Raw genomic sequence first — 57,671 nt, forward strand, 5'->3', positions numbered from 1 at the left:
ACAGAATGGATCAAACTTAAAAAGTCAAAGGTCTTACAAATCTTATATATTAGTCCCATTCTATCCACTGTCGCCGCTTATTTTACTTTTACTGATTTTCCCGGTAATCAATGGATGAATTCATTTTTTGCCATGATTATGGTTCAAGCAATTTTGTTTTTACCATTAATTGCTGGTCTTTTTTCCGCTGCTGTCTGCAGGTACGAACACGCAGAAGGGGGATGGAAACAGTTATTAGCATTACCAGTTAATCGAACTCAGGTATATAGTGCTAAGTATATTATTGTTTGCTTATTTGTAGCCCTTACTCAGATACTATTATTAGTAGGCTTATTTCTCGCAGGATTCTTACATGGTTACAACGATACTTTTCCATGGAAGGATGTTCTTGTTCGATTGTTTATGGGCTGGTTAGGCTGTTTACCCATTATCGCTTTGCAATTGTGGGTATCTACAGCATGGTCCAGCTTTGCTGCACCTGTTGCTTTAAATGTCATTTTAACTCTACCTAACATATTAATAGCAAACTCAGAAAAATTTGGTCCATGGTACCCTTGGGCACAACCATTTTTAAGAATGGTGTTAGAGCAGCAATCAGGTTTTACCTTTTCGGTTGAAACCTTGGTGTTTGTTATTGTTGGAGGGTGTATGATTTTTACATTAGGAGGTTTGTTTTATTTTCAGAGGAAAGCGGTTTAGTGAAGAAGTGCCTGACTAATTTAACAGGCACTTCTTATTTTTATTGTTTAACTTGTCTAAACATCCAATTAATCATATCCTTGTTATCGTAGGCTGGTACCCAAGAAGCATGATTATAGCCTAATTCTGCAGGATACTCTGTATATATAGGATTTCCTCCAGCTTCTTTTATTGCCTTAATAGCATTTCTTGTATGTGAAACAGGAATTACTGCATCATCTTCCGCATGAAAAGCCCATATTGGTTTATCTTTTAAAACATGTACAGTCTCAGGATTTCCACCGCCTGCAATTGGGACCATAGCAGCAAAAAGATCAGGGTATGCAATATTCAAATTAAATGTTCCATATCCTCCTTGAGAAAGTCCTGTTGAATATAGTCGATTTTGGTCAATATTGTAATCCTCAATTACTTTTTGTAGGATTTTGTGGGCTTTTTCTAGGTCCTCTGAAAATTCAAATACTTTGGCCAAATCGACAATATTATCCGAATTTCGAGTAATTCCAAATCCACCGTCATGTTGATTTCTTGCTTGTGGTGCAAGAACAAAGGCTGGGTTTTTGGATTGATTTTCAGGTGCAGCCCATATAATAGCACCATCATTTGCAAGCAATTGCTTCTGATTATCACTTCCTCGTTCGCCACCTCCATGAAGAAAAAGAACAAGTGGGTAAGAAACAGAAGGATCATAGTTTTCTGGAATATAAAAACGATATGGCATGTTATTATATTCAAACTCTAGAAACTTATTAGCAATATCCTCTCTATTTACAAAATTGTAATTGAATGTGACCACCTCGCTTCTAGTATTTCCTTTATTTTTTGTAAGTGCTTTTTCGTTAACATGACCACGAATAGCAAAAGCCTTAATTGTTACATCTTCATCAATTGCAATAGGCTCTGAATACAAAGTACTGTTTTTAGTAGGTATACTACCATCTGTTGTGTAATAGATTTTAGTCCCCGGGGTACTAGTTGATAAGGTAACGAGCTGTTCCTTGTAATATTGACCAGAATTGTGCGAGGCAGATGGCGGCTGTACAGCATCATTAGTTGGATGGTTGCCTGCGAATGCTGAAAGAGAGAAAAAGCAGAACATAGAGAGTGTGGCTACAGTAGCGCTAATGAAAAATTTTAGTTTTCTTTTTAACACAAAATCCCCTCCCATTTTCTAAAATTAAGATTCAGAATCTTTTGTTAACGGTTACATCGTATTATGAAGAATTTTAAACTGTCAATAAAAATCTTTTTATCATGTTAGTGAAAAATGTGGATTTTTCTTGTTAGAATAAGGATTACACATACAAAAAAAAATTTATTGATAGAGATTGGATTTATTTTATTTGAGGAGGTTTGACATGTTATATGAAAACTTTAAGGAGTTTTCCTTAGAAGATCAATTAGACTGGTTTAAAGCTACGCTCCACTCCATTCATGATGGTGTTTTAGTAATAGATTGTAAAGAGATTGTTAAATTAATTAACCCTGAATATACGCGTATTACAGGAGTACAACCTAATGAAATTATTGGAAAACCTCTTCGGTTAGTTCGTCCAAAAGCACAATTAATTGAAACGTTAAAAGACGGAAAAGAACGAATTGGGGTTTATCGGAAAGAAGGAACTGTGGAATATGTTGTTGACATGGCCCCAATTATATTAAACAACGAAATAATTGGGGCTGTTTCGATTTGTAAAGGGTTAACAGAAGTTCATAAGCTTTCAAAAGAACTAGAGAAAAACAAACAAAAACTATCTCAATTAAAAGAAAGAATGGACACCTTATATCAAGCTAAATATACATTCGATCAAATAATCGGCTCTGAAAGTGGACTGAAAAGAGTTGTTCACTTAGGAAGAAAAGCAGCTGAATCTAATTTACCGGTTTTAATTATTGGTGAAAGTGGAACAGGAAAAGAACTATTCGCTCAAGCAATTCATAATGCAAGTTCTCGTGCAGAAAAGCCATTTATCCCAGTGAATTGTGCGTCTATTCCAGCATCGCTCATTGAAAGTGAGCTTTTTGGATATACGGAAGGTACTTTTACAAGTGCAAAAAAGGGAGGGAAGCTTGGTTTATTTGAAATAGCAAACTCAGGTACAATTTTTTTAGACGAAATAGGTGAATTATCTTATGATCTTCAAGCTAAACTTTTACGAGTTTTGCAGGAAAAAACACTTAGACGTGTAGGTGAAGCAGGAGAAAGACTAATAGATGTTCGTGTAATTGCTGCAACAAATCGTGATCTAAAACAGCTTATAGAAAAGAAACGATTTCGTGAAGATTTGTATTTTCGGCTGAATGTATTGCACCTTGATATTCCGCCACTTCGTAAAAGGAAGCAGGATATTCCCGACATTATTGATTTCATTTTACACAAGCACAACCTACATTCTGAAAGTGAACGGTATTATCGATTACACCAATCAACCCTTGCCATTCTAAAAGCTTACGATTGGATCGGAAATGTACGAGAATTGAAAAATACAATTGATTATGCTGTATGCATGGCAGACGAAAGAGATATTTTACCTGAACATTTACCTAGTAGCTTTCATGGAGAAATTATTAGTATCTCAAAAAGAAATTCTAACTATCTTTTAAAAGCAGCTGTTGAGGAGACAGAGAAAAATATCATTACAGATGTTTTGCAAAAACATGGTTCTGAACTGGAGGATAAGAAAAAAGCAGCTAAGGAACTTGGGGTGTCTTTAGCAACACTTTATAACAAAATGAAAAAGTATCAACTATATGATTTCTAAAAAATTAGAAAAGAACTTGTGTTTATTCTAAGGATTTAGAATAACAGTCTTCACAACTGATTGACGATCAAAAGAGGTTTATTGGTTATTTTAAATTCTAAAAATTTAGAAACCCACTTTTTTGAAACGCTTTCATTAAGCGTTTTTTATTTTGGCATGGAAGTTGCATAAGTAATGATGTAACTGAATTTACAGGAAGGATCTGGTCTAATATTTCAAGATTAATAAATTGCATCAAGAATAATTAATTAAAAGGACTAAAAAACAATTTTTTGAGTACTTTTAGTCTTTATTGGGGTGAAATAAATGTTAAAGATCGGAAGTGGAGCTGGATTTTCAGGTGATCGGCTTGAACCCGCTGTTGAACTGGCTCAAAAAGTAAAACTGGATTATTTAGTATTAGAGTGTTTAGCTGAAAGAACAATCGCCATTGCCCAGAAAGAAAAGAGGAAAGATAAAAATAAGGGTTACGATCCTCTACTTGTTGATCGAATATCTGCCTTATTACCAGTATTGGATAAAAAACGATTCCGAATCGTAACAAATATGGGAGCGGCCAATCCAATGGCTGGTGCTAAAAAGATTATTAAGATTGCAAATGAAATGAATATTTCTTGTAAGGTTGCAGTTGTATCAGGTGATGATGTGATACAAGAGCTAGATAGTGAAAATGAAGTCCTTGAAAACACAAATAAGGTTAGAGATTATCAAGTAATCTCAGCTAATGCTTATTTAGGAGCCAAGGCACTTTTACCAGCTTTACAAACTAAAGCAGATATTATTATTACAGGACGTGTTGCTGATCCATCATTATTTCTTGCGCCGATGATCGATTACTATGGTTGGTCACTAAATGATTATGAAACATTAGGGCAAGGTACTGTGATTGGACATTTACTTGAATGCGCTGGTCAAATTACAGGTGGCTATTTTGCGGATATAGGAGAAAAAGAAGTTGATAGGTTAGCAGACATAGGTTTTCCATTTGCAAGTATTGAGAGGGATGGAACAGCCATTATTTCAAAGACTCCTGACTCAGGTGGTGTAGTAAACTTACGAACAGTTAAAGAGCAACTACTATACGAGGTCCATGATCCAACTCAATACCTAACACCAGATGTAACAGCAGATTTTTCTAATGTTAAGCTGACTCAGCTAGCTGAAAATGAAGTAAGGGTAGAGGGGGGAAAAGGTACGAAAAAGCCTAGTGCTTATAAAGTATCTATTGGTTATGATGCAGGTTATCTTGGTGAAGGAGAAATTTCTTATGCAGGTTCAACCGCTGTTCAAAGAGCCAAGATGGCGGAGTGTATATTAAATAAAAGACTTTGTCAAAAGATACAAGACTTAAGGATTGATCTGATTGGTCTTTCCTCCGTTCATCGTACAAACTTAGGAAATGATCAACCTTATGAAGTAAGACTACGAGCAGCTGCTCTTTGTAAAGATATAAAAGAAGCTCACAGTATTGGAAATGAAGTAGAAGCACTATACACTAATGGACCGTATGGAGGCGGTGGTGCAAGAAAAAGAGCAATAGAATGTTTAGGTGTTGTTTCAACTTTTATAGAAAGAAATTTAGTTGATAAAAAGATACAAGTGGAGGTTATAACGCATGAAAGGAAAGCGAATCAAACTATATGAGGTAGCACATAGCAGAGCAGGTGATAAGGGGAATACCTCTAATCTTTCACTTATCCCATTTAAGGAAAGTGATTTTGATTGGATAGGTCAGGTCGTAACTGTAGAACGAGTAAAGGAGCATTTTAAGGACATTTTTGATGGTGAAGTAATTCGTTATGACATACCATCTATTAAATCCTATAATTTTGTTTGTAAAAATAGTTTACTAGGAGGGGTAACGACCTCTCTTGCACTAGATACACATGGGAAAAGTTTGAGTAGCGCTTTATTGGAAATGGAAATTCCTTTATTGAATGAGTAGAAAGTAATTAGCAGCTTGTAAGCGCTTAAATTACGTTAGGAGGAATCATATGTTAGCGACCTTAGGATTTTTAACGATCGGCGTTTTCTTATTATTGATTTTAACGAAAAGAGTATCCGTTATTGTCGCGTTAATTGTTGTTCCACTTGTATTTTCTTTAATAGGAGGATTTAGTTCCGATATTGGAACTCTTATGTTAGAAGGAATTCAAAGCGTAGCTCCAACAGGAATTATGTTAGGATTTGCCATTTTATTTTTTGGTGTAATGAATAATGCTGGATTATTTGACCCTATTATTTCAAGAGTATTAAAGTTGGTAAAAGGAGATCCATTAAAAATTGTTATTGGAACAGCGGTTATTTCTATGGTTACTCATCTTGATGGATCTGGGGCTTCCACATTTTTAATTACAATACCAGCTCTTTTGCCTTTATATGATAAATTAAAAATGAATCGACTTGTTCTAGCAGGTGTTGTTGCATTAGGTGCTGGAGTAATGAATATTATGCCATGGGGCGGGCCAACAGCAAGAGCTGGCAGTGCATTAGAATTAGATCCTGGGGCTATTTTTTCACCGCTTATACCAGCAATGATAGCAGGAATAATTTGGGTACTTTTTGTTGCTTATATTCTTGGTAAAAAAGAGAGAAAACGATTAGGTGTTACAGATATGGAATATGATTATGATCAAGAGCTTTCAGAAGAAGAAAGAAAAATGAGAAGGCCTAAATTATTTTGGATTAACCTAGTTATTACCATCCTAACAATTGTCGCACTTGTAAAAGTTTGGCTTCCTCTACCAATAGTGTTTATGGTTGCATTTGCTATTGTTTTACTTATAAATTATCCTAAACCAAATGACCAACAAGAACAAGTCAAGAGTCAAGCACTTGGAATGGTAACTGTTGTATCAATTATATTTTCAGCTGGAATTTTTACTGGCATTCTAAGTGGAACAGGCATGATCGAAGCAATGGCATTAGCTATGGTTAATATTATTCCTGAGGGGATTGGGGGATCAATGGCTATAGTTATTGCAGTTATTAGCATGCCAATCAGCCTTCTTTTTACACCTGATGCGTATTATTTTGGTGTTTTGCCAGTATTAAGTCAATCAGCTGAAATATATGGAGTTGCACCGATCGAAATGGCCAGAGCTTCCATCTTAGGTCAAATGACAACTGGTTTCCCACTAAGTCCTTTAACGGCTTCAACCTTTTTATTAATTGGTTTAGCAGGAGTTGAATTAGGGGATCATCAGCGCTTTATTTTTAAATGGGCATTTGGCACAACAATTGTGATGGCCATTGTCGCCCTTATTATTGGTGCGATCTAAGAACTAAAAAGCCAACTAATTCAGTTGGCTTTTTTAACTGGTTTCATATTAAGTACCTACCTCACAGCCACAATCGACTTCCGTTTATACAATAATGACCCAATCACAAACGTAACAACTCCCCAAAGAACCATAATAGCTATTCCTGCCCAAATAGAAGCAGTAAAGAGACTGGTTTCATAAACCATACTCTCTCTTAAGCCTTCAACAAAGTAGGTGAGAGGCAGAACATTTGAGATTGGGCGGATCCACTCCGGCATCGTTTCGATTGGGAAAAAAACGCCACTTAAAAACATCATGAGAAAGTTTGCAATATTGGCTACACCCATATAAGCTTCTGTAGTTTTGCTGAAGGAAGAGATAAAATAACCAACAGCTGTAAACGATAGGGTACCGAGTAAAAAGACAATTAACAGAGTTGGAAAATTGATAAACAAGTTTGCACCAAAAATATATACTCCAATGAGCGATAAGAGAATAATCTGAACAACACTGAATAATACCCTCATGACCATATCGCTTAAACCAAAAAGGTTCATATTAGCCGGAGTCATTTGTAGTCGTTTGATTAAGCCTTTGCTACGCATCTCCACTAATCCAACCATCCCAAACATTCCACCTTGTGCAATTGCCAATGCAATCATTCCAGTAAGTAGAAAATCTGTGTAACTTAATTCAGCATTACCTGATGAAATGGCTTCTGTTTGTAATTCAAAAGAAGGTGTTACACCTGAAGCTACTAGGTTTGTTTGTTGAACAAATTGATTTAGCATACCTGTAAGTGCTTGTGCTGTTGCTCCTTGTTCATCTTCTTTGTTAACAACAAGTCGTAGGGAAGAGGCATCAATTGATTCTGGTAGGACAATCGCTGCATCCACTTCTTGATTTTTTACCAATTTGTCAGCTTCTTCTCGTGTTACAGGGTCTTCTGTTTCAAGCTCAAGTACATCTAGCTTAAGTATTTGCTCAAGCATCATGTTTGACGTGGGATTAGGATTTTCATTCACAATTGCAACATTTGCTGAAAATTCGTTATCAGAGCTACCACTGAAAATAGACATAAAGATAACCATTAAAATAACAGGAAAAAAGATGCCCCAAAACCATGATTGTTTTTCTCGAAATGTTAATTTTAATTGTGCAATAAACATTTGTTTGAATTGATTCATCCTAATCCCTCCATTCCTTGCCAGTGAATTCAATAAATACATCTTCTAAACTCATTTCACGAATGGAGACCTGTTCAACTCGATAATTCTTTTCTTTTGTAAATGCGAATAAGTCATAAAGTGTATCTTCTGGATTTGCTGTCCATATCCTTAATGATGAATCTTCACGTTCAGTACGAGAAACTGACTGAAGATTTTGTGAAAATGTATTTGCTTCTATAGCAGCTTCTTCACCGTCAACAAACGATAATCTTACTTCTCTTTCTTTTGTTAACTTTTCGATAAGGGCAGATGGTGTGTCTAATGTAATAACTCGTCCTTGATCAACAATGCAAACTCTGTCACTTAATTTTTCAGCTTCTTCCATATAATGAGTTGTTAAAATGGTTGTTTTACCAAGTTGTTTAAGCTGTAAAATAATATCCCAAATATTTCTCCTTGCTTGTGGATCTAGGCCTGTTGTTGGTTCATCCAGAAAGATGATGTCAGGATCACTTATCATCGCAAGGCCAATCGCTAGACGTTGACGCTGTCCACCAGAAAGCTTTTTTACATGATTTTTGCGGTGCTCAGTAAGATTAACAAGATCTAAAATTTCTTTTGTAGGGCGGGCCTTGTCATAAAAAGTAGCAAAAAGACTAAGATTTTCCTCAGGTGTTAACAAATCAAACATTGCACTTGACTGCGGCTGTACACCAATTTTCTTTTTAATCTCTGTTCCGTTCTTTTCCCAGTTTAGTTCCCCATACATAATTTCACCTGAATCAGGAATTACCAAGCCTTCAATCATTTCTAATGTTGTTGTTTTGCCCGCACCGTTTGGACCAATAATGGTGAATACTTCACCAGCTTGAACCGAAAAGCTAATGTCTTGAACGGCATGAACAGAACCAAATGATTTTTTCAACTGCTTTACCTCTAACACCGTCATTTTTTCTCCTCACTTCCTTGGAAACTATACCCATTTACTAGTACGCGATTCTCTTTAAATAGTTTCATCTTTTTTTATATTTATTGATTACTGTTTTTTCTATAACAACTCAAAAACTCTTAGTTTATAATAATTTTAAGAAGAAATATAATGGACGACATAATGGAGGAGCAGAGGATGGAAAAGGTAAAATCAGTGATATTGGACGGAGAGGAAATCCGCGTTTTTAATAGTGCCATTTATCTTTTTGAAACTAATACAACGGTTACACTTGAAGTAAACATCATTGTTAGTGAAATAGTCGCCAGTAAATATAAACATGTTGACAATCTTATTGTTGAAATAGAATTAGAAGATGGAAGAATGATAAATTCGATTATGAGTGTGACCGTTATGCAAGGGAGGTTACCAATTACATATTTTTTGTGACATCGATGATTTTGATGAATATAAAGGTCTTTCAATTTTGAACGAAAGCAATTCCTCGTTTCCGGATATTGAAGAGGGAATCACGTTAGAAGAGATAAGAAAAGTGGAAATGCCTCTTGAAGATATCACTTTAAAATTGAAGCTTCCAATTGATAAAGTTGAATGGTTAAGGAAACTAAAGAAGAAGGAAGTAACTGATATGATGGAAGAGTTTTTAATCTATTATAGAAAAAAAGGGTAGAAGAGAGGTCCTAGAAATAAGTTATGTGAGTAGTAAAAACAAGAAAAAATTTTAAAATCATGATAAATATATGACACATTTTCTAACCTCCGTCATATATTAACTTCTGTGTGAGAAATTTAACATAGGAAGGAAAGTTTAACATGAACAATCAACAAACAACTATTTCTATTAAGAATGACTACAAAGACGGAGGAAATGGATACAAAGTTATTGAAGTAAATATTTCCAATACATCAGATAACTTATATGCTGTTGTAACACCTGTTAACAAAATGTAAAAAAATAGATAAGCAGTCTTTTTTGAAAGTATAGAGTATACATAGAAAAGACTGTTTTTGTTGTGCGTGAATGCTGTAAAATCGTTGTAATTGCATAAATAGAATAAATCTATTATTAGCGAAACATGATTTTAATCACAAACCTATAGATATAGAAAAGGATGGGAAAAGAGAACATGATGTTCTCATTTTTCCCATCCTTTTTTATTGAACGGATTTAGAAATTTCTACTTTCTTCAGCAGCCATTGCTTCGGCTTTCGTTCTATGCACTGTTCCAAACGGATGCTCTGGTGGTGCGTAAATCGAGTAAAGCTTAAGAGGTTTATTTCCCGTATTTGTGAGATTATGCCATTTTCCGGCTGGTACCATTATCGCAAAATCATCAGATACTTTTCTTACATAATCCAATCGATCTTTTCTGTCACCCATTTGGACAAGTCCTTGACCTTCTTCAATTCTCAAGAATTGATCTGTATTCGGATGATTTTCTAATCCAATGCTATCTCCAACATCAATACTCATTAATGTGACTTGAAGTTTGTTACCTGTCCATATTGACGTACGAAATGTTTTGTTTTGTTTTGTGACCTTCTCAATATCAACAACATAGGGGTTTCTGCCATAATCTTTTCTCTGATTCGCACGGTCTTCAAGTAAATTCCGGAATATTTGTGCATTTACTTGCTGAGCATTTGTCTTCAACCATAAGATATTCTGCATAATAGGATCTTGATTAAGTAAAGAATGATTTCGATCTTCGAAATAACCTTCAGCTTCAAAAGCCTTTTCCAATCCTTCTTCGTAACTTAGAAAAGGAATTTCAACAATTTGATAAAGAGGCTTTGTTCCAGTAAGGTTTATATACAAATTGGTGAGTTGATTGGTGGATGCTTTTTTTCCTTCTAACGCATAAAGAATGTCATTTCTGTGGTTTTCATCTGTAGCTGATTTTGCCAACCTCATATAAAGGTCAATTGTTGAAGCACCTTTTTTAATTTCATCTAGGAGAATCGACATTACCTGATAATTGTATTCTTGAACATTTCTTGTTAAAAATCCAGAGTGGTAATAAGGATAAGGTTCATACATTTTTCTCAACCCTTTCAATAAATTCACATCATTATCATATGCCTATGTGTAAAGAGTGTACTTCTTTTTATTGTCCTAATTGATTTGTCTGGATGGATATTTTTAGTTCGTTACATACTAAAAATAAAAAGAAAGGAGAATTATTATGAAAGAAACAAAACATACAAAAGAAGAGTATAGACCAACTAATGAACACGAATTTTCAGAAGAGCTTTCCGATGGAGGAGAGCGAAACGAAATCATCACAATACAACAAAATAATAAACCTTTAAAGGAGTCAAAATAGATGGATGAGTTAAAGCACTATGTTCAAATTATTAAACAAAATCTTGAAACATTGAGTGCTCCAGATTATGAAGGAAAAGATGAGGAATTGTTGAGACAGCAAGAGGAATTAGAAAAAGTTGAACGGCATTTTTTATTAGAAATCAATTCATCTGAAAACTTTGATCAAATTGTAAACGCTGCAGTTAAGTGTGCTTCAAATGAAATATCGTTAGATGAGTTAGAAGATGAATACAATCTATTAACAAAATAACATCCTGCGGGGTGTTTTTTTAATTTTTACTCAACTGAGTCTTGTAAATTTATTTGCAATAGGTCTTTTCTTTACTTTCTTCCATATTTATTACTGAGCAATATTACAAGCTGATATTCCAATGGGAGGAATACATTATGAAAGCAATTGTTCAGTACAAATACGGTTTACCAGAGGTTTTAAACCTAGAAGAAGTTGATAACCCCATCCCTAATGACCATCAAGTTCTGGTGAAAATACATGCAGCTTCGGTTAATTTTGGGAATCTTGTCCTTTTAAAAGGAAAACCGTACATCACTCGATTGTTTTATGGAGTATTAAAGCCCAAACATCCAATTCCAGGTGGTGACATCGCAGGTTGTGTTGAAGCTGTGGGTTCAAAAGTAGCTCAGTTTAAACCAGGAGATGAGGTATTTAGGGATTATTATAAAAATGAAGGTATTGATAAATACAGGGAGTATTTTGATCTGATCATCGGGGTAAACGGTCATCAACCTGTTTATAAGCGAGCATTAAAACATCATGGAATCTTTGTTCACATTGGTGGGGCTGAATCTCAAATGTATCAAACAGCTTTACAGGGAGGCTGGATATCTTTTACAGAAAAAAAGAAAATGAATGTCTTTTTGCAAAGAGCTAATCGAAAAGATCTGATATTTATAAAAGATTTAATAGAATCTGGTAAGGTAAAAGCAGTGATTGATAAACAATTTGAATTAAGTGAAATACGACAGGCTTTAACCTATTTTGCTGAAGGACACGCGCAGGGAAAAGTTGTTATAACCATGTAAGGTAGTACTATTTATTTTTAAAATATAAAAATAATATTTAATGAAAAGTAAGAGGTTAATTTACTACAAACTTCCATTCTTTATCTCTTTTTAAAATAAATTAGTATAATAATTATTCAAATAAGAAGAAATATATTGATTATTTAGTCAATTAGAAGTAACCTATTACTATCATTCTTTAATTACGTCAAGAGAAGGGAGATTGGAATGATGGATTTACGTAGTAATATGATTAAAAAAGGATTTGATCGTGCTCCGCATCGTAGCTTACTTCGTGCGGCAGGTGTAAAAGAAGAGGATTTTGATAAACCGTTTATCGCGGTTTGTAATTCATATATTGATATTGTACCTGGACACGTACATTTACAAGAATTCGGTAAAATTGTAAAAGAAGCTATTCGAGAAGCGGGTGGAGTACCATTTGAATTTAATACAATCGGTGTAGATGATGGAATTGCGATGGGACATATTGGGATGCGCTATTCCTTACCAAGCCGTGAAATTATTGCAGATTCTATTGAAACTGTTGTTTCAGCACATTGGTTCGATGGAATGGTTTGTATTCCAAACTGTGACAAAATCACACCAGGGATGATGATGGCAGCATTACGTCTTAATATCCCTACAGTATTTGTAAGTGGTGGCCCGATGAAGGCTGGTGTTACAAGTGATGGTAAAAAAATCTCACTTTCATCAGTATTTGAAGGAGTAGGTGCCTACCAATCTGGTAAACTAGATGAAAAAGGTTTAACAGAGCTTGAGCAATTTGGCTGCCCAACATGCGGTTCTTGTTCAGGTATGTTTACAGCGAACTCTATGAACTGTTTAGCTGAAGCACTTGGATTAGCTCTTCCTGGTAACGGAACGATTTTAGCCGTGGCGCCCGAGCGTAGAGAGTTTGTAAAACGTTCTGCAAAACAATTAATGAATCTTATTAAAGACGATATTAAGCCTAGAGATATCGTAACAGAAAAAGCAATTGATAATGCTTTTGCACTTGATATGGCATTAGGTGGATCAACAAACACGGTTCTTCACACGTTAGCTTTAGCACATGAAGCGGAAATTGAATACCCAATTCAACGTATTAATGAAGTGGCAGCCCGTGTTCCGCATTTATCTAAGCTTGCCCCTGCATCAGATCATCATATTGAGGATTTACATGAAGCTGGTGGTGTATCTGCTGCATTGTATGAGCTTTCTAAGAAAGAAGGAGCTCTTCATCTTGATACTTTAACTGTTACGGGCAAAACCCTTGGGGAGAACATCGCTGGCTGTGAAATAAAAGACCATGAGGTGATCCGTCCTATTGACAATCCGCATACTGAAAAAGGTGGACTTGCTGTTTTATTCGGAAACCTTGCTCCAGACGGTGCCATCATTAAAACAGGTGGTGTACAAAATGGAATTACTAGCCATGAAGGACCTGCAATTGTGTTTGAATCACAAGAAGAGGCAATCAATGGAATTGTAAATGGTAAAGTAAAAGAAGGACATGTTGTAATCATTCGTTACGAGGGACCAAAAGGTGGACCTGGTATGCCGGAAATGCTTTCTCCAACTTCAATGATTGTTGGTATGGGACTTGGACCAAAAGTTGCACTTGTAACAGATGGTCGTTTCTCAGGAGCTTCTCGTGGATTGTCGATCGGACATGCTTCACCTGAAGCGGCAGAAGGCGGTCCACTAGCATTCGTTGAAAATGGTGACCACATCGTAATTGATATTGAAAACCGTACAATGGATGTTCAAGTAGATGATGAAGAGTGGGAAAAACGTAAAGGTAACTGGAAAGGCTTTGAACCAAAAGTGAAAAAAGGCTATCTAGCTCGTTATTCCAAACTTGTCACATCTGCTAGTACCGGCGGTATTATGAAAATCTAATATGCATTAAAAAGGGGTCCAGAATGATTTCATTCTGAACCCCTTTTCATCTATGTAAATGTTAGTAATTACTAACAGTAAGATAATTGAATAATTAATATAAAATGAAGATTATTTTTTAAACACATGTTGTCCAATTTGTACTGTTGTTTCTCTTGAATCAAGCCATCTACTCTGGGCAATATCCGGATTATAAAAGAATAAGGCATCTTTTGCTATAGCTCTCATATCAGATAGGGCAGCAAAAACAGCTTTTCTAGACTCTTCATCTGCTGGTTTATTAATCTGTCCATTTGCAACTGGCTGAAATTGATTACGCTGATAGATCACTTCTCTAACTGTATCAGGGAATTTTGGGCTGTCAACTCGATTTAACACAACACTTGCAACTGCTACTTTACCTTCAAACGATTCTGTTTGAGCTTCAGCTCGTACAATTCTTGCTAATAAATCTATTTCAGCTTCTGAAAGGCTAATCTTTTTAGAGCGATCATTTTCTCTACTAACTTGAGTGGTATTATTTGTTTTATTTGATAGTGTCTTTACACTTGGCTTATCCGAAGTATGAATAGTTTTATTAATTGTTGTATTAATTTGTTGGCCAACATAAATTAAATCAATGTTTTTAACATGTGGGTTTGCTTTTGCTAGTTGATTTAATGATAGTCCATTCTTACGTGCGATTTCCGACATCGTGTCACCTTTTTCAACCGTATGTGCAAAGGTAGGTGCAGCTACAAACAGAGTGGTCAGGAATGCTAGTAAAAAAAGTAGTTTTTTCACAATTAGTCCTCCTAGTAAATATCATTTTTTGAACTCTTGTCTTACTCATACCTATGTCCAAAAAAAATTGAATAGTGTTACAATTTTATTACAGGAAGATTACAAGGAGCTGAAACACTGATATTTCATAGGTTATACAGTCTTAAAATAAATAAAAAAATAGAGGAAGAAATAAATGGAGAGAGAAAATCTAGAATTAGTTATAGAGTTACGTCATGAATTACATAAACATCCAGAGCTTTCCAACCATGAAGTATGGACAAAACAACATTTAATTTCGTTTCTAAAAAGTTATACAAACCTTGAAATCGTTGACAAAGGAAAGTGGTTTTACGCTATATACCGAGCAGGACAAGATCGAGAAAACATTGCATTTCGAGCAGACTTTGATGCACTTCCAATCGAAGAAACGATTGTAATTCCTCATGCCTCACAGACACCCGGTATATCTCACAAATGTGGTCATGACGGTCATTCAGCATCTTTAGCTGGATTAGCTCTTGAAATAGATCAAAAAGGAGCAGACAAAAATATCTTTTTCTTATTTCAACACGCTGAGGAAACTGGAGATGGAGCGTTAGAATGCATTTCTTTTATAAAGGAAAATAAGATCCAAGAGATCTTTGCTTATCACAATATGAGTGGAATGGCTCATAATACGGTGAATGTTATAAACGGAACGGCTCACTGTGCATCTAAAGGTATGACAATTTTTATGGAAGGAACTCCGGCACATGCTAGTCAGCCTGAAGATGGAATTAATCCTGCCTTTGCTATTGCAAAAATCATTGATACAATCGATGTCTTTACATCTGCCGAGAACAATAAAGGTGTGGTTCTCTGTACTGTGGTACATGTTAAGATCGGTGAAAAAGCCTTCGGGGTATCAGCAAGCAAAGGTGAGCTGCTTTTGACAATTCGTGCTCTATACGAAGAAGACTTGGATAAACTGCAATATAATCTTGAAGGACTAACATTATCACTTGCAAAGCAATATGGTCTAAAGGCTATTTTTTCTTATAACGATGTTTTTCCTGAGACGGTTAATCATAAGGAGAGCTCAGATAAAATACGAGTTGTTTGTAAAAACAAAGGAATTAACCTTACTGAAATGAAGCAGGCGTTTCGTGCTTCTGAGGATTTCGGTCATTATTTAAAGGAAACAAAAGGAGCTATTTTCTATATCGGAAATGGCGAAGAGTATCCACCTATCCATACTGTTGAATATGATTTCAGAGACGACGTGATAGAAACAGCGGTCGAGCTGTTTAAGGGAATAATTGAAATAAGTTAATTTAGGAGGATAAATCATGCCTATTATAACCGTAAAGTTAGCGGAAGGAAGATCGGTAAAACATAAATAACAATTTGTTGAATCAGTAACAAAGGAAGCAGCAACCATCTAAACGTAAAAGAAGAATGGGTAACTGTTTTAATCGATGAATATGAAAGAGAAAACTGGGCATCAAATGGACAATTACTTTCAATTAAATTTGGAGAAGGATTTGTAGAGAGAATGAAAAAGGAAGAGAAAGGAGAAGATTTTGTTAAGAGTTAATTTAAAAAATAAGTAAATTGTTTCAGTTAATGTTATAGTTAGAAAGACATTTTATAAGAGAGTGGGTGATGAACATGATTGAAATAAAAACATCTTCTCTCAGTGATGGAGAATTTAATAGAGGAGTATTTGCTAAAACTAATATCAAAAAAGGCGAGCTTTTACATGAAGCACCTGTCATTTCTTATCCAAATGATCAGCATCAACATATAGAAAAAACGTTACTTGCTGATTATGCTTTTGAATATGGTATAAATCACACAGCTATCCTTCTAGGTTATGGAATGCTATTTAACCATTCATATGAACCTAATGCGATTTATGAGATTAATTTCGATAATCATACCTTTGATTTTTATGCTTATACTGATATACAAGCTGGAGATGAGATTTTGATAAACTATAATGGTGATGTTGATGATAAAGAGCCATTGTGGTTTGATAAGGAGTAATTTGTACGAATAGTACTTTTTTGTTAATTGGTTATTTTAAAATTCGTACTTTTTTATTATGTGAACCTTTCCTTTAGAGGATTAGGTTCATTTTTTTTTAGAGTTGACTAGGAAAGAGTGCTGTCATTTCCCGTTTTTTCTTGTTTCACGGAACCAAATAGAGATCTTTCTATATGCAATGTTTTTCATTGTATTTATTTAGCATGAAAGTGGTATAATCTTCAAGTAGATTAGACTTAGGAGATGACACAAAAATGGCAAATATAAAATTTGACATTCAACAAAATTTAGGCATAATATCCGAAGGTGCGAAAGGGTGGAAGAAGGAATTTAATCTTATTAGCTGGAATGGCCGCGATCCCAAATATGATATACGTGATTGGGATGAACAACACGACAAAATGGGGAAAGGCGTTACACTTTCTAAAGAAGAAGTCATTCAGCTTAGAGAAATCTTAAATGGAATAGAATTATAGTAAATACACTTTAAGAACTAGTATGCATTAGATACAGGTTCTTAATTTTTGTTTTTACAGGAGAACATTTTGAATGTTGTCAAGGCAAAAAAAACGACAAATATCGGGTGGTGACAGTGCTCGACCCCCTTATAATGGACATATGAATTATAATTAAAGTACGACATATATACATTTTTATTGGGGGGATAAGAGATGGCAAAACAACATAATACTGTCGAAACTAAGTTAAAAGCTGTTCGTAGAGTATTGGAAGATCTTACACCAGTGGCAATTGTGGCTAAAGATTTAGACCTTCATCGTGATACGGTTAATCGATGGGTTAATGCATATAAGAAAAATGGAGAAAAAGGATTAATTAATCCTAAATCTGTTGCCCATTCTTCAACTCAAAAACAAGATGAAAAGATAAGAGAGTTAGAAAAGAAACTTAAAGAAAAAGAACTAGAGAATGAAATCCTAAAAAAGTTCCAGGCCTTTCTCAAGGAGAAAAAATAAACACAAAATATGAGGCAATTACCCACTTGAGAGAGGAATATTCTGTGGTGTTGTTATGTAAGGTTTTAGGGGTATCTAAAAGTGGATATTACGCTTATATTAAACGTCCTAGTAGAAAAATTGGTAAAGGGGATCGTGAAATTTTAAGCCTTATTAAACGTATCTATAATCGTCATCAGGGCACCTATGGTGCTAAACGAATTTCGAAAGTATTGAAGAATAAAGGAATAGTAGTGAATCACAAAAGAGTAGCTCGCTTAATGAAAGTAACAAACTTAAAAGCCAAAGTAAGACGGCCAAAAACAACCAAAGAGTCTAAAGTTCAAGCAGCTGGTTTTGTATATGAAAATATTTTAAAAAGAAATTTCAAAGCAGTTCACCCTAATCAAAAATGGGTAACAGATATGACTGAGGTATGGATTGGGTCACATAAAAGATGTATCTCAGCTATTCTAGACTTATTTAACAGTGAAATTATTGCTTTTGAGATTAGCACAAGTCCAAACACTGAATTAATTGAAGCTACTGTAAAAAAGGCGATGAAAAATAGAAATCTGAAAGATTTAAAAGGCGTAGTCATTCATAGTGATCAAGGAAGTGTCTATAGATCCCTTAGTTACAATGAATTAAGCAAGAATCTACACTTTACTCCGAGTATGTCACGTAAAGCAAATTGTTGGGACAATGCGGTAATAGAGAGCTTTTTTTCCCAACTAAAATCTGAGTTTCCATGTTTTTATCCCACAAATAACATAAAAACAAGTGATACAAACTTTAAAAAATATGTACATTATTACAACGAGGAACGAATTCATACAAGAACCGGTTTTGTTTCTCCAAGTGAATATTATAAGGATTATATCCAAACTAAGAAGCTGGGGCTTTGCGTATCAAACTTCAAAGCAGCAACTTGATATGGAGTGGTGGGCATGATTGCCTTGTTTGGTATGCCAACCATTAACTAAATGGCTGGCTTTTTGGTGGCAGAATAATGCCCACAGAGGCTCCATGTCAAGTATTAAATAAATCTCAGTTTAAAATTCAAAGGACAATTACATTTCATTTATTTTCCAATTTTGTCGTTTTGTTTTTTGTCTATTTATTGGGGGTTTGACCACAGGCACCCGAAAGGAGAGACATCATGAATAATTTAACCGGTTCAAAACGTTTACAACTGGGGTTGCTTTTAGGGTCATTGGGGCTATTGGGTCCATTTACGATTGATATGTATTTGCCGTCATTTCCTACAATTGTAGAGGATTATCATACAAATGCATCTCTTGTACAAATTAGCTTAACAACATGTTTATTAGGTTTAGGTCTAGGACAATTGGTTATTGGTCCTATGAGTGATGTACAAGGTCGACGAAAACCCTTACTTATTTTCATTATTCTTTATTTACTTGCATCACTAACTTGTGCAATATCTCCAAACATTTATATGTTTATTGCATCAAGATTTGTCCAAGGTTTTGCAGCAGCAGGTGGTCTTGTTATTTCACGAGCTGTTGTTCGGGACCTTTATAGCGGAAAAGAATTGACTAAGTTTTTTGCTCTACTAATGTTAGTTGGTAATCTAGGTCCAATCGTTGCGCCAATTGTAGGTGGTGGGATTTTGGCTTTTACAAACTGGACGGGTGTATTTTTTGTTTTAGCATGTGTAGGATTAATTTTATTCTTAACTGTATCATGGAAACTTGAAGAAACATTACCGGTGGAAAAACGTGTTCCAAGTAATTTTAAACAGGTGGTCAAAAATTTTGGCTCTCTATTAAAGGATCGCCAATTCGCAGGTTATGCTCTCACACAAGGGTTTATCATCGCTGGTATTTTTGCCTACGTATCTGGTATTCCGTTTGTCTATCAAAATATTTATGGCGTCACTCCACAGCAGTTTAGCTTCTTATTTGGAGTGAACGGAATCGCTTTGATCATCGGAAGTCAGTCAGTTGGACGGTTAAATGATATAATTTCTGAAAAAACATTTTTAAAAATTGGATTAATTTTATCTAACACAGCAGGAGCACTATTACTAATAGCACTGCTTTTAAAAGCGCCAATCATAGCTGTTGCCATTCCTATTTTCTTTTTAGTTGCTTCAATCGGGATTATTTCAACAACATCATTCGCACTAGCGATGGATACACAAGGTCATATAGCAGGTAGTGCTTCTGCGCTTCTTGGACTTTTACCATTTGTACTAGGATCGTTAACAGCGCCGTTAGTTGGTATTGCTGGAGAATTCAATGCTATTCCTATGGGGATTGTGATTTTTTCTGCAAGTTTTTTAGCTTTCTTATCCTATTTTGGATTAGTTAGAAAAGCCCCTGTAAAGGTTCAACCGGCAAAGTAAGGTATATTCTTTTGATTCTTAGCGAAAATTTAGTATAGTTAGATTGACGGTTAAACTAACATATATAGGAGTGATGGTAGATGGATTTCGTTACATTAAATAATGGATTAAAAATGCCACAACTAGGATACGGTGTTTGGCAGGTTGCAGATGATCAAGCAACAACTGCTGTAGCAAATGCTCTTGAAGTTGGTTATAGATCGATTGACACAGCTATGATATACAAGAATGAAGCTGGTGTTGGAAAAGCAATTAAAGATTCAACCATCCCACGTGAAGAATTGTTCATCACAACAAAGGTTTGGAATAGCGATCAAGGCTACGACAATACTTTACGTGCTTTTGATGAAAGTTTAGAAAGATTGGGCCTTGATTATGTTGACCTTTATTTGATTCATTGGCCAACTCCTCAATTTGATCAATATGTTGATACATATAAAGCATTAGAAAAGCTTTACCATGATGGTCGAGTAAAAGCTATTGGGGTATGTAATTTTGAAATTGAACATTTACAGCGTCTATTAGATGAATGTGAAGTTGTGCCAGTTTTAAATCAAATCGAGTGTCATCCATATCTTGCACAAAATGAGCTAAAAGAGTTTTGTGCAAAACATAATATTTATGTAGAGGCTTGGAGTCCACTTGAACAGGGTGGAGATGTGTTAAGAGATGATGTAATTGTTAAAATTGCCGAGTCTCACAGCAAAACTCCAGCACAAGTTGTTTTACGCTGGCATTTACAAAATAATACGATTGTTATTCCAAAATCAGTTACACCATCAAGAATTGAAGAAAACTTCAACGTATTTGACTTTGAATTAACATCAGACGAAATGAATTCAATTCATGAACTGAACAAAAACCGTCGTAAAGGTAAGCATCCAAACGAAATGCATATTCGATAAACATACCTTAAAAAGCCCATTCCTTTATACTAGGAATGGGCCTTACTATTATAGAAAATCAACAACATCTATTTCTATTGGATGAAACTGATATTTAACCAAATCTATTTGCTTATCAAAACTAACACCTTCATTCTCAAGAAGTAGCTTTTGTGAGTAAAAAGCTTCCTCATCCTTAAAGCCAATTTCTCCTTTTGCGTTAACAACACGATGCCAAGGAAGTTGATGTTTTTCACTCATAGAATGAAAAATCCGAACAACTTGCCTAGCTGCTCTTGGGCTTCCAGCTAACCGTGCAATTTGTCCATATGTCATGACTTTTCCTTTAGGTATATTTTTTATTATATGGATCGTTCTTTTTGTAAAGGGACGCATGAAATTTCTCCTTAAAAGATAAAGACTAACTTCATACTTATGGTAACATTAATTTAATCCTAAGAAACATAAAGGACTTATTTTCACAATATTTATAATAGTTTTGCGAAATAAGTTGACACCAACTAAGCAATGTGTCAAATTAATAGATATTCTACATATTCAGGAGGAAGCAATGACTACAGAAAAACACACTCATATAATTGACTGTACAATCCGTGATGGTGGACTCGTAAATAATTGGGATTTTAGTGTGGAGTTCGTTCAAGACTTATATAACGGCTTAAGTGAAGCTGGTGTTGAATATATGGAAGTTGGCTACAAAAATTCCCCGAAGCTATTAAAAGCAAGCGAGCCGAATCCGTGGAGATTTCTTGATGACAAATTTTTAAAAGAAGTGATTCCTCAGAAAAAATTCACAAAGCTTTCAGCACTTGTTGATATCGGAAGAGTAGATCCTAATGATGTTTTACCACGAGAAGAAAGTGTATTAGACATGATTCGTATTGCTTGCTACATTCGTGAAGTGGACAAGGGGTTGGAACTTGTTCAAATGTTCCATGATCTAGGATATGAAACAGCTCTTAATATTATGGCTTTATCAAGTGTTCCCGAGAATCAATTAATTGAGGCATTCGATATGGTCAAAGATAGCCCGGTTGATGTTGTTTATATTGTAGATTCTTTTGGCAGCCTAGATCCTTTTGATATCGAACATCAAGTAAAGAAATTTAAGTCTATGCTTCCTAATAAACAGTTTGGTATTCATACACACAACAATATGCAGCTTGCATTTGCAAATACGTTAACAGCTATGAGAAATGGAGTAAGCTACCTAGATGCTTCTGTGTTTGGTATGGGCCGTGCGGCAGGTAATTGTCACACGGAATTACTTGTAACACATGTTAAAAAATCAAGCTATGAGCTAAAACCGGTTCTAGGTGTTATTGAAAAGCACATGGTAGAAATGCGACAAAAATGGGAGTGGGGCTATATCATCCCTTACATGATTTCCGGTGCTCTTAATGAACATCCACGTGTAGCTATGGCATATCGTGATAGTGAAGATCGTGACAAATACGTAGAGTTCTACGATAAAGTAACATCACCAGAAGCTTCAGTTGCTCCTGCCAAAAAGTAAAGACTATGGAAATTTGGGCTTCTTAAAATAAAAAAATGCTAAGCACGTAAAAAGTGCTTAGCATTTTTTATTAATAAGCTGAAGAGCGAAATGATTCAATCATATGTGTAACTGTATTGCCATACTTACTTTGTTCACTTGCTGGGTACGTCATTATAATCGTATTTGCTACTTCATTTCCAAAGAAAAACTTTTTGTACGTAATCATCCCATTTTGTTCATAAGAAAGAACATACCAGTTGGCTGTTAGTCTTTTATAAGCAATGTTAACTGGAATAGAGTTCAGATCTTCATTGTAGTAAGTTTCAATTGTTTCGTTTTCACTTATAATATTCGTATGGTTACCATAGGCAGTAACTTCAAAATCTTCGCTATAAAACCTTACGCCATCTCCATTAGTTGGGGGAGGAGCCATCTTTAAGTTGCTTGGTACTTTCAAGGAAAATCCATATCGTTCATTTGTATAATGCTGATAGGAAATAGATTTTTGCTTTGATTCTTTTTTCCTCTCCTTCTCCTTTTCTTTCTCATTTTTCTCATTAGTACTGTTACTAAGTTGTTCATTTTCATCTGTTTCACTTGTAGCAAGTTCAACTTGTTTTATCAATTCATTCACTTTAGATTCATAGACGTTGAGAATTTCGTTAGAGGAAATAGTAGCTTGTATAAGTTTTAACTCTTTTTCAGCTTCACTAATATTATTTTTCTTCAATAACTCGTTAATAAAGGTTATTTTCTCCTCAACTGAGGAGGTTTGATTATTTTCTTCCATTATTTGTTTTCTTAGTGTTTCAGCTTCATCCTGAACGGTTTTTAAACCATTTTGTTCATTTATTTATGACAACATCCAACGACTTAATAGCAGACTCATAATCTTTTTCCTTATAAGCCTTTTTAGCTCGTTCCATATTTGTTGCCTGATCAAAGTAGCTTGCTGCATCTCGATCACCTGCTTTTTCATTTAAGGCAAGTTCAAAGTAAATGGCAGCCTGATGGTAATTTTTTTGACCAAGCTCTTTCATCCCTTGGTCTATAGCATGCTGATAACTTTCGTTAGAACACGAAGTAAGAAAAGTAATAAGAGCAAATAGTAATATTAAACTTTGTAGTTTCATTGTTTTTTCCATTCCTTTAGTAATTTTATTCTCATATTATATCAAAGATTTGTACTTACTTGATTTGTTTAGTAGTGGTAGTATCTGGTTTTTGGTGCCTGTCACCACCCGATTTTTCTTGTTTCACACACTTTTGTTTCACAGAAAAACCCCCAGATTTTCGAGGCCACTGAAAAAGTCCAAGTAAAAGGTAGAAAGATTCACTTAGGTGAACTTTTCTACCTTTTTTACTTTATAATTAAAATTATAAATATAAGTGGGTGGTTTCCAATGATACAAAAACAACAAACAATGATGTTTAGTCCATATGTGGCTCTATATGATATCGTCGTTCCTCAGGATAATATGTTACGAAGAATTAAGGATCTAATTGACTTTTCTTTTATTTACGAAGAATTAAAGGATAAATATTGTCTAGATAATGGGCGGAATGCGATAGATCCTATTCGCATGTTTAAATATTTGTTTTTGAAAACCATTCATGATGTTTCAGATGTTGATATTATCGAGCGTTCAAAATATGATATGTCCTTCAAATATTTTTTGGATATGGCTCCGGAGGAAGCCGTTATTGATTCAAGTTCTTTGACAAAGTTTCGTAAGCTTAGGTTAAAAGACATGAACTTATTAGACATGCTTATCAATAAGACAGTGGAGATTGCCATTGAGAAAGAGATTATTAAAAGCAAGTCCATTATTGTAGATGCCACCCATACAAAGGCGAGATATAATCAAATGACTCCAAAAGAAATACTAATGGAGCGCTCCAAAAACCTCAGAAAAGCAATTTATAAAATTAACGAGAGTATGAAGAAGAAATTCCCCGTAAAGCCAAACAATGATCTACTTGAAGATGAGATTACTTATTCCCAAGAGCTCATTGAAGTGATTGAAAAGGAAGAAAGCCTTTTAGAGTATCCAAAAGTCAAGGAACATCTTAATCTCCTGAAAGAAGCCGTTGCAGATGATATCGAACAGCTACAGTCCATGAATGATCTAGATGCCAAAGTCGGACACAAAGCAGCTGACTCATCATTCTTTGGCTATAAAACTCATCTGGCGATGAGTGAAGAGCGAATTATTACAGCCGCAACGATTACAACCGGAGAAAAAAATGATGGAAAAGAGCTACAGACACTTGTTGAGAAAAGTATAGATGCAGGAATGGAAATTGAAACGGTTATTGGGGATACTGCGTATTCTGAGAAAGACAACATTCAATATAGTAAGGAAAATGGAATTAAACTGGTCTCAAAATTAAATCCTTCCATAACTCAGGGTACCCGAAAAAAAGAGGATGAATTTGAATTCAATAAGGATGCGGGCATGTATGTCTGCAAGGCAGGGCATATGGCTGTACGGAAAGCTAGGCAAGGTAAAAAAGGAGTAGGCAAAAACCAAGTTGATACCTACTATTTTAATGTTGAAAAATGCAAGAGATGTCCTTTCAGAGAAGGGTGCTACAAAGAGGGAGCCAAAAGTAAAACATATTCTGTTTCCCTTAAGTCTGATCAACATTCATCCCAAGCACAATTCCAGAAAAGTGTATATTTTAAGGAAAAGTCTAAAGAGCGTTATAAAATTGAAGCGAAAAATAGTGAATTAAAACACAGACACGGGTATAATGTGGCAAAATCCTCGGGTCTAATTAGCATGGAGTTGCAAGGCGCCATGGCTATATTTACGGTAAACATTAAAAGAATTCTAAAGCTACTAGGGGAAAATTAGAGAAAATATGTGGCTAATGCAAAGAAAGAGCCGACTTTAATTCCTAAAAAAGGAAAAAAAGTCGGCTCTTTTTAAACTCACATGAATAATCTTTAAAATCGTCAGATTTTCAGTGGCCTCAGATTTTCAGGAGGTTTTTCATTTTACGATGAAGTTTTACTTTCACTTTCTTTATCATTTTTGTCACTTTTAAATAAATTTTTAGAAACAACATTTAATTTGTTTAAAAACCGATTAAACCCAAATCCAACAAAAAATGCAATACTAATCTGAGCTAGTGGCGCATCTTTGTAGTCAATAAATTCAACTAAAAATAAACCACTTTGAATAAGTGTAACAGCGATAACAGCTGTGCCTGTCGCAAATATTGGATAAAAAATATACATAATCCATTCTCGATAGTCGGTTAATCCATCTTTCATATAGTGAGAGCAAAACATATAAAGATGCCTTAGTGAACCACCAATTGCTCCCGCAAAGAAATAATATAAAAAAATCTCGATATCAGAAATGATTGGGAACGCTTTTTCTAGAATACCAGTCCACAAAGCACCTACTGCAAGAAAGCTCCCAAAAAACAAGAAAGAAAGATAGGTTAGAATCAGCGTCTTTAACCACCACTTCACACCGGTCACCCCTCTGTTCTAATACGTTATCTTATGAGGGAATGGGCGGGTGGTGCCTGTACGTAGAGTGACAGGCACCACCAGATTTTTCTTGTTTCACATTATGTTCCAGTGGTTTGCTTTACTCTTGTGGTACCTTTACCATTTCTAAAAAGAAGTCAATATGCTGATCCAAGCGCCTTTCTACTTCAGTGGTGTCCTTACCATCAAACTTTAGGATGTTATATTCAGCTAGGAGAGAAAATGCTGGATATTGGTATTCAACGGCAAGTAATCTTGGGTCAACCGGCTTAATCCTATTCATTTTGATCAATTTTTTAAAGACAATTTCGAGGAAATCAATTGTTGATTGAAAGAAATCGTTTAGGATGATGTCCCGAGCCATTGGTTCACGGAATTGCTCAACTTGTAGAACTCTCCACATTTTCTGGGCATGAACATTTTCCATATATGTTTTAAAATTTCTGTGTCCTGCCTTAAAAAAAGCATCTGTAGTTGAATTGTTTAAAATCTCATCCAATGCTTCAAGAGGAGGCATTGTTTTTGAAAAATCTGTGCGAAAATGAGTAAGGATCGATTCAAGAATTTGCTCCTTATTTTTGTAATGATTATAAAGAGAGCTTTCCTTTATACCGACAGTTCTTGTTATTTCTCTTATAGAAACAGCACTATAACCTTTTTGTGAAAAAAGATCTAACGCCGTTTCAAATATTTTATCCTTTGTGTTTTTAGTCATTTTACACACCCTTAAAATTAGTTGGAAAAAAATGTTGCAACATTTCTAGTTAAACCATATAATGACATTGTATACTAACGTTCGTTAGTTTTCAATGGGGGGATAGATATGAATACATTTCAATCATATATGGAAAGGCGGCCCAAATTTTCTGGTGTTATTTCGATTTCAAAGGGAAATGAAATAATCTACCAAGATGCATTTGGACTATCCAACAAAGAGAAGGAGATTGAGAACAATATCCATACAAAATATCCAATGGGATCCATGCTAAGCAAACCATTAACAGCTGTTGCAACATTCCAACTTATCGAGAAAGGAAAATTGTCTATCCATCAGCCAATCGACGAATTCTTTCCTTTCTATAAAAATAAGGGTATTACCATACATCATTTATTAAACCATACATCTGGAATTCCTAATTATCTCATGCTAAGAAAGCAATTAAAATGGGATCAAGATTACACTCAGAAACAAATACTTGAGACACTCCAGCAACATAAATTAAATTTCACACCTGGACAAAAAATTTCATACAACAACACTGGTTTTTTTATGTTAGGACTAATTATTGAGAAAGTGTCTGGAGTAACCTACCATGACTATATAAAAGAACACATCTTCAAGCCAGCAAACATGAAGCAAACGGGCTTTTTACATGAAGAAATAAAAGGTAGAGCTAATAATTATATAAATCAAAAGTCAGGGCCGTATGTGAGTCCAACTCTTTTATTCGCGTGTGGTGATGCTATTTCAACCTTAGAAGATATTCATTTGTTCCACAAAGCTCTTGAGTCAAATATCTTAATAACTAAAAAATCCAGTGAACAAATGCAAACACCAACTTACAAAGGAAGGTTTATCACGATGGGTTATAGTTGGTTTATCAAACAGCTTTTTGGGAGGAAAAGTGTTTCTCATGGAGGTACGCACCCAGGTGGTTTTACAACTCATGTTGAAAGATATCTTGATGATGATATGACGATTGTTGTTATAAGTAATGATATGACATCCCATAAAATGCTTACGATGAAAGAGCTGGGAGCAACACTTATAAGTAGAGAATTAGCTTCCCTTTTATTTAATCAAAAACTGCATCATTGGCAGAAATTTTTTTAAATCCTTAACTAACAAACGTTAGTTTATAAAATAAAAAGCATAGGGGGCAAGTATTGTGTTTCAACAACTAAAAGGTGGATATGTTAAACCCTATAAAAATAAACAATCTGATAAGAACAGTGTTGCAAAATTAGAAAAACTAACGTTGGGTAATGTAACGCAATGGATCACAATCCGTGGAAAACATAAAGACCTACCAATTTTGCTTTTTTTACATGGAGGACCAGGAAGCCCACAAACAGGAGCACAAATGCACTATAATGCTGATCTGGAAGATGATTTTCTTGTTGTAAATTGGGATCAAAGAGGATCAGGGAAATCTTATTCTTCCGAAATAACACCTGAGAGTATGAACATAGAACAATTGCTTTCAGATTGCCATGAACTCGTCAAATATCTTACTTCACAATTTCGACAAAAGAAAGTATTCCTTATGGGACATTCTGTCGGGGCGGTGCTTGGATTATTATTTGTACAAAAGTTTACTGAGTTAGTAGAGGCCTATGTAGGAATAAACCAGCCAGTGAAACGTGATGAGGAAGAAATAAGATCATATCAATTTGCTTTAAGCATGGCTAAAGAAAAGAATCATAAAAAAGCCATTTTGCAATTAGAGCGAATTGGTTCTCCAAAGAACGGTTTCTATCATTCAGTAGATGATTTAGTCACGCAACGAACATGGCTGACAAAATTTAATGGTGTTACGTATAAATTAAAAGCTTCCTCTGTTAATATTCACTACATTTTAAGTTCTCATTTAACTTTGAAAGAAAAGCTCTCGTTTATGAAAAGATTTGGTTTTTCATCAACACATCTTTGGGATGAATTAACTAAAATCAACTTGTTTCATCTTGTTTCGGAGGTGAAGGTTCCTGTTTATTTTATTGCAGGAAAACATGACAGAATTGTGTTTAGTGATCGATTAAAGGAATATTATGACTTTCTAAAAGCACCAAAAAAGGAAATATACTTTCTTGAGGAATCAGGGCATTATGCATGTTTTGAGGAAGCAAATAAATTTAATCTCATTATGAAAGAAGTGAAAAATAATCACCTGATTAAACTAAATAAAATGGGGGTTATTTAATGAGGGCACACTATATATGTAAAGCATGCGGAGTACAGTATGAAGCTACACATCAACCACCAGGTATATGTAAAATTTGTAGTGACGAACGACAATACGTTCCGTTAACTGGACAAAAGTGGACAACATTAGAGGAGCTAAAGCAAGAAGGCTTTCATAACGAATTTGTGGAAATAGAGCCAGGTTTATGGAGTATTCGCACATATCCGCAAGTAGGTATTGGTCAAAAAGCTTATTTGATTAGGACTGATGAAGGAAATATACTTTGGGATTGTATTACTTATCTAGATGAGAAAACAATTAACAAAATAAACGAACTTGGTGGGTTACGAGGGATTGCCATTTCTCACCCGCATTATTATAGTACGATCATTGAATGGGGGAATGCATTTCAATGTCCAATCTATATCCATGAAAAAGATCTTGATTGGGTAACGAGAACTTGTTCGCTCATTCATTTCTGGAACGGGGATAGCCTTGAATTAACTAAACATATTTCTCTCATCCATGTAGGAGGACATTTTGAAGGTAGCTCCGTTTTGCTATGGACACTTGGTTCGTATAAAAAAGGTACATTACTCGTAGGTGATAGCATCTATATTGTACCTGATCAAGGTTGGCTAAGCTTTATTTATAGTGCTCCAAATCATATACCGTTGTCAGCTAGGGTGGTAAACAATATTAAAATGAGCTTAGAAAACTATGATTTTGAAGCTATTTATGGTGCTTTTGATCATAAGATCGTGAAGGACGGCAAGAATTCTTTTATAAAATCAGCAGATCGATATATTCATTTTTTGAATAGCTAAAAAACAGATCGTTTGAATTAAGGATTTTCAACTATTACAATAAACTTGAATAAAAAACAGGCCTTTATATGATAGATAATAAAAAGAGCAACCTCTATAATACACCTCGGTATGGAGGCTCTTTAAAGTACCTCTTTAAAAAGAAAAGAATAATTTACCAATAAAATACTTTACATAGGGTAGGGGGGTATGGTAGATTATATTTATAAGGAGGTTATGTTAATGTGTGAAGAACAAAATGAGATGTTAGAGGTTGAAGTTTGTTGCTCCGGACAACATTCTGAAAGGGAAAGCCATCATTCAGAAAAAGTAAAAAAAACGCTTATTACTAGGTTGAACAGAATTGAAGGACAAATTCGAGGTATTAAAGGATTAGTTGAAAAAGATACTTATTGTGATGATGTGATTACCCAAGTCTCAGCTGTTCAGTCCGCATTAAATAGCTTTTCCAAAGTATTATTAGAAACTCATTTAAAAAGTTGTGTAACAGAAAGAATTAGAGCAGGGGATTTAGAAATTGTTGATGAATTGCTTATAACCATTCAACGATTAATGAAAAAATAATAATAGAGGAGAGAAAAAATATGCAAAAAATCATCTTAACAGTTAATGGAATGTCTTGTGGACACTGCGTGAATGCTATAGAAGGAAATGTTGGAAAATTAAATGGTGTTTCACAGGTAAAAGTTCATTTAAATGAAGGAAAAGTTGAATTAGAATTTAATCCAGAAATTGTTTCATTAGACACAATAAAGGAAACAATTGATGATCAAGGATACGATGTAGTATAAGAATAACATAAAAAAGACTGTGAAACGTGCTTTTATCATTGCACGTTTCCTTTTGAAAGTAAATATACCACTGCGGGGTATATAGGAGGACGACGATATGACGCAGGAAATAAAAGAAGCTGTTCTGCCAATTACAGGTATGACCTGTGCTTCATGTGCAGTTCGAATTGAAAAAGGACTAAAAAAAGTAGAAGGTGTAGAAGAAGCCAACGTAAATTTTGCTCTTGAAAGAACATCGATCAAATACAACCCTAATGTTGTAAAAATAGAAGACTTTAAAAAGAAAATAAATGACCTGGGCTACGAGGTAGTTGAGGAAAAAGTGGATTTAGCTATTATCGGTATGACTTGTGCTGCTTGTGCAACCAGGATTGAAAAAGGATTAAACAAAATAGAAGGTGTAACAAATGCAACCGTCAACTTAGCGTTAGAAAGTGCATCAGTCGCCTATAATCCTTCACAAACTGGAACAAAAGAGATGATTGAAAAGATTGAAAAACTTGGATATCAAGCGAGTGAAAAAGGTGAGCAAAAAGAAGATGTTGCTGATCTAAAAGCGAAGGAAATTGAAACTCAACAAGGAAAGTTTTTCTTTTCCCTTATCTTATCCATTCCCCTTCTTTGGGCAATGGTCAGCCACTTTAGCTTTACCTCGTTTATTTATTTACCTGATATGTTTATGAATCCATGGGTACAGCTAGCCTTAGCAACACCTGTTCAATTTATCGTAGGAAAACAGTTTTACGTAGGAGCATTCAAAGCATTAAGAAATAAAAGTGCCAACATGGACGTTCTTGTTGCACTAGGAACATCAGCTGCTTATTTTTATAGTTTATATTTATCGATCGCTTCAATCGGAAGTGAAGCACATATGATTGAGCTTTATTATGAAACAAGTGCAGTGTTAATTACATTGATTATTTTAGGCAAGTTGTTTGAAGTTCGTGCAAAAGGGCGTTCATCTGAAGCGATCAAAAAGCTAATGGGTCTTCAAGCGAAAACAGCGACTGTTTTCCGTAATGGAGTGGAACAAGAGGTTGCACTAGATGACGTTGTAGTTGGTGACATTCTTTATGTTAAGCCTGGCGAAAAAGTTCCAGTTGACGGAGAAATTTTCGAAGGTCGTTCGGCATTAGACGAATCAATGCTAACTGGTGAGAGTGTTCCGGTAGATAAAACAATTGGTGATTCTGTCATCGGAGCAACTATTAACAAAAATGGATTTTTAAAAGTAAAAGCAACAAAGGTTGGTCGTGACACAGCACTCTCACAAATTATTAAAGTGGTGGAAGAGGCTCAAGGTTCGAAAGCACCAATTCAACGTTTAGCGGATCAAATCTCCGGTATTTTTGTCCCAATCGTTGTAGCAATTGCCTTTCTCACATTTCTTGTTTGGTTTATCTGGATTACACCAGGCGATTTTGCCGAAGCTCTTGAAAAGTTAATTGCCGTGCTAGTGATTGCTTGTCCTTGTGCACTTGGATTGGCAACACCAACATCAATCATGGCTGGATCAGGTAGAGCAGCAGAGATCGGTGTTTTATTTAAAGGTGGAGAGCATTTAGAAATGACGCACAGATTAACGACTATCCTTTTAGATAAAACAGGAACGGTTACAAATGGAGCACCAATTTTAACTGATGTTTTTGTTAAGAATAATGTCAATGAAGAGGAGTTTTTACAACTAGTTGGAACGGCTGAAAAGCAATCTGAACACCCACTTGCTGAGGCGATCGTAACTGGAATTAAGGGAAAGAAGATTGAACTGTCTGATGTTGAAGAATTTGAGGCTATACCAGGCTACGGTATAAAAGCAAAAGTAAACAATCAAACTATATTAGCTGGTACGAGAAAATTAATGCAAAAATATAATATAAACATTGAACAGGCTCTACCAACTATGGAGAATCTTGAAGAAAGCGGTAAAACGGCGATGCTGATTGCCATTAACAATCAATATGCCGGATTAGTAGCTGTTGCTGATACAATTAAACCTACCTCAAAAGAAGCAGTAAAACGTCTAAAAGGAATGGGCTTAGAAGTTGTCATGATAACTGGTGATAACGAGCGAACAGCGAAAGCAATCGCAACTGAAGCTGGAATTGATTCTGTTGTAGCAGAAGTGCTGCCAGAAGGAAAAGCGGAAGAAGTAAAAAAATTGCAGAAGGAAGGAAAAATCGTCGCGATGGTCGGCGATGGGATCAATGACGCACCAGCACTTGCGATCGCTGATATAGGAATGGCAATTGGAACAGGTACAGATGTTGCAATGGAAGCAGCGGATATTACACTTATTCGTGGAGATTTAAATAGCATTGCTGATGCAATCTTTATGAGTAAAAAAACAATCAAAAATATTAAACAAAATTTATTCTGGGCATTTGCTTATAATTCACTCGGTATACCAATAGCAGCATTAGGCTTCCTTGCCCCATGGTTAGCAGGAGCAGCAATGGCATTTAGCTCAGTGTCCGTTGTTCTAAATGCGTTACGCCTACAAAGAGTAAAACTATAGTGAATAGGAGAACCAAATAATGAAAAAATGGATCCTTTCAGCATTCATTTATCTAGGTATTGTTATTATTGGCTACTATATATATGATTCGGTGTTTTTAGAGGAAACAAAAGTTGATACACATGCTGAAGAACATAAAACAGAAAAAACAACTGAACATAATAACCATGCTTCAACGGAAAATGAACATTCGAAATCAGAGCATGAACATGGAGTTAACTCAGAAACAGAGAGTGAAGTTAACGTAACCATTAAAGAAGTTGATGAAAAATTGGTTTTAAACTTAAAAGATCTTACAGGTAAGCCTGTAACAAACTTAGAGGTAAATCATGAAAAGCTTCTACATTTAATTGTCGTTGATGAGCATTTAGAACAGTATTACCATCTCCACCCTGAGGAAACCACACCAGGTCATTTTGAAGTAAAAAGCGAACTAGAAGAAGGAATATACAAGGCTTTTGTCGATATAAAACCCAAAAATTTAGATTATCAAGTTCAACCAATTTCCTTTAAAGTAGGAAATCCTGTTGAAGAAGAACATCATCATGGTTCATTAACAGTTGATCCACTACTTGAAAAAACAGTTGAAGACAACAAAGTGTCACTGTCAACAACACCATTAGTGATAAATGAGCCAGTTACATTAACATTTGGTGTTCATGGTGCAGATTTAGAAACCTACCTCGGCGCACTGGGGCATGTTGTTATCTTGGATGAAGAAGCACAACAATACTTACATGTTCATCCACTTGAAGGAGATACACCAGTGTTTGAAACGCAGTTTACGAATCCTGGAATATATAAAATATGGGCTGAGTTTCAAATAAATGGTGAGGTGAAGATCTTTCCATTTGTTGTAGAGATAAAATAATATGAGAATTTTAAAGAACTGTTCAGTCGTATAAGATTGAGCAGTTTTTTTTGAAAATGTAGAGGTTTAAAGTGAGTAGTAATAGAATGATATAATCATCAAACTTTATTGCGGAGCTCAATAACAGCAGGTAAGTCATTTTAAATACAAAGAAATGGAGCCTTAACAAATGAAAACAGTAAAAGTTTATCATTATGAGCATTCAGTTCACAACCGAACAAAGGGAACCCGGCAGGCTTTGTGTTAAATGGGGAAGATTTTACAGAAGAAGAAATGGTGCAAATCGTTGCAAAAGTTGGTTTTAATGAAACAACCTTTCTATACCCATCTAGTGTGGCAGATCTTAGATTACGATATTTTACACCAGGGCACGAAATGAATTTATGCGGTCATGCCACAATGGCGTCAATCTATGCATTAAATAAAATGGATTTACTTCCGCCAAAAGATCATTTAATGATTGAAACAAAAGCAGGAGTTTTACCTATAAAAGTTCTTTCAAAGGATGAAGATGTAGAAATTTCAATGAAACAAGCTGCACCTCAATTTATCGAATTTAAAGGTTCTCACGATGATTTAGCTAAGTCAATCAATATAGATGCTAAGGATATTGATAATGATTTACCAGTGGTGTATGGTAGTACAGGAATTTGGACACTGCTAGTACCAATTAAAAATCTTGAAGCCTTTCATAAAATGAAACCAACTACCAAATTGTTCCCAACTATTTTAAAAGAAATGCCAAAAGCATCCATCCATCCTTTTTCTCTTGAAACCTATGAACCTACTGCTGATATGCATGCTCGTCATTTTTCATCTCCATATTCCGGAACGATTGAAGACCCTGTAACAGGTACGGCAACAGGAGTCATGGGAGCCTATTATGCCAGATATATTGATAAGTTAAGTGATCAACTTGTACTGTTAGTTGAACAAGGACAGGAAATGGATAAAGATGGGCGAGTCCATGTTACAGTAACAAAAAATCACGATTCCCATGAAGTTGAGATCACTGGGACAGCTAGATTTGTAAAAGAATTTGATATTGTTATTTAATTGGATTGTTGGAAATTAGTAACGTTACAAAGTACTTAGTACTAAAATGATAAAGAATAAAATTAGAAACATTTTATCATCACATGCATATAGTAGAAGAACTTCATTTAAGGGTGTGAACAATGGATCATCGACAAACTGTTGAGTTGGTTGAGGAGCTTTTGCAGTCACGTATTAATGAAATCCTTCTAAAGAATGAAGCAGAGTATTTCGATAAACTTCCAGGACTGGTAGAAGCATTGAAAATGATTAAAGAACGATTTTCAAACATATAGGATTGTCCAGGGCCAATGAAGGCCCTTTATTTATGAAAACATTTACATAATTAAATAGATTGCTAAATTTAGTTAATTGTAGAAAAATAGAGGGAGAAACGTGTTGAGAGGAGATAAACACTTGAACGAATTACATACCAGATTGCACCCTTTATTAAAAAACTTTACGGAAAAGGGACCATCAGGCTGTTCCCTTCAGGTTATGCATCAAGGAAATACAATCTATAAAGATTATGTTGGTTTTGCTAATAAAGAAGATAAAATTGCGATAGATGAAGATACGATTTTTCGCATATATTCCATGACTAAGGTTGTCACGTGTACAGCAGCACTTATGCTATATGAGCGAGGTCTTTTTTTATTAAACGACCCACTTGAAAAATACTTACCAGAATTTAAAAATATGAAGGTATATCATAAAGATGATTCCGGCAAGGTTACTGTAATACCAGCATCAAGATCGATCTTAGTAAAAGATTTATTTACAATGACTTCTGGGCTTACGTATGGTGGAGAAGCAAATGAAACCGAAAAACATGTTGCTAAAACGTTTCAGCAATTACAAGAAAAGGGTGAAAAATTAACAAATCGCCGTCTATCAGAAGTACTTGCTACCATTCCACTTGCCTTTCAACCCGGAGCCCACTGGTATTACGGTCTAAGCCATGATGTGTTAGGGGCATTGATTGAAGTTCTAACAGGAAAAACACTAGGACAGTTTTTTCAAGACGAAATCTTCACTCCACTCGCAATGAAGGATACATTTTTTAGAATCCCTGATAACAAAAAGCATCGATTTGCAGTTCTCTATAATCGTAATGAAGATGGATCTCTGACTAAAAATGAAAAAATGGACGTTCAATTTGAACCATTATCAGAGCTTGAATCTGGTGGTGGTGGTTTATTGTCAACATTAGGAGATTACAGCCGTTTTGCTCATATGCTTGCTAACGGTGGAGAATTTGAGGGAGTGAAAGTTATTGGAGAAAAAACAATTTCTTTTATGACAAAAAATCAACTAAATGATGAACAAGCTACAACATACAATTGGGACTATTTAGCCGGATACGGCTACGGACTCGGTGTTCGGACTATGATGGATTCGGCACAAGGTGGAAGCAATGGCTCGGAAGGGGAATTTGGATGGTCAGGATTAGCCGGTACGTGGGTATTGATTGATCCTCAAGAAAAGCTATCAGCTGTATATATGCAGCAAATGATACCAAACTTTGAAGCTTACCATCAGCCTAGGTTGCGAAATGTGATTTATGGAGCAGTAAAGTAAAGTAGCCTGTAATCGAATCTGATTACAGGCCTTTTCGGTTATTAAAGTTTTTGAAAAAGTAATAACTTAACCTGATATGACATTTACCTCTACCTTTCTTAAATTAATTCTGATATAAAAAAAGCTATATTGTAAAGTTAAAAACTGCTAAAATAGAATTTATATAAAAAAATCCCAAATTTTGTTGACAGTACATATAAAACTGATTTATGATACAAAGCGTAACAATTACGATTTATGTCATATAACTTTAAATAATCTACATAAAAATAATTTTGCTAATTAAATCGTAACAATTTCGTTTAATGTACATAACGTGAGGAGATGTTTTATGAAAACTACATTTTTGTCTATCATTATTGGAATCGTATTAATGCTGTCAGCATGCTCTAACTCAAGCACTAATAGTAAGGAAGCAGCAAACGAAGCCGAAGAAAAATCATTAACTTTTTTGTTTAATTTTCCTACAAGCACTCTTGATCCACACAAAGACGATAATAGTACAACAGTACGAGCTGGAATCACTGAAACTTTAGTCAAGTTAAATGAAGATTTGGAGCTTGAACCTTGGCTTGCAATTGAGTGGAAAGCAATTGATGAATTAACATGGTCATTTACCGTTCAGGACGGAGTACTGTTTCAAGACGGAACAAAATTAGATGCAGAAGCTGTGAAACAATCGTTTGAGCGTGGAATCAACGTTAGTGAATCAATGAAAGCAGCTTTAAAGCTAGAGTCAGTCTCAACTGAAGGAAATTCAGTTATTTTTAAAACAACACAACCTCTACCAGCTTTTCCTTCTGAATTAACACATCCGCATACGTCAATTGTTAAGGTAGAAGATGATGAGAAATTGAGAACTGCCCCAATAGGAACAGGACCTTTTGTTGTTGATACATTTGATTCAGAGGTAAAGGTAGAGCTTACTAAAAATACTTCGTATTGGAATGGAGAACCAAAACTTGATAAAGTAACATTTGGTTTTAATTCAGATGCGAATGCAAGGGCTATGGCTCTTCAATCTGGGGAAGCGGATATCATTTATTATCTACCTTCTGAATTAGCCACCTCTTTAAAGAGTGATGAAAATATTGTAGTAGAATCTGTGAGTAGTTTACGTACACATTTTATTTCCTATAACATGAACAGCTCTGAAGGTGCCGATGAAAAAGTCCGTCAAGCTTTGGATTCCTTATTTGATCGTGACGCAGTTGCCAATGACTTAATGGGAGGAATGGCTGTACCAGCAGGGGGGCCGTTTAATCCTGACTTTCCGTTTAGCATGAAAGCAGATCCCGTTAAATATGATCCTAGTCATGCAAAGAAACTGCTTGAAGAAGCTGGTTATAAGGAAGATAAGGGTGTAATGGAGAAAAATGGAGAACCGTTGAAACTAGAGATGATTACCTATCAATCAAGACCAGAGCTTCCACTTATAGCACAGATGCTTCAATCGAATGCAAAGGAAATAGGTGTTGAAATCAACATTAAATCTGTTGAAAATATTGATGAGTACTTATCAACAAATGAGGAATGGGATATTGCAACATACAGTAATTTAACTGCTCCACGTGGAGATGTTGGATATTTCCTGAATTCTGCCTATTCACTTGATGGTGCTCTAAATATTGGTGAAATTAATGACTCAGAAATTAATGAAATTGTAACAGAGCTAAATAAAACAACAGATGTTGAGAAACGTAACGATCTTGGAAAACAGGTTGAAAACATGACTCAGCAAAAAATTTATCAATCTTATATTGTTCACCCAATGATCACTGTTGCGATGAATAGAGATGTAAAAAACTATTCAGTTTCAAAACAAGAATATTATTTAATAACAAATCAATTGGATGTAGAATAACGTGATTCGATTTCTTTTATCAAAAATTATACAAACTATTGTCGTATTACTTTGTCTTTCGTTTTTGAGCTTTGTGTTCATTAAATTAGCACCCGGGGATCCTGTAAAGGCAATGTTGGATATTGATGAAGTGATGATTACAGAAGCAGAAATTGAGGAAATAAGATCGGAGATGGGCTTTGATCAGCCCATCTTTGTTCAATATGGAATGTGGCTTAAACAGGCGATTAAGCTAGATTTTGGGGAATCGTATTTAACAAACCGACCTGTTTTGAGTGAAATACAGGACCGCTTACAAGCTTCTCTTGAACTGATGGGAGGGGGAATGCTTGTTGTTATCTTACTATCGATTCCATTAGGAGTTTGTTCAGCTGTTTATCAATCAAAATGGATTGATCATCTTGGACGAATTTTTGCTTTTTTCGGAGCTTCCATTCCAAGCTTTTGGCTGGGACTTTTATTGATATATTTCTTTAGTGTAAAGTTGAAGGTTCTTCCGTTTATCGGTCATAATGGTGCCGAAAGCCTTATTCTCCCATCCCTTACATTAGGACTTGCAATGTCTGCTGTTTACGCTAGGCTATTGAGAGCGGCAATGCTTGAAACAATGAATAAGCCTTATATTAAGGCGTTGAGAATGAAAGGCATCCGTGAAAAAAGCTTAATTTTTAAATACTCCTTACGTGAGAGCATGATACCAGTTGTTACGATGTTTGGTATGAGCCTTGGTAATCTATTGGCAGGGGCAATTGTTGTAGAAATATTATTTTCATGGCCTGGATTAGGAAAAATGGTCGTTGAAGCCATCATGAATCGAGACTATCCGTTAATCCAAGCTTATATATTACTTTCAGGCATTTTTGTCATGAGTATTAATTTAATTGTTGACTTATCGTATTATCTTTTAGACCCAAAATTAAGAAGAAAGGAGCAGAGAGCATGATAACGGATGTATTACATCTTAAGAAGAAAAAGCGAAATCTATTCATTCAAACGGGTGTACTATTACTCATCTTGATTATGCTCCTTTTTTTCTTATCTTATCTATTTAATCCACATGATCCATTAAAAGTAAACACTGGTGAACGATTGCAGTCGCCTAGTATCGAGCATTTACTAGGAACAGATCAACTAGGTAGGGACATTTTAGCGAGGTTAACAGAAGGTGCCATCTACACATTGGGGATATCGGTTTTATCCATCTTTGTTTCTTTATTAATTGGCTTACCAGTTGGTGTTCTTTCAGGCTACTTCGGGAAAAAAATAGATCAATTATTTATGAGAGTAATTGATACGTTTGTTGCGTTCCCAGATTTTTTACTGGCAATCGCGATAACAGGATTACTTGGACCCGGAATTTGGAATGTGATGATTGCCATTATTTCAGTAAAGTGGGTAGGCTATGCCCGGTTAACACGTAGTATTGTCCTAACCGAGAAGCATAAGGACTATATTACGATGTCTGCTTTTAGTGGAAGTTCTGTTTGGAAAATCATGACACTACATTTATTTAAACATATCCTACCACAAGTGATTGTTTTAGCGTCATTAGATATAGGGAAAATCATTCTTCTTATTTCTTCCCTATCCTATATCGGGTTAGGAGCACAACCACCACTGCCAGAGTGGGGAGCGATGTTAAATGAAGGAAGATTATATTTTCAAACATCTCCAGCTTTAATTATTTTTCCCGGTCTAGCGATCATGCTTGTTGTGATGGCCTTTAATCTGATAGGAGATGGCTTAAGAGATAAACTAGATGTTCAATTTAAAAGAAAGGGGTAGCTTTTATATGAATGACCCTCTTTTAGAGATGAAAGAATTATGTATCGTAGTAAAACATACAAATCAAACAATCATTCAATCTCTCTCGTTTACTATACATTCTGGAGATATGGTAGGCATTGTCGGGGAAAGTGGGAGTGGAAAGAGTGTTACCGCACAGGCAATTTTAGGCTCCATTCCTATGTCGTTTAATATGAATGGCTCCATACTATTTGAGGGAGAATACATTTCTTTTCAGAAAAAAAACAAGTTGATTGGGACTGAAATTTGTTATATTCCTCAAGACTATTCAAACGGCTTTTCTCCTTTCTTTAAAATAGGCTCTCAAATGAATGAACAATTGGCCACACATACTTCTTTATCAAAAAAACAGAGAAAGAAAAGAATTTTAGACATGCTAGAAAGAGTACAACTACCGGCTGAAAAAGTTTATTCTTCTTATCACTTTGAACTTAGCGGTGGGCAATTACAACGAGTAGTTATTGCTTCTGCCATGATTCTTAATCCAAAGCTTCTTATATGTGATGAAATCACAACCGCATTAGACCCTAAAAATGCTGACCAAATTATGCAGCTTTTAAAAGACTTGCAAACACAATATAATACCGCCATTATTTTTATTAGTCATCAGCTTCATCATGTAATGAACTATTGTGACCAACTTGCTGTTATGTATGGTGGAGAATGGATGGAATACGGTCTAACAACTAAAATTAAAAAGAACCCTACACATCCGTATACACAACTACTTTTGAATACAATCCCAACGATTGAGGCAGATGCTGAACATCTTCAACTTATTCCTGGAGAACCTGGTGAAGTGAATCGTGAAGGCTGTCCATTTGCAACAAGATGTCCTTATTGTGAACCCGTTTGCCTTCATTCACATGTTACATTAAAGGGAACACCCCTTCATCAAGTAGCTTGTCACCTTGTGACTACGAAAGAAGGAGAGGGAACAACAAGTGACTCTATTAAAAGTCCAGTCTATATCTAAAAACTACGGTAAACTTCCAGCTCTTGACAATATTTCTTTTTCTATAAGTGAAGGAACAGCGTTAGGAGTTGTAGGGGAAAGTGGGAGTGGCAAAAGCACACTTATCAAGAGCATATTAAGTATGGAAAGCATCCATTCCGGTCATATTCTTTTTTTAAATCAAGATATTCATAAGTTAAAAGGTAAGCAGAAAAGAGAGTTGTATAAAGATATTCAAATCATTATGCAGGATCCTTTTTCTTCATTGAATGCTAAGCTTCCAGTATGGAAAAGTATGGTTGAACCAATTAGTAATTTCCGTGATCGAAAAGATACCTTATACCCAAATCTTTCTTTATTTGACATTGCCAAGAAGGTTGGTAAAATGGTTGGATTAAAAGAAGAGCACCTTACTAAATATCCTCATGAGCTTAGCGGTGGTCAAAAGCAACGGGTTTCTATTGCTAGAGGGATTAGTCTTCATCCAAGATTACTTATATTAGATGAGCCCACCTCAAGTCTTGATGTTTCCATACAAGCTCAAATTCTAATGCTGTTAAAATCTCTTAAAAAAGAATTGCAAACTTCATTTTTATTCGTTTCACACGATTTAATGGCTGTACGTTTTTTATGTGATGAGATAGTAGTTTTAAAAGAAGGGAAGCTATTGGAACGCTTTTCTTCCGACGATATATTAAATGAAGAACGTCATGATTATACTAAACAACTTATACAGTATACTGCTATATAAAGCTGGCTAAGAAGGAGAAAGTAATGAGATCTGTGTTAACTTCAGCTCCTTTACATAAAGGAAGCATTTTTACACATCGTGAATACTTAACATTAGCAATTCCCCTGATCATATCAGGGATTTCTACGCCAATATTAGGAGCTGTTGATACAGCTGTTGTAGGAAGATTGCCTGATGCATCAGCAATTGGTGCCGTAGCACTTGGAGCTGTTATATTTAATACGATGTATTGGTTGCTCGGTTTTTTACGCGTAAGTACAACAGGACTTACTTCACAAGCGAATGGCGCAAATGATGCTAAAGAAATGGCTCTAGCTTGTTTACGCCCTATGTTTTTGGCTGTATTTATAGGATCGTTATTTATCATTTTACAGATTCCGATTTTAAAGCTCTCACTCTATTTATTTGGTACCTCAGAATCAGTAGGAGACCTTGTTTCTACTTATTTTTCGATTCGAATTTGGGGAGCTCCTTTTGCCCTTTTAAATTATGTTTTGATTGGATGGCTGATGGGGCTAGGTAAGGTAAAGCTTTCTTTAAGCACTCAAATTACAATGAATGTGCTCAACATTGTGTTAGATCTCTTATTTGTTCTCGTGTTTGGTCTAGGAGTGGCTGGGGTAGCATATGCAACGGTTATAGCTGAAATTAGTGCTATTTTTATCGGTCTATTCTTTATGATTCGTACAAAGTTGATTGACTTATCACTGATTCAATGGAGAATCTTAATTGAAAAAGCCCCTTTAGTGAAAATGCTGAAAGTAAATCGAGATTTTTTTCTTCGATCAATTTGCTTGTTAACAATGACGGTTACTTTTACAACAATAGGTGCAAGACTGGGAGAAACAGCACTAGCCGCTAATGCGATCTTATTACAAATTCATTATTTGATGGCCTATTTACTTGGAGGGTTTGCAAATGCTTCTAGTATTGTAGTCGGAAGATCCATTGGTAGTAAGCAGTTTCCTCTTTTTAAGCGAGCGTTATCACTATCTCTATTTTGGGGAACTCTATCAGCTTGTTTATTATCGTTAATTATGCTGCTGTTTGATGAGGGTATCTTCAATTTTTTTACAACGATAGAAGAAGTAAAGAATGCAGTTGTTGATTTAGGAATTTGGATGGTTATTTATCCAATCGCTGGTTTTTGGGCACTTCAATTGGAAGGGATCTTCGCAGGAGCGACAGATGCTAAATCGGTTCGAAACTCAATCTTTTTTGCGTTGCTTGCGTTTGTCATTGTAATCATCATATATGGTAAAGGTATTTCTCCACACGAACTATGGCTGTCATTTACTGTGTTTACTTTGGGTCGAACGGTATTTTTATCAATGTATGTTAGGAAGATTGAGAGAAGTAACTTTTAGGTAGGATGTTCAAGTAGAGAGCATTTTATTTGTAAATATAATGTGTATTGTCCTTCATAGATTGTCTGTTGAAGGACTTTTTCCTATTTGATTTAATAAGTTTGATTCTTCAGTGTTTTTAAACTAATAGGTGTAGCCACTTTTTCTCTCATCTTTATATCTCTAATAGCTTTTATAAGCAATTAATCCCATTGAAAATATTACCAAAATATGACACAATTTGATAGATTTCCTGATAAACTAGTAATAATTGTAATTTTAGATAATAATCGTTAATTCTATTAAAATTAGGTGAGGGTAATATGAGAAATTTGTTTTGGATTTTTTCGGCATTATTAATTATTTATGGACTAGCATCATTATGGACAAATAGAATAAACATTGGAATTGTGTTTATTCTATTTCTTGGAATGATCTGTTTAGTAGTAAGTATTTATTTCAAGAAGTTAAAACAATATGTTCAAAGAAGAAAAAAGATTAAAAGAACAATTATTATTGTTTTATCCATTGGACTACTTACTGCAGCAAGTTTAGAAGCATTGCTATTAAGCGGGATGATTGAAAAGGAGCCTCAAACCGTTGATTATATTCTCGTTTTTGGTGCTGGAGTAAAAAATGGTTCCCCAACCCCTGTGTTAAAAAACCGTTTGCAAAAAGCAATTGAAATACATGGTAAATATCCAGAATCAAACATAATCGTGTCAGGTGGACTTGATACTGGTGAGCAATACACGGAAGCTTTTGTTATGAAGGAATACCTTATTATTAATGGTATACCAGAGCAAGTAATAATAATGGAGGATAAAGCAACAAGTACAAAAGAAAATGCTGATTTCAGTCAAAAGCTAATGTCAGGGAAATCACAGGAAGTAATGGTTGTAACTAGTAATTATCATTTATTTCGTGCAAGTTATTATGCAAATAAAGCCGGACTTACTCCTTATCGTGCGGGAGCCCCTATACCACTAAGTATTGTTCCACTTACACATTTAAGAGAAATGATGGGGATAGGGAAAATGTTGGTGGAAGATGTCCTTGATTAGCTGGAAGCAAACTTTATAAGTGAAACTTATTGATTTATATCGATAGATAAGGTCTTATCTACATGAAAATGAATAAATCTTTGGAAAAAGGACGTATTACATGAGGATATAGTTAATAATGTTCGGTGCATTTAAGCATTACTAGAAGAAGGCTATTCGTTTACAACTGTTAATGAGGAGCTGAAATAAGAAAATGAAGGAGGAGTGAATACTAGACAAAGTGTTTCACTCCTTTTTTATTTATAACTATCGTGTCGTAGATTTGTATTTATTATCTCCCGGTAGAGTTTTAATGGTGTTCCATGCACCTATCGCATCTTTTCGAGGTTTTCCTTTATTGGTCGGATCTTGATAGAAATCTCTTATGAATTGATTATATTCAAATTGTGGCGAGATCTCTTTAGTGAATGAAGGATCTTTTTTTCGTTCTTCTTCTTCGTACCAAGCATTAACAACATCTTGAAACGTTTTTCCAGCATTGTTTTTAAAAAAGTTTTGTATGTAAGTAGAAAAATGAAATTGTTTGCCGATTTCTTTTATAAAAAACTCTCTGATATCTTGGCTGCATCTGTGATTTGGAATAATGACCGTATCTAAAGAGAGAGAATCATATTGTTTTGCTTGTGATGCTTTTTTCTTTGGAGCTTTAGTTATGACGCCCATTGATAGAAACATAATAATTCTTTCCGTTAGTTCTAATTTTGGTCCATATGATGGTATACCAAGTTCTTTACAAAAAGTAGCAAGCTCTTCTTTTAGCCAATAATAATTTTTAAAATCCTCTATGTTCATTTCTTTACATAACTTTGGTCTCATTATTTATTAAACTCCTTTAAAATTTGAAGATGATTTCGAACGTTTGTTCCATTATATAGAAAATTATGGAATCGGACAAGGGGGAATAGTAATAAAAAGTTATTTTTCATGCTATACCACTTTCCATAAGTTATAATAAAATAATAATAAAGGGGGATCTAATGAATACAAATAGAGAAAAATGGTCATCAAAATTTGGTTTTATCATGTCCTCAGCAGGGGCAGCGATAGGACTTGGGGCAATATGGAAATTCCCCTATGTAGCAGGTACGAGTGGTGGTGGAGCATTTTTACTACTCTTTATTCTGTTTACTGTTCTTATAGGTCTACCTATGCTGATATCAGAATTTATTATTGGACGTGGGGCTCAAAGTGAAGCTGTATCTGCTTATAAAAAACTAGCACCAAACAGTATATGGACAATTACTGGACCATTAGGAGTGATCGGCTGCTTTCTATTGCTTTCTTTTTACGCAGTTGTTGGAGGCTGGGTGCTGATTTATTCGATAATGGCAATTGGTGGTCGTGTGATTGAACCTAGTGTAAGTTATCCAGAGTTATTTGGTACCATTACAGGATCACCACTTATTACACTACTAGGTTTAGCTGTATTTTTACTTATAAACATGATTGTCATATCAGTAGGAATAAAAAATGGGATTGAAAAAGCAAGTAAGTATATGATGCCAATATTGTTTCTTCTATTTTTAATTTTGGTTGTTAGAGCGTTAACATTGGAAGGAGCAATGGAAGGAGTACGATTTTTCCTACAGCCTGACTTTTCAAAAATCACCGCTGAATCTGTTCTTTATGCACTTGGACAATCCTTCTTTGCATTAGCAGTTGGTTTTTCATGTATGGTTACATATAGTTCCTATTTAGAGAAAAATGTGAGCATTCCATCCTCAGCAAGTACTGTTGTTGTCATGAATATTCTAGTATCAATACTTGCAGGTCTTGCCATTTTCCCAGTTGTTTTTGCGTTTGGATTAGAACCAGCTGAAGGTCCGGGGTTGCTATTTATGGTGCTGCCTGCTGTATTTTCGCAAATGCCTTTGGGTGAGTTGTTTCTAGCTATATTTCTTTTGCTTTTCTTATTTGCAACCTTAACATCATCGTTTAGTTTATTAGAGATTATCGTTTCAGCATTCACTGAAAATAAAAGGTCTACACGTAAAAGAACAGCATGGGTATCTGGGGTTGTTGTGTTTTTTGCGGGAATTCCTGCAGCATTATCGTTTAGTAAACTTCAGAACTTTCATGTTTTCGGAAAAACAATATTTGATGCTACTGATTTCTTGGTTAGTAATATTATGTTACCGTTAGGCTGCTTGCTTATTGCTCTTTTTATCTCTATTAGAATGAATAAACAGCTAATAGAAGAAGAGTTCAGTATAGGTCATTCACTACCATCTTCGTTTTTAAAAGTATGGAGATTTCTTATGAAATGGGTAGTGCCAATTACCATTGTTGTTGTATTTTTAAGTACACTAGGTATTATTTAATTATAAACATGCTTAAAGAACGATGTCTGTATACAACATCGTTCTTTTTATATTTATTAAAAGTAATTTTTTATTGATAAACGATAAATATATATCTATAATTAATAATAGTTAGGTTATTAAACTACATAAAAAGGTGGAGATAAAACTTGTCTGTTTTATTAATACTTGGTGTTATGGCAATCCTATTCATCCTGTTTTTCAAGGAATCAATAATAATTCTTTTCGAAAAAAATCAAAAAAAAATGGATTTTCTTAAACGTACAAATTGGTTTCGTAATCCTTGGTTATCTGGACTTTTCTTATTTTTTATAAATGCCTTCCTCTTTTTCATAACAGGAGTTATTCTGTATACTTTAACGTTTTTTATGATTCCATTTGTTCATTTATTTGTGATGGTATTTGCAGTGATTGTAAGTGTTTTTGTATGGTGCATGATTAATTATACTTGGGAAGGCACAAAGCTTAGACGATTGAAAATGGGGGCGGTTGGTAGTAGTTTCTATCTGATTTTAACGATTGTTTTTTTATATTTCTTCATTACATTAAAGCCCGATTACCCTGGTGAAGATACATTTATGAGGGCGGTAGGAATCATTATGGCCATGATTGTTACTTCTGTTGCCTTTTTAACATGTTTTATTATGACTGGTTTTTCTAAAAGAGAAATGTAAATGTTAAAGAGCAAATAACTTATAAATAAAAAAGGAGCTGCTCAATTTGCGGCTCCTATTTCTATAAAAGTAGCAATCTATAAGTTTACTTTTTTAGCACCTAAATAACGAGGCTTCCAATACGTGTTATTCATATCAGAAATTGTTACACCTGTAGATGAGCCTGCATGGATAAATTTATTATCACCCATATAAATACCCGCATGTGTTGGACCTGGTGCAGTTGTTGTAAAGAAAACAAGGTCTCCTTTTTGTGGAGAAGAAACGGTTGTTGTTGCTTCCCATATTGTTGCCACCGTGCGTGGTATTTTTATTCCTTGTGTGTTATAAACATAACTTAAATAACCAGAACAATCAAATCCTGTAGGAGTGCTTCCACCCCAAACATATGGAACTCCTATATATTTTTTTGCCTCAGTAATTAGTGCTTCTGCATTTAATGTAATAGGTACAGTAGTTGTTGCTCCCGTTAATTTTAGAACTTGCCCTACATAAATTGAATCACTCGTTAAATTATTATACGTTTTTAACTGTGAAACACTTAAATTAGTTTTTGTAGAAATTTTCCATAGTGTATCACCAGATTGTACGGTATATGTTGTAGCAGTCGTTTCCATTGTAGGTGGTGGGGTAACTGCAGCTTGACCTTGTACTTTTAATACTTGTCCAACATAAATAAGGTCAGATGTTAAGTTATTTAACGTTTTCAAGTTTGTCACAGTCGTATTGAAGTTTTTTGAGATTAAAGAAAGGGAATCACCGGATTTTACAGTGTAAGTTGTTGCTACTTCAACTGGTGTTTCATGTGTATGTGGAGCAATTAATGATAATTCTTGTCCAACATAAATGGTAGAGGTCGTTAAGTTGTTGTATTGCATAATTTCCTGAACAGATAAGCTGTTATTATAAGATATTTTCCATAAAGAGTCCCCAGATTGAACTTTATATGTTACTTCATGGGCTGAAGTTTGTTTTGTAAATCCAATTGAAATGATCCCAAGAGTTGCAATCGTAAAAAGAAATTGTTTTTTCAAACACGACACGCTCCTTAGTGTTAGAATTCTGTTTCTGCGAAAGTCTGAATTCATCATAACGTGTTGATGAAAGATTTGATTATACCCCTAAAAATTTGGAGTAACTAGAGATATTATCCAATTCATCTTATAAATGTAAGCGTTTAACACATTTCTCGACAAAAAAGAAGGATTTTTCATAACTAATAAGAAATTACATAGTATAAAAATCGAATCGAATAAAGGTGATATTGATGAAAATATCAAAATTTGTAACACCCGAAATTATTTTCGGTAAAAACTCGATTAAACAAGCGGGTGAGGCATGTTTACGCCTTGGTGCAAAAAAGGTATTAATTGTGAGTGATCAAGGAGTTGCGGCAGCTGGCTGGCTAGAAAAAGTTGTTAATCTTTGTAAAGAATCTTGTCTTCCTTTTGCCATATATACAGATATTACGATTGATCCTAAGGATACAGAAGTGATTAACGGATCCCGACTTTATATAGAAAACGAATGTGATGCCATTATTGGTGTTGGTGGAGGAAGCGCATTAGATGTGGCAAAGGCTATTGCCATTGTGGCAACAAATGGAGGAGAAATTAAGGATTATGAAGGAATTGATAAAATCGTCCATCCTTTGCCGCCTATGATCATGATTATGACTACAGCGGGATCTGGGTCGGAAGTTTCTCAGTTTTCTGTCATAGTGGATTCAACTCGAAAAAAGAAAATGACAATTATTTCGAAATCACTTGTACCAGACATTGCCATTATAGATCCGCTTACTTTAATGACAAAAGATAGCAGTTTAACGGCTGCAACTGGTATGGATGTTTTAACTCATGCTATTGAGGCTTATGTGAGTATCGCAGCCACACCATTAACAGATGTACAAGCGAAGAATGCATTATCCCTTGTGGCGACTTATCTAAGACCTTCTGTTGCATCAAAAACAAATGAAGAGGCAAAGGAAGCAATGGCGATGGCTAGCTTACAAGCAGGACTTGCTTTTTCTAATGCGATTTTAGGAGCGGCACACGCTATTTCTCATGCAATTGGTGGAAGGTTTCCGTTACCTCATGGTGAAATAAATGCAATACTTTTACCATATGTGATGGATTTTAATTTTATTGCTGCACCAAAACGGTTTACAGATATGGCAGGGTGCATAGGAATTGATACAAGAGCGTTTACCCAAAAAGAAGCTGGAAATGCAGCAATCCAATATGTAAGAGAGTTATCGGCTGATATCGGAATTCCAAAGCAATTAAGAGAGGTTGGAATTTCACAAGATATGATTACATCTATCTGTCAAACTGCATTAGAAGATGCATGTATGATAACAAATCCTCGTGATATGAATCTTGAACAAATGAAGCAGTTATTACATCAGGTTTTGTAAGGAGGAAATTCTTTTGCTTGAAGATAAAAACGAGATGATTGCCCTGTTAACAGGTGTTGAATCTTCCAAGAAAAGCTATTATACAGAACTTAAGAAAACAGTCGATATGTTACAAAAGAAAAATATGCAACTTGAAATAATGAACGAAGTAATGAAGAGTATTAAAATTGATATGACACTAGAAGAGATTTTAAGTAATATGGTTGATAAATTAAAAAGTATTATTCAATTTGATCGATTAAGCTTTTTTCTTCTCCAAAATGTAAGCCTTACTTTAATTAACGTTTTTCCAGAAAACACTTCTACCATTGAACGTGGGATAGACTTACCTCGTGATAACTCTCTTTACTGGATGGCTTTAACTAAACGGCAAGTTATGTTTCAGCAGTTAGAATATCCAACCTGGAATTTTAATGAACTAGAGTTTTTAAGAAACCTAAAGCTAAACAGCATTCTCGTTGTGCCTATTTATAGTAAAAACAAGGAAATCGGTGTAATCTGTATAGGTCGTTGTTTTCATGAACATTGGCATTCAGAGGACATAGCATTTCTTGAGCAGCTTGCCGATCATTTAGCAGTTAGTATAGAAAATACCCAATTATATAATGAGGTATTAAGGTCAAAGCAAGAGTGGGAGAACACATTTAAAGCAGTTGACGATATGATCATTATTTTTGATAAACATGTAAATGTTATTCAAATGAACGACTCGGTTAGGCACTTTTTGAAAACCCATCATCATAAAGATAATCTTCTACTAGAGCAACACTATAAAAGACTCGCTAATAAAACGTTTCAAACAGAAAAAGCCAGTTATCAAGAAATTCATTTTGAGGACCAATCCACCTTTGAACTTTACACATATCCCGTTTATAACAATAAAAACTTTGTATACGGAGTTATTGCCTATGTAAAAGATGTAACAGAAAAACGAAAAATGGAGGTGCAATTACTTCATTCGGGAAAATTGGCTGCAATTGGGGAAATGGCAGCAGGAGTAGCTCATGAACTAAATAGTCCACTCACTGCAATCTTAGGAAATTCACAGCTTCTATTAAGAAATGTAAAGGAAGACGATGATTCTTTTACTCTTTTACGAGATATTAAAACATGTGGAGTTCGTTGTAAAGACATTATTAAAAGTTTACTAGCTTTCTCCAGACAAGAGGAGTATACATTTCAATCTTTTCATATAAATGATGCGGTGAAACAGGTGTTAAATTTATTAAAATATCAGTTGAAAAAAAATCAAATAAACGTTATCACAAACTTATATGAAGATCTTCCAATGATCGAAGGAAGTCAGCAGCAAATTGAACAAATTATTATTAATCTGCTACTAAATGCAAAAGATGCAGTAGAAGTGATAGTAAAAGATGATAAAGAAATTGAAATTATGACATCACTTGAAAATCAATCAGTTAAGGTCTCGGTCCGTGACAATGGTATTGGCATAGAACAAGAACGCTTATCAAAAATTTTCCATCCTTTTCATACAACAAAAGAAGCTGAAAAAGGAACTGGTTTAGGCTTATCAGTAAGCATAGGAATCGCTAAAACACATGGTGGAAGTATTGATGTAATAAGTGAAGTAAACAAAGGCAGTACTTTTCAACTCGTGTTGCCACTTCAACCATTAACTAAAACTGAGGTGAGTGTATGATTTCGATTTTAATTATTGACGATGAAGTGGAAATTGGTTACTTTTTATCTCGTCTTTTTCAGTCTAAAGGATATCAGGTTAAGGTCGTTAATAGTGGAAAGGAATTTTCTGAAATTGACTTTTCGTTAGAGCAATTTCATGTTGCTATGATTGACCTGAAATTACCGGATGCAAATGGTCTTACACTATTGCAAAATCTAAAACAAGTTCAACCCACATGTAAAGTAATGATCATGACAGGATACAGTACCATTAAGACTGCTGTCGATGCGATTAAACTAGGTGCGAGTGATTATATAGAAAAGCCTTTTGACGATATTGATTTATTAGAAAAGCAGGTAGAAAAATTGCTAGGATCTACCTGTTTTTCGAATCAACATCATATCGAAAAGATAGCCCGTGAATCAGGACTTATTGTTGGAAATAGTAGGGCAATGAATCAGCTTATTCAAACAGCTGCCAAGGTTGCTGGAAAACCGGTAAATATTTTAATTGAGGGTGAAACAGGTACAGGGAAAGAAGTCTTATCACGCTTTTTACATCAAGCAAGTGATCGGCATCAAGAATCTTTTATTGGTGTAAACTGTGGTGCACTCTCTGAAAACTTACTAGAGAGTGAATTATTTGGTCATGAAAAGGGTTCCTTTACTGGCGCTACCCAGCATCGAAAAGGATTATTTGAAATTGCCAGCAACGGAACCTTATTTTTGGATGAAATAGCTGAAGCATCTTATGCGATTCAGGTAAAACTACTTCGGGTTCTTGAAACAAGGGAGTTTATGCGGGTTGGTAGTGAGAGCATCCTTCGAACCAAGACTAGGTTAATAGCGGCAACGAACGAAGATCTAAAAGAAGCTGTTAAACAAAAGAAATTCAGAGAAGATTTATTTTATCGTTTAAATGTTGTTCATCTGAAAATACCGCCATTACGTGAGCGGAAGGAGGATATTCCACTCCTTGTTCAGCATTTACTGCAACGAACTGGCACGGCACTCTCATTTTCTAATTCTGCGATAGACTTATTACAATCATATGATTGGCCGGGAAATATAAGAGAGTTATCAAACTTTGTTACAAGAGCAGTTATGTTAGCTGATCCTCATGCTACCATTATTCAGGCCGGTGATTTACCAATAAATCACCAAACTAAAAGTCAAGTGATAACCTCTAATACAGATAAACAAGAAAGTAATTTGGAAAGTTACTTAAAAACATGGCTGACAGAAACATTGACTACGTTTGAACAAAAAGACGAAGTTAAGCTAGATGAGGTGCTGGCCCAAGTAAAAGAATTAGAATCACAGGTTGGTAAATCGTTTATTATAAGAACATTAAAAGACACGCATGGAAACAGGAAAGAAGCTGCAAAACGACTGCAAATTACAATGAGAAAGCTGAGATATTTGTTAAACGAAAAAACGTAATAACACTTTGATTATGATAAAATATTTATTATAATAAGCAAGAATGACAATAATTGTCCTATATAAAAGGAGATAAAGAAAAGATCATGTCGAATTCAGAAAACAATACAAATGAAAAAAAGAAAGTAAGTCTTAAGGAATTAATGGAGCAACAATTAGCAAAAAAGAAAGAAAAGCTTTCTAATAATAAACAATCATTAAATGGTGCTGCTTCTAATCAAAAAATGAAAAGTCAGCAACACAAAAAAACAAGTAATACACGAAGAAAAATGGGTTCATAAATAAACTTTTTAAAAAGGACATTTTCTTAATAAAAGAAGATGTCCTTTTTATTTTCTATTGAAATTTCTGCTTGTTCTCTTTGCGTGATAGAGTGCTTTATCCAGCATCAGTTTTTAAGAAAAGAGTAACCAAATCTAGCATTTTCTACGCAAATTCGGCACTGTAACAAAAAAACGGCAGAAAAAAGCCGATTTTTCGGCTCTATTATCATGGTGTTTTAGAATCTCCTTCAATTGTAAGCGTTTATTATTTGGCACAATTCTTGCTTATTTATTAACGAATCAATTTGAGAGGAGTTGTTTAATGATAGAAATAAAATAATAGAAATAGTTTTCATTCTGCGTTCTAACACGATCTAAAGATTAATATATTTGATAACGGTGGCACGATCACCAACAATTTTTGATACATCAATTTGTCTTACATAAATTCTTTTAGCTATCCAACTTATATTTTAATATTTTAGGAGGAGATTTTAATGGTACAAAACGTAGGAACAAAAGAACTAGAATTGAGCCCTAGATTAGTTGAATTTTTAAATGGGGACAAAAAGCTTTTTATTAATGGAGAATGGGTAGAGGCAGTAAGTGGTAAAACATTTGATACATTAAACCCGGCAACTGGTGAGAAACTAGCATCTGTTTCTGAAGCAGGGGAAGAGGACATTGATTTAGCTGTGAAAGCTGCTAGAGAAGCATTTGACAATGGTCCATGGTCGAAGATGGGAACTGCTGAAAGAAGTCGTTTAATTTATAAATTAGCTGACTTAATTGAAGAACATAAAGTAGAGCTTGCACAGTTAGAAACACTAGATAATGGTAAACCGATTCGCGAAACTGCAAACGCAGACATTCCATTAGCAATTGAACATTTTCGTTATTTTGCAGGTTGGGCTACAAAGATTGTAGGACAAACAATTCCTGTACAAGGAAACTATTTCAATTACACACGTCATGAAGCAGTTGGGGTAGTTGGACAGATCATTCCTTGGAATTTCCCATTGTTAATGGCTGCCTGGAAGCTTGGTGCTGCGCTTGCAACAGGATGTACAATTGTCCTTAAGCCGGCAGAACAAACACCTTTATCTGCACTATATTTAGGGAAATTAATTAATGAAGCTGGCTTCCCTAAAGGTGTTGTTAATATCGTTCCAGGCTTCGGTCAAACAGCTGGTTCACCATTAGTAAATCATCCGTTAGTAGACAAAGTAGCTTTCACAGGTTCAACAGCTGTTGGTAAAGCAATTATGAGACAGGCAAGTGAATCATTAAAACGTGTAACTCTTGAGCTTGGCGGGAAATCACCTAATATTATCTTACCTGATGCTGATCTTTCGAAGGCTGTACCTGGTTCTTTAATGGGAATTATGTTTAATCAGGGTCAAGTATGTTGTGCGGGTAGCCGTCTTTATGTACAGAAAAAACAATACGATAATGTTGTTGCAGATTTAGTATCCCTAACAAAAGATATCTCTCAAGGTAATGGATTATTAGAAGCAACAACAATGGGACCTCTCATTTCAGCACAACAGCAAAATCGTGTAAAAGGATACATTGATAAAGGAATTGAAGAAGGAGCAGAAGTTCTAGCTGGAGGTAATATTCCATTTGAACAAGGTTATTTCGTAGCTCCTACCATTTTCGCCGATGTTAATAATTCAATGACGATCGCAAAGGAAGAAATCTTCGGACCAGTTGTTGCTGCGATGCCGTTTGATGACTTAGATGATCTTGTTGACAAAGCAAATGACTCTAACTATGGTCTAGCAGCTGGTGTTTGGACACAAGATATTAAAAAAGCACACTACATTGCACACCGTATTAAAGCAGGAACTGTATGGGTAAACTGCTACAACGCATTTGACGCAGCAAGTCCTTTTGGCGGATATAAGCAATCAGGTATCGGCCGTGAAATGGGAAGCTATGCATTAGAAAATTACACAGAAGTAAAAAGTGTTTGGGTAAATATGGATTAATAGCTGAAGATAAGAGGTCGTCATTGAGATGACCTCTTTTTAATTTGATTTTAGGTAATAGGAAAAGTGTCGATTTTTGTCTAATCGAAGATAAAACGTCTAAAATCGAAGATAAATCTCAAAAATCGAAGATAAAACGTTTAGAATCGAAGATAAATCTCTAAAATCGAAGATAAAACGTTCAGAATCGAAGATAAATCTCAAAAATCGAAGATAAAACGTTCAAAATCAAAGATAAATATCAATTATCGCAGATAAAATCTAATTTCAGTCAACCAAAGACAAAATTTAAGACGGCTTCCGCCCATTAAAAATAATTTCTGCCATAAAAGGTGAGTATTTTTTAATAATTCGTTCAGATTCACTAGATAAAATGCCACTTTCATATGTATACAATCTCTTTTTGACATAAGGAACAGATTCTATAAAGTCTTCCATTTGCAAATAGTTATCCTTAACAGCAAACACAACATGGCGTATATTTGCCATAACAATAGTTGTTAAACACATCATACAAGGTTCAACAGTTGTGTAGATTGTACAGTTTTCAGCATGTTTTTTTAAATAGGCTGCACAGCTATGGATCGCATTTATTTCAGCGTGTGCCACTTCGTTTTCTAATGTGCTTATCCGATTGGAGCCTCGCGAAATGATTTTTCCATCATGAACGATCACAGCCCCAATTGGCCGATCTCCGCGTTTTCCTGCTTCTTCCGCTTCTTTTAAAGCTTCAGTCATATAAAAAGTATGATCAATCACATGTATGCCTCCTAAAATCTTTATAATAATATAGTATAAAACTAGATTAAGGGAGTTTCAAAATGAATTTCTATACAAAGTGCGTCTCATTATTTGAATAGCTTAAACAAATGGATAATGGTTAAGAATCTGGGGAAATTATCATTAACTAAATAATGATTGGTGGTTAGTGATACATGGAATGGGATTTTATTTGGAAAGCCATTCTCATCGTTCTGGTTGGAACAGTTTTGTTGAGAGTTGCAGGAAGAAAAACAATTTCTCAAATGACGTTGGCTGAGACAGTATTAATGGTTGGTATCGGTTCTCTACTTATTCAGCCTGTTGCGGGTAAAAATGTTTGGACGACATTTCTAATAGGAGGAATACTAGTTGGGACTCTTTTAGTTATGGAACTTCTTCAAATGAAATCAGACAAATTTGAAAAGGCTATTACAGGTAAGGCGAAAATTATCATTGATAACGGAAATTTAAATGAGCAAAATCTTAAAAAACTTAGATTATCTGTAGATCAACTAGAAATGATGCTTCGCCAAAATAGTATTTCGAAAATCAGTGATGTAAAATGGGCAACGTTGGAACCAAATGGCCAATTAGGCTATGAGTTAAAACAAGAAGCACAGCCTGTTACAAAGAAGGATTTTGACGATTTTAAACAAACAATTGTTAACTTAATTCCTAGCAATGCTCAACTTACTCATATAAATGAAATTTTAAGCTTAATGAACAATAATACAAAGCCAGAAAGTAAAGAGGACATTTTTGCTGAAGTTAAACATAAACGACATAAAGAAGCTCCTCCAAAGCACTTACAATAATTTTTCGTAAAAAACACCAATAAATGTAATTTTTTAGTTAATTTTGAAAAAATATGTAGTATAATAGTATTGTTATTTATAATAAATCCCTAAGTAGACCTCCCGTTTTCTTAGGGATTTATTATATTAACTTAAGGAATATAAAGGGGAAAAGAGGCATTGATAGGTCGATTCCAGGCAATACCTCCGTTTTTTAGTGGAGTTTCTTCGCTGTTTTTTCTTTCTTGGGCCAGATAAAATAGCTTGTTGTCATGTATAAATCAATCGCTAAAACGATTAACCATACTTTTACCATTGTATTGAGTGCTTCGGTTCGTTGAGGATCCTGGATATAGATGATCATCATTTCTAAGATTGCCACACCAATTAGAAATGCTACAACGTGCTTGATAAAACCTTTTCTATAATGCCTAGCAAAAGGAATTCCGTATCGTTTCATCGGCTTAGCTGACGTTTTTTTCATCATATAAAATTGAAATTTTTCGTCCATCCAATTAATCATACTTTTTCCATATGCCAGAGAAACTCCGATATAAACTGCAGCAATTCCATGTGCAAGAGTTGCTGTTGCTCCGCGATACAGATCAATGCTTGTAATGATAATTAACAAAAGGTCAATTATGGGGGTAGAAGCTAACAGTAAAAATCCTACCTTTTGAAACTTCAGTAAATATCGTGCCGTTAACCCTAGTAATATAACAACCCAAAATGAAACCTCGCATGCAATAATAATCCATCCTATATAATTCATAAATACCTCTCTTTATGAAATGGTAATATCTAACACTATTTTAGCACTTTTTACTTTTCTCTGTTACAAGAAAAAAATATATTCTAATAGTCCTATAGAAAGGAGTAGCATGATGAATTTTCATTTGAATGAAGCAATCGAGGTATTATCGA

60 protein-coding genes and 1 pseudogene (2 of these 61 cut by a window edge) are annotated in these 57,671 nt (G+C 34.9%); 47 read left to right on the forward strand and 14 right to left on the reverse strand.

The features are described from left to right. Window positions 1–699, forward strand: partial view of an ABC transporter permease gene (locus LPC09_RS10935; RefSeq protein ID WP_098798243.1) — the 3' portion only. Its footprint begins 21 nt before the window's first position; only the last 699 of its 720 coding nucleotides appear in the window; its start codon lies beyond the left edge, outside the window; its stop codon occupies window positions 697–699. Window positions 700–739: 40 nt separating this feature from the next. Here LPC09_RS10935 and LPC09_RS10940 read toward each other — a convergent pair whose 3' ends face one another. Next, a complete protein-coding gene (locus tag LPC09_RS10940) occupies window positions 740–1,852 on the reverse strand; it encodes a chitobiase/beta-hexosaminidase C-terminal domain-containing protein (RefSeq protein ID WP_231309513.1) in 1,113 nt (370 codons plus the stop codon). A gap of 205 nt (window positions 1,853–2,057) precedes the next feature. Here LPC09_RS10940 and LPC09_RS10945 point away from each other — a divergent pair, with 205 nt between their 5' ends. The 4 genes from LPC09_RS10945 (at window position 2,058) to LPC09_RS10960 (ending at window position 6,742) form a co-directional block, all read left to right on the forward strand. Then, on the forward strand, window positions 2,058–3,461 hold the full coding sequence (locus LPC09_RS10945) for a sigma-54 interaction domain-containing protein (protein ID WP_098798242.1): 1,404 nt from the start codon (window positions 2,058–2,060) through the stop codon (window positions 3,459–3,461). Window positions 3,462–3,767: 306 nt separating this feature from the next. After that, complete coding sequence (locus LPC09_RS10950; protein WP_098798241.1) at window positions 3,768–5,105, forward strand: acyclic terpene utilization AtuA family protein; 1,338 nt, start codon at window positions 3,768–3,770, stop codon at window positions 5,103–5,105. Then, on the forward strand, window positions 5,077–5,406 hold the full coding sequence (locus LPC09_RS10955) for an AtuA-related protein (protein ID WP_098798240.1): 330 nt from the start codon (window positions 5,077–5,079) through the stop codon (window positions 5,404–5,406). Before LPC09_RS10950 ends, LPC09_RS10955 begins: the two co-directional genes overlap by 29 nt. A gap of 49 nt (window positions 5,407–5,455) precedes the next feature. After that, window positions 5,456–6,742, forward strand: a complete 1,287-nt coding sequence (locus LPC09_RS10960) for a CitMHS family transporter (protein WP_098798239.1) — start codon at window positions 5,456–5,458, stop codon at window positions 6,740–6,742. 56 nt (window positions 6,743–6,798) lie between these two features. Here the strand turns inward: LPC09_RS10960 and LPC09_RS10965 are convergent, their stop codons facing one another. Then, complete coding sequence (locus tag LPC09_RS10965) at window positions 6,799–7,911, reverse strand: ABC transporter permease (RefSeq protein ID WP_231309514.1); 1,113 nt, start codon at window positions 7,909–7,911, stop codon at window positions 6,799–6,801. Between the two features lies 1 nt (window position 7,912). Then, window positions 7,913–8,842, reverse strand: coding sequence for an ABC transporter ATP-binding protein (locus LPC09_RS10970; RefSeq protein ID WP_098799784.1), 930 nt, complete (start codon window positions 8,840–8,842; stop codon window positions 7,913–7,915). A gap of 177 nt (window positions 8,843–9,019) precedes the next feature. Here LPC09_RS10970 and LPC09_RS10975 point away from each other — a divergent pair, with 177 nt between their 5' ends. From LPC09_RS10975 to LPC09_RS10985, 3 genes are all read left to right on the forward strand, one after another. After that, window positions 9,020–9,271: a hypothetical protein gene (locus LPC09_RS10975; protein WP_231309515.1), complete on the forward strand. Its 252-nt coding sequence runs from the start codon at window positions 9,020–9,022 to the stop codon at window positions 9,269–9,271. 37 nt (window positions 9,272–9,308) lie between these two features. Next, on the forward strand, window positions 9,309–9,512 hold the full coding sequence (locus tag LPC09_RS10980) for a hypothetical protein (RefSeq protein ID WP_231309516.1): 204 nt from the start codon (window positions 9,309–9,311) through the stop codon (window positions 9,510–9,512). A 143-nt stretch (window positions 9,513–9,655) separates the two neighbouring features. Beyond that, window positions 9,656–9,793, forward strand: a complete 138-nt coding sequence (locus LPC09_RS10985; protein ID WP_162987311.1) for a hypothetical protein — start codon at window positions 9,656–9,658, stop codon at window positions 9,791–9,793. Between the two features lie 217 nt (window positions 9,794–10,010). On the opposite strand, the gene LPC09_RS10990 is transcribed toward LPC09_RS10985, so the two are convergent. After that, window positions 10,011–10,883: a cupin domain-containing protein gene (locus LPC09_RS10990; protein ID WP_098799786.1), complete on the reverse strand. Its 873-nt coding sequence runs from the start codon at window positions 10,881–10,883 to the stop codon at window positions 10,011–10,013. Between the two features lie 145 nt (window positions 10,884–11,028). Between LPC09_RS10990 and LPC09_RS10995 the strand changes: the two genes are divergently transcribed. From LPC09_RS10995 to ilvD, 4 genes are all read left to right on the forward strand, one after another. Continuing rightward, window positions 11,029–11,169, forward strand: coding sequence for a hypothetical protein (locus LPC09_RS10995; RefSeq protein WP_176551261.1), 141 nt, complete (start codon window positions 11,029–11,031; stop codon window positions 11,167–11,169). Further along, a complete protein-coding gene (locus tag LPC09_RS11000; protein WP_231309517.1) occupies window positions 11,170–11,421 on the forward strand; it encodes a YnfE family protein in 252 nt (83 codons plus the stop codon). A 137-nt stretch (window positions 11,422–11,558) separates the two neighbouring features. Continuing rightward, window positions 11,559–12,212 carry a zinc-binding dehydrogenase gene (locus tag LPC09_RS11005; RefSeq protein ID WP_098799788.1) on the forward strand — a complete coding sequence of 218 codons (654 nt, stop codon included), beginning with the start codon at window positions 11,559–11,561 and terminating at the stop codon, window positions 12,210–12,212. Between the two features lie 207 nt (window positions 12,213–12,419). Beyond that, the gene (ilvD, locus tag LPC09_RS11010) at window positions 12,420–14,096 is read left to right on the forward strand and encodes a dihydroxy-acid dehydratase (RefSeq protein ID WP_098799789.1); all 1,677 of its coding nucleotides are present in this window, start codon (window positions 12,420–12,422) and stop codon (window positions 14,094–14,096) included. Window positions 14,097–14,207: 111 nt separating this feature from the next. Here ilvD and LPC09_RS11015 read toward each other — a convergent pair whose 3' ends face one another. Next, window positions 14,208–14,879: a cell wall hydrolase gene (locus LPC09_RS11015; RefSeq protein ID WP_098799790.1), complete on the reverse strand. Its 672-nt coding sequence runs from the start codon at window positions 14,877–14,879 to the stop codon at window positions 14,208–14,210. Between the two features lie 175 nt (window positions 14,880–15,054). Here LPC09_RS11015 and LPC09_RS11020 point away from each other — a divergent pair, with 175 nt between their 5' ends. The 7 genes from LPC09_RS11020 to LPC09_RS11050 all read left to right on the forward strand — a co-directional run bounded on the left by LPC09_RS11020 (window position 15,055) and on the right by LPC09_RS11050 (window position 21,121). Then, window positions 15,055–16,173: an amidohydrolase gene (locus LPC09_RS11020; protein ID WP_098799791.1), complete on the forward strand. Its 1,119-nt coding sequence runs from the start codon at window positions 15,055–15,057 to the stop codon at window positions 16,171–16,173. A gap of 338 nt (window positions 16,174–16,511) precedes the next feature. After that, window positions 16,512–16,889: an SET domain-containing protein gene (locus LPC09_RS11025; RefSeq protein WP_098799799.1), complete on the forward strand. Its 378-nt coding sequence runs from the start codon at window positions 16,512–16,514 to the stop codon at window positions 16,887–16,889. Between the two features lie 254 nt (window positions 16,890–17,143). Beyond that, window positions 17,144–17,365: a YdbC family protein gene (locus LPC09_RS11030; RefSeq protein WP_098799792.1), complete on the forward strand. Its 222-nt coding sequence runs from the start codon at window positions 17,144–17,146 to the stop codon at window positions 17,363–17,365. Between the two features lie 195 nt (window positions 17,366–17,560). Continuing rightward, the gene (locus LPC09_RS11035; protein WP_098797844.1) at window positions 17,561–17,863 is read left to right on the forward strand and encodes a helix-turn-helix domain-containing protein; all 303 of its coding nucleotides are present in this window, start codon (window positions 17,561–17,563) and stop codon (window positions 17,861–17,863) included. Between the two features lie 44 nt (window positions 17,864–17,907). Beyond that, complete coding sequence (locus LPC09_RS11040) at window positions 17,908–18,777, forward strand: IS3 family transposase (protein WP_231308486.1); 870 nt, start codon at window positions 17,908–17,910, stop codon at window positions 18,775–18,777. 227 nt (window positions 18,778–19,004) lie between these two features. Then, the gene (locus LPC09_RS11045) at window positions 19,005–20,216 is read left to right on the forward strand and encodes a Bcr/CflA family multidrug efflux MFS transporter (protein ID WP_098799793.1); all 1,212 of its coding nucleotides are present in this window, start codon (window positions 19,005–19,007) and stop codon (window positions 20,214–20,216) included. Between the two features lie 80 nt (window positions 20,217–20,296). Further along, entirely contained in the window at window positions 20,297–21,121 is an 825-nt protein-coding gene (locus tag LPC09_RS11050) for an aldo/keto reductase (protein ID WP_098799794.1), read from the forward strand. 48 nt (window positions 21,122–21,169) lie between these two features. On the opposite strand, the gene LPC09_RS11055 is transcribed toward LPC09_RS11050, so the two are convergent. Continuing rightward, window positions 21,170–21,496, reverse strand: coding sequence for an MGMT family protein (locus LPC09_RS11055; protein ID WP_098799795.1), 327 nt, complete (start codon window positions 21,494–21,496; stop codon window positions 21,170–21,172). Between the two features lie 175 nt (window positions 21,497–21,671). On the opposite strand from LPC09_RS11055, the gene LPC09_RS11060 reads away from it, so the two are divergent. Beyond that, on the forward strand, window positions 21,672–22,637 hold the full coding sequence (locus LPC09_RS11060) for an aldolase catalytic domain-containing protein (RefSeq protein ID WP_098799796.1): 966 nt from the start codon (window positions 21,672–21,674) through the stop codon (window positions 22,635–22,637). A gap of 70 nt (window positions 22,638–22,707) precedes the next feature. Here LPC09_RS11060 and LPC09_RS11065 read toward each other — a convergent pair whose 3' ends face one another. Next, window positions 22,708–23,409 carry a hypothetical protein gene (locus LPC09_RS11065; RefSeq protein ID WP_231309518.1) on the reverse strand — a complete coding sequence of 234 codons (702 nt, stop codon included), beginning with the start codon at window positions 23,407–23,409 and terminating at the stop codon, window positions 22,708–22,710. Window positions 23,410–23,464: 55 nt separating this feature from the next. Beyond that, the gene (locus LPC09_RS11070; RefSeq protein ID WP_231309519.1) at window positions 23,465–23,752 is read right to left on the reverse strand and encodes an outer membrane protein assembly factor BamD; all 288 of its coding nucleotides are present in this window, start codon (window positions 23,750–23,752) and stop codon (window positions 23,465–23,467) included. 270 nt (window positions 23,753–24,022) lie between these two features. On the opposite strand from LPC09_RS11070, the gene LPC09_RS11075 reads away from it, so the two are divergent. Continuing rightward, entirely contained in the window at window positions 24,023–25,480 is a 1,458-nt protein-coding gene (locus LPC09_RS11075) for an IS1182 family transposase (RefSeq protein ID WP_231308825.1), read from the forward strand. Between the two features lie 143 nt (window positions 25,481–25,623). On the opposite strand, the gene LPC09_RS11080 is transcribed toward LPC09_RS11075, so the two are convergent. Together LPC09_RS11080 and LPC09_RS11085 are read right to left on the reverse strand one after the other, a co-directional pair. Continuing rightward, entirely contained in the window at window positions 25,624–26,106 is a 483-nt protein-coding gene (locus LPC09_RS11080; RefSeq protein ID WP_098799759.1) for a hypothetical protein, read from the reverse strand. A 121-nt stretch (window positions 26,107–26,227) separates the two neighbouring features. After that, window positions 26,228–26,842 (reverse strand): TetR/AcrR family transcriptional regulator, encoded by a 615-nt coding sequence (locus tag LPC09_RS11085; RefSeq protein ID WP_098797003.1) that lies wholly within the window; start codon window positions 26,840–26,842, stop codon window positions 26,228–26,230. Window positions 26,843–26,950: 108 nt separating this feature from the next. On the opposite strand from LPC09_RS11085, the gene LPC09_RS11090 reads away from it, so the two are divergent. The 17 genes and pseudogenes from LPC09_RS11090 to LPC09_RS11170 all read left to right on the forward strand — a co-directional run bounded on the left by LPC09_RS11090 (window position 26,951) and on the right by LPC09_RS11170 (window position 44,436). Next, the gene (locus LPC09_RS11090) at window positions 26,951–27,961 is read left to right on the forward strand and encodes a serine hydrolase domain-containing protein (RefSeq protein ID WP_098797002.1); all 1,011 of its coding nucleotides are present in this window, start codon (window positions 26,951–26,953) and stop codon (window positions 27,959–27,961) included. A 55-nt stretch (window positions 27,962–28,016) separates the two neighbouring features. Then, window positions 28,017–29,048 (forward strand): alpha/beta fold hydrolase, encoded by a 1,032-nt coding sequence (locus LPC09_RS11095; protein WP_176551051.1) that lies wholly within the window; start codon window positions 28,017–28,019, stop codon window positions 29,046–29,048. After that, on the forward strand, window positions 29,048–29,857 hold the full coding sequence (locus LPC09_RS11100) for an MBL fold metallo-hydrolase (RefSeq protein WP_098797000.1): 810 nt from the start codon (window positions 29,048–29,050) through the stop codon (window positions 29,855–29,857). Before LPC09_RS11095 ends, LPC09_RS11100 begins: the two co-directional genes overlap by 1 nt. Before the next feature lie 222 nt (window positions 29,858–30,079). After that, a complete protein-coding gene (locus LPC09_RS11105) occupies window positions 30,080–30,421 on the forward strand; it encodes a metal-sensing transcriptional repressor (protein WP_269217429.1) in 342 nt (113 codons plus the stop codon). 20 nt (window positions 30,422–30,441) lie between these two features. After that, the gene (gene copZ / locus LPC09_RS11110; RefSeq protein ID WP_231309520.1) at window positions 30,442–30,648 is read left to right on the forward strand and encodes a copper chaperone CopZ; all 207 of its coding nucleotides are present in this window, start codon (window positions 30,442–30,444) and stop codon (window positions 30,646–30,648) included. Between the two features lie 97 nt (window positions 30,649–30,745). Continuing rightward, complete coding sequence (locus tag LPC09_RS11115) at window positions 30,746–33,163, forward strand: heavy metal translocating P-type ATPase (protein WP_231309521.1); 2,418 nt, start codon at window positions 30,746–30,748, stop codon at window positions 33,161–33,163. A 19-nt stretch (window positions 33,164–33,182) separates the two neighbouring features. After that, window positions 33,183–34,034, forward strand: a complete 852-nt coding sequence (locus tag LPC09_RS11120; RefSeq protein WP_231309522.1) for a hypothetical protein — start codon at window positions 33,183–33,185, stop codon at window positions 34,032–34,034. A gap of 169 nt (window positions 34,035–34,203) precedes the next feature. Further along, a pseudogene (locus LPC09_RS11125) lies at window positions 34,204–35,090 on the forward strand (PhzF family phenazine biosynthesis isomerase). A gap of 122 nt (window positions 35,091–35,212) precedes the next feature. Continuing rightward, window positions 35,213–35,365: a hypothetical protein gene (locus LPC09_RS11130; RefSeq protein ID WP_162987314.1), complete on the forward strand. Its 153-nt coding sequence runs from the start codon at window positions 35,213–35,215 to the stop codon at window positions 35,363–35,365. 121 nt (window positions 35,366–35,486) lie between these two features. Then, window positions 35,487–36,650 (forward strand): serine hydrolase domain-containing protein, encoded by a 1,164-nt coding sequence (locus LPC09_RS11135; RefSeq protein WP_231309523.1) that lies wholly within the window; start codon window positions 35,487–35,489, stop codon window positions 36,648–36,650. Between the two features lie 331 nt (window positions 36,651–36,981). Further along, on the forward strand, window positions 36,982–38,514 hold the full coding sequence (nikA, locus tag LPC09_RS11140; RefSeq protein WP_231309524.1) for a nickel ABC transporter substrate-binding protein: 1,533 nt from the start codon (window positions 36,982–36,984) through the stop codon (window positions 38,512–38,514). A 1-nt stretch (window position 38,515) separates the two neighbouring features. After that, on the forward strand, window positions 38,516–39,457 hold the full coding sequence (gene nikB, locus LPC09_RS11145; RefSeq protein WP_231309525.1) for a nickel ABC transporter permease: 942 nt from the start codon (window positions 38,516–38,518) through the stop codon (window positions 39,455–39,457). Then, window positions 39,454–40,299, forward strand: a complete 846-nt coding sequence (gene nikC, locus LPC09_RS11150) for a nickel transporter permease (RefSeq protein WP_231309526.1) — start codon at window positions 39,454–39,456, stop codon at window positions 40,297–40,299. Before nikB ends, nikC begins: the two co-directional genes overlap by 4 nt. 7 nt (window positions 40,300–40,306) lie before the next feature. After that, window positions 40,307–41,296 (forward strand): ABC transporter ATP-binding protein, encoded by a 990-nt coding sequence (locus LPC09_RS11155; RefSeq protein ID WP_231309527.1) that lies wholly within the window; start codon window positions 40,307–40,309, stop codon window positions 41,294–41,296. Then, entirely contained in the window at window positions 41,265–42,026 is a 762-nt protein-coding gene (locus LPC09_RS11160) for an ABC transporter ATP-binding protein (RefSeq protein ID WP_231309528.1), read from the forward strand. The genes LPC09_RS11155 and LPC09_RS11160 overlap by 32 nt, the downstream gene beginning before the upstream one ends. A gap of 23 nt (window positions 42,027–42,049) precedes the next feature. After that, window positions 42,050–43,393 carry an MATE family efflux transporter gene (locus tag LPC09_RS11165; RefSeq protein WP_231309529.1) on the forward strand — a complete coding sequence of 448 codons (1,344 nt, stop codon included), beginning with the start codon at window positions 42,050–42,052 and terminating at the stop codon, window positions 43,391–43,393. A 302-nt stretch (window positions 43,394–43,695) separates the two neighbouring features. Continuing rightward, window positions 43,696–44,436, forward strand: coding sequence for a YdcF family protein (locus tag LPC09_RS11170; RefSeq protein ID WP_098796991.1), 741 nt, complete (start codon window positions 43,696–43,698; stop codon window positions 44,434–44,436). Window positions 44,437–44,682: 246 nt separating this feature from the next. Here the strand turns inward: LPC09_RS11170 and LPC09_RS11175 are convergent, their stop codons facing one another. After that, complete coding sequence (locus LPC09_RS11175; RefSeq protein ID WP_231309530.1) at window positions 44,683–45,252, reverse strand: DUF6434 domain-containing protein; 570 nt, start codon at window positions 45,250–45,252, stop codon at window positions 44,683–44,685. A 161-nt stretch (window positions 45,253–45,413) separates the two neighbouring features. On the opposite strand from LPC09_RS11175, the gene LPC09_RS11180 reads away from it, so the two are divergent. Further along, complete coding sequence (locus LPC09_RS11180) at window positions 45,414–46,757, forward strand: sodium-dependent transporter (RefSeq protein WP_231309531.1); 1,344 nt, start codon at window positions 45,414–45,416, stop codon at window positions 46,755–46,757. A gap of 149 nt (window positions 46,758–46,906) precedes the next feature. Then, window positions 46,907–47,431, forward strand: coding sequence for a hypothetical protein (locus tag LPC09_RS11185; RefSeq protein ID WP_231309532.1), 525 nt, complete (start codon window positions 46,907–46,909; stop codon window positions 47,429–47,431). Window positions 47,432–47,508: 77 nt separating this feature from the next. Here LPC09_RS11185 and LPC09_RS11190 read toward each other — a convergent pair whose 3' ends face one another. Then, on the reverse strand, window positions 47,509–48,465 hold the full coding sequence (locus LPC09_RS11190) for a C40 family peptidase (RefSeq protein ID WP_231309533.1): 957 nt from the start codon (window positions 48,463–48,465) through the stop codon (window positions 47,509–47,511). Window positions 48,466–48,698: 233 nt separating this feature from the next. On the opposite strand from LPC09_RS11190, the gene LPC09_RS11195 reads away from it, so the two are divergent. From LPC09_RS11195 to LPC09_RS11215, 5 genes are all read left to right on the forward strand, one after another. Beyond that, entirely contained in the window at window positions 48,699–49,847 is a 1,149-nt protein-coding gene (locus LPC09_RS11195) for an iron-containing alcohol dehydrogenase (protein WP_098796988.1), read from the forward strand. Between the two features lie 13 nt (window positions 49,848–49,860). Then, window positions 49,861–51,510, forward strand: coding sequence for a sensor histidine kinase (locus tag LPC09_RS11200; protein ID WP_231309534.1), 1,650 nt, complete (start codon window positions 49,861–49,863; stop codon window positions 51,508–51,510). Next, window positions 51,507–52,934, forward strand: a complete 1,428-nt coding sequence (locus LPC09_RS11205; protein WP_098796987.1) for a sigma-54-dependent transcriptional regulator — start codon at window positions 51,507–51,509, stop codon at window positions 52,932–52,934. The genes LPC09_RS11200 and LPC09_RS11205 overlap by 4 nt, the downstream gene beginning before the upstream one ends. An 86-nt stretch (window positions 52,935–53,020) precedes the next feature. Further along, window positions 53,021–53,215 (forward strand): hypothetical protein, encoded by a 195-nt coding sequence (locus tag LPC09_RS11210; protein WP_098796986.1) that lies wholly within the window; start codon window positions 53,021–53,023, stop codon window positions 53,213–53,215. Between the two features lie 479 nt (window positions 53,216–53,694). After that, complete coding sequence (locus LPC09_RS11215; RefSeq protein WP_098796985.1) at window positions 53,695–55,191, forward strand: aldehyde dehydrogenase family protein; 1,497 nt, start codon at window positions 53,695–53,697, stop codon at window positions 55,189–55,191. 288 nt (window positions 55,192–55,479) lie between these two features. Here the strand turns inward: LPC09_RS11215 and LPC09_RS11220 are convergent, their stop codons facing one another. Continuing rightward, on the reverse strand, window positions 55,480–55,950 hold the full coding sequence (locus tag LPC09_RS11220) for a nucleoside deaminase (RefSeq protein WP_098796984.1): 471 nt from the start codon (window positions 55,948–55,950) through the stop codon (window positions 55,480–55,482). 176 nt (window positions 55,951–56,126) lie between these two features. On the opposite strand from LPC09_RS11220, the gene LPC09_RS11225 reads away from it, so the two are divergent. Then, window positions 56,127–56,768 (forward strand): DUF421 domain-containing protein, encoded by a 642-nt coding sequence (locus LPC09_RS11225; protein ID WP_098796983.1) that lies wholly within the window; start codon window positions 56,127–56,129, stop codon window positions 56,766–56,768. Between the two features lie 193 nt (window positions 56,769–56,961). On the opposite strand, the gene LPC09_RS11230 is transcribed toward LPC09_RS11225, so the two are convergent. Then, a complete protein-coding gene (locus LPC09_RS11230) occupies window positions 56,962–57,519 on the reverse strand; it encodes a hypothetical protein (RefSeq protein ID WP_098796982.1) in 558 nt (185 codons plus the stop codon). 112 nt (window positions 57,520–57,631) lie between these two features. On the opposite strand from LPC09_RS11230, the gene LPC09_RS11235 reads away from it, so the two are divergent. After that, window positions 57,632–57,671, forward strand: partial view of a DinB family protein gene (locus tag LPC09_RS11235; protein ID WP_098796981.1) — the start only. The gene runs 482 nt beyond the window's last position; only the first 40 of its 522 coding nucleotides appear in the window; it begins with the start codon at window positions 57,632–57,634; its stop codon lies off the right edge, out of view.

This window comes from Metabacillus sp. B2-18 (assembly GCF_021117275.1).
Taxonomy (GTDB): domain Bacteria; phylum Bacillota; class Bacilli; order Bacillales; family Bacillaceae; genus Metabacillus.

Excerpts from the sequence above, each read along its gene's own strand:
- LPC09_RS10955 (WP_098798240.1), top strand. The coding sequence starts at position 5,077 with ATGAAAGGAAAGCGAATCAAACTATATGAGGTAGCACATAGCAGAGCA.
- LPC09_RS11050 (WP_098799794.1), top strand. The coding sequence starts at position 20,297 with ATGGATTTCGTTACATTAAATAATGGATTAAAAATGCCACAACTAGGA.
- LPC09_RS10950 (WP_098798241.1), top strand. The coding sequence starts at position 3,768 with ATGTTAAAGATCGGAAGTGGAGCTGGATTTTCAGGTGATCGGCTTGAA.
- LPC09_RS11115 (WP_231309521.1), top strand. The coding sequence starts at position 30,746 with ATGACGCAGGAAATAAAAGAAGCTGTTCTGCCAATTACAGGTATGACC.
- LPC09_RS11175 (WP_231309530.1), bottom strand. The coding sequence starts at position 45,252 with ATGAGACCAAAGTTATGTAAAGAAATGAACATAGAGGATTTTAAAAAT.
- copZ (WP_231309520.1), top strand. The coding sequence starts at position 30,442 with ATGCAAAAAATCATCTTAACAGTTAATGGAATGTCTTGTGGACACTGC.
- LPC09_RS11100 (WP_098797000.1), top strand. The coding sequence starts at position 29,048 with ATGAGGGCACACTATATATGTAAAGCATGCGGAGTACAGTATGAAGCT.
- LPC09_RS11195 (WP_098796988.1), top strand. The coding sequence starts at position 48,699 with ATGAAAATATCAAAATTTGTAACACCCGAAATTATTTTCGGTAAAAAC.
- LPC09_RS10965 (WP_231309514.1), bottom strand. The coding sequence starts at position 7,911 with ATGAATCAATTCAAACAAATGTTTATTGCACAATTAAAATTAACATTT.
- LPC09_RS11085 (WP_098797003.1), bottom strand. The coding sequence starts at position 26,842 with ATGACTAAAAACACAAAGGATAAAATATTTGAAACGGCGTTAGATCTT.
- LPC09_RS11055 (WP_098799795.1), bottom strand. The coding sequence starts at position 21,496 with ATGCGTCCCTTTACAAAAAGAACGATCCATATAATAAAAAATATACCT.
- LPC09_RS11210 (WP_098796986.1), top strand. The coding sequence starts at position 53,021 with ATGTCGAATTCAGAAAACAATACAAATGAAAAAAAGAAAGTAAGTCTT.
- LPC09_RS11020 (WP_098799791.1), top strand. The coding sequence starts at position 15,055 with ATGGAGAGAGAAAATCTAGAATTAGTTATAGAGTTACGTCATGAATTA.
- LPC09_RS10960 (WP_098798239.1), top strand. The coding sequence starts at position 5,456 with ATGTTAGCGACCTTAGGATTTTTAACGATCGGCGTTTTCTTATTATTG.
- LPC09_RS11230 (WP_098796982.1), bottom strand. The coding sequence starts at position 57,519 with ATGAATTATATAGGATGGATTATTATTGCATGCGAGGTTTCATTTTGG.
- LPC09_RS11035 (WP_098797844.1), top strand. The coding sequence starts at position 17,561 with ATGGCAAAACAACATAATACTGTCGAAACTAAGTTAAAAGCTGTTCGT.
- LPC09_RS10985 (WP_162987311.1), top strand. The coding sequence starts at position 9,656 with ATGAACAATCAACAAACAACTATTTCTATTAAGAATGACTACAAAGAC.
- LPC09_RS11205 (WP_098796987.1), top strand. The coding sequence starts at position 51,507 with ATGATTTCGATTTTAATTATTGACGATGAAGTGGAAATTGGTTACTTT.
- LPC09_RS11120 (WP_231309522.1), top strand. The coding sequence starts at position 33,183 with ATGAAAAAATGGATCCTTTCAGCATTCATTTATCTAGGTATTGTTATT.
- LPC09_RS10945 (WP_098798242.1), top strand. The coding sequence starts at position 2,058 with ATGTTATATGAAAACTTTAAGGAGTTTTCCTTAGAAGATCAATTAGAC.
- LPC09_RS11155 (WP_231309527.1), top strand. The coding sequence starts at position 40,307 with ATGAATGACCCTCTTTTAGAGATGAAAGAATTATGTATCGTAGTAAAA.
- LPC09_RS11105 (WP_269217429.1), top strand. The coding sequence starts at position 30,080 with ATGTGTGAAGAACAAAATGAGATGTTAGAGGTTGAAGTTTGTTGCTCC.
- LPC09_RS11225 (WP_098796983.1), top strand. The coding sequence starts at position 56,127 with ATGGAATGGGATTTTATTTGGAAAGCCATTCTCATCGTTCTGGTTGGA.
- LPC09_RS11075 (WP_231308825.1), top strand. The coding sequence starts at position 24,023 with ATGATACAAAAACAACAAACAATGATGTTTAGTCCATATGTGGCTCTA.
- LPC09_RS11070 (WP_231309519.1), bottom strand. The coding sequence starts at position 23,752 with ATGAAACTACAAAGTTTAATATTACTATTTGCTCTTATTACTTTTCTT.
- LPC09_RS11025 (WP_098799799.1), top strand. The coding sequence starts at position 16,512 with ATGATTGAAATAAAAACATCTTCTCTCAGTGATGGAGAATTTAATAGA.
- nikC (WP_231309526.1), top strand. The coding sequence starts at position 39,454 with ATGATAACGGATGTATTACATCTTAAGAAGAAAAAGCGAAATCTATTC.
- LPC09_RS11180 (WP_231309531.1), top strand. The coding sequence starts at position 45,414 with ATGAATACAAATAGAGAAAAATGGTCATCAAAATTTGGTTTTATCATG.
- LPC09_RS10975 (WP_231309515.1), top strand. The coding sequence starts at position 9,020 with ATGGAAAAGGTAAAATCAGTGATATTGGACGGAGAGGAAATCCGCGTT.
- LPC09_RS11165 (WP_231309529.1), top strand. The coding sequence starts at position 42,050 with ATGAGATCTGTGTTAACTTCAGCTCCTTTACATAAAGGAAGCATTTTT.
- LPC09_RS11065 (WP_231309518.1), bottom strand. The coding sequence starts at position 23,409 with ATGGAAGAAAATAATCAAACCTCCTCAGTTGAGGAGAAAATAACCTTT.
- LPC09_RS11130 (WP_162987314.1), top strand. The coding sequence starts at position 35,213 with ATGGATCATCGACAAACTGTTGAGTTGGTTGAGGAGCTTTTGCAGTCA.
- LPC09_RS11030 (WP_098799792.1), top strand. The coding sequence starts at position 17,144 with ATGGCAAATATAAAATTTGACATTCAACAAAATTTAGGCATAATATCC.
- LPC09_RS11060 (WP_098799796.1), top strand. The coding sequence starts at position 21,672 with ATGACTACAGAAAAACACACTCATATAATTGACTGTACAATCCGTGAT.
- ilvD (WP_098799789.1), top strand. The coding sequence starts at position 12,420 with ATGATGGATTTACGTAGTAATATGATTAAAAAAGGATTTGATCGTGCT.
- LPC09_RS10990 (WP_098799786.1), bottom strand. The coding sequence starts at position 10,883 with ATGTATGAACCTTATCCTTATTACCACTCTGGATTTTTAACAAGAAAT.
- LPC09_RS11000 (WP_231309517.1), top strand. The coding sequence starts at position 11,170 with ATGGATGAGTTAAAGCACTATGTTCAAATTATTAAACAAAATCTTGAA.
- LPC09_RS10995 (WP_176551261.1), top strand. The coding sequence starts at position 11,029 with ATGAAAGAAACAAAACATACAAAAGAAGAGTATAGACCAACTAATGAA.
- LPC09_RS11045 (WP_098799793.1), top strand. The coding sequence starts at position 19,005 with ATGAATAATTTAACCGGTTCAAAACGTTTACAACTGGGGTTGCTTTTA.
- LPC09_RS10970 (WP_098799784.1), bottom strand. The coding sequence starts at position 8,842 with ATGACGGTGTTAGAGGTAAAGCAGTTGAAAAAATCATTTGGTTCTGTT.
- LPC09_RS11170 (WP_098796991.1), top strand. The coding sequence starts at position 43,696 with ATGAGAAATTTGTTTTGGATTTTTTCGGCATTATTAATTATTTATGGA.
- nikA (WP_231309524.1), top strand. The coding sequence starts at position 36,982 with ATGAAAACTACATTTTTGTCTATCATTATTGGAATCGTATTAATGCTG.
- LPC09_RS11005 (WP_098799788.1), top strand. The coding sequence starts at position 11,559 with ATGAAAGCAATTGTTCAGTACAAATACGGTTTACCAGAGGTTTTAAAC.
- LPC09_RS11215 (WP_098796985.1), top strand. The coding sequence starts at position 53,695 with ATGGTACAAAACGTAGGAACAAAAGAACTAGAATTGAGCCCTAGATTA.
- LPC09_RS11090 (WP_098797002.1), top strand. The coding sequence starts at position 26,951 with ATGAATACATTTCAATCATATATGGAAAGGCGGCCCAAATTTTCTGGT.